At 43.1% G+C, this 57,671-nt stretch carries 45 protein-coding genes and 1 tRNA gene (1 of these 46 running past the window's edge); 39 read left to right on the top strand and 7 right to left on the bottom strand.

What is annotated here, in order from left to right; genetic code table 11:
- Positions 1-254: 254 nt before the first annotated feature.
- From dnaA to LP667_RS00115, 23 genes are all read left to right on the top strand, one after another.
- Positions 255-1,622: a chromosomal replication initiator protein DnaA gene (gene dnaA, locus LP667_RS00005; protein WP_021730330.1), complete on the top strand. Its 1,368-nt coding sequence runs from the start codon at positions 255-257 to the stop codon at positions 1,620-1,622.
- 177 nt (positions 1,623-1,799) lie between these two features.
- Positions 1,800-2,939 carry a DNA polymerase III subunit beta gene (dnaN, locus tag LP667_RS00010; protein ID WP_021730331.1) on the top strand — a complete coding sequence of 380 codons (1,140 nt, stop codon included), beginning with the start codon at positions 1,800-1,802 and terminating at the stop codon, positions 2,937-2,939.
- Between the two features lie 507 nt (positions 2,940-3,446).
- Entirely contained in the window at positions 3,447-3,680 is a 234-nt protein-coding gene (yaaA, locus tag LP667_RS00015; protein ID WP_033609242.1) for a S4 domain-containing protein YaaA, read from the top strand.
- 1 nt (position 3,681) lies between these two features.
- On the top strand, positions 3,682-4,806 hold the full coding sequence (gene recF, locus LP667_RS00020; protein WP_021730333.1) for a DNA replication/repair protein RecF: 1,125 nt from the start codon (positions 3,682-3,684) through the stop codon (positions 4,804-4,806).
- Entirely contained in the window at positions 4,803-6,749 is a 1,947-nt protein-coding gene (gyrB, locus tag LP667_RS00025; RefSeq protein WP_021730334.1) for a DNA topoisomerase (ATP-hydrolyzing) subunit B, read from the top strand. Before recF ends, gyrB begins: the two co-directional genes overlap by 4 nt.
- A 180-nt stretch (positions 6,750-6,929) precedes the next feature.
- Positions 6,930-9,512: a DNA gyrase subunit A gene (gyrA, locus tag LP667_RS00030; protein ID WP_021730335.1), complete on the top strand. Its 2,583-nt coding sequence runs from the start codon at positions 6,930-6,932 to the stop codon at positions 9,510-9,512.
- A gap of 417 nt (positions 9,513-9,929) precedes the next feature.
- Positions 9,930-10,229 (top strand): 30S ribosomal protein S6, encoded by a 300-nt coding sequence (gene rpsF, locus LP667_RS00035; RefSeq protein ID WP_003637271.1) that lies wholly within the window; start codon positions 9,930-9,932, stop codon positions 10,227-10,229.
- A gap of 36 nt (positions 10,230-10,265) precedes the next feature.
- Positions 10,266-10,847, top strand: coding sequence for a single-stranded DNA-binding protein (gene ssb, locus LP667_RS00040; protein WP_003646183.1), 582 nt, complete (start codon positions 10,266-10,268; stop codon positions 10,845-10,847).
- A 38-nt stretch (positions 10,848-10,885) separates the two neighbouring features.
- On the top strand, positions 10,886-11,122 hold the full coding sequence (gene rpsR, locus LP667_RS00045) for a 30S ribosomal protein S18 (protein WP_021730336.1): 237 nt from the start codon (positions 10,886-10,888) through the stop codon (positions 11,120-11,122).
- 170 nt (positions 11,123-11,292) lie between these two features.
- Positions 11,293-13,305 carry a DHH family phosphoesterase gene (locus LP667_RS00050; protein WP_021730337.1) on the top strand — a complete coding sequence of 671 codons (2,013 nt, stop codon included), beginning with the start codon at positions 11,293-11,295 and terminating at the stop codon, positions 13,303-13,305.
- 11 nt (positions 13,306-13,316) lie between these two features.
- Complete coding sequence (gene rplI / locus LP667_RS00055) at positions 13,317-13,769, top strand: 50S ribosomal protein L9 (protein WP_021730338.1); 453 nt, start codon at positions 13,317-13,319, stop codon at positions 13,767-13,769.
- 15 nt (positions 13,770-13,784) lie between these two features.
- The gene (gene dnaB / locus LP667_RS00060; protein ID WP_021730339.1) at positions 13,785-15,212 is read left to right on the top strand and encodes a replicative DNA helicase; all 1,428 of its coding nucleotides are present in this window, start codon (positions 13,785-13,787) and stop codon (positions 15,210-15,212) included.
- A 620-nt stretch (positions 15,213-15,832) separates the two neighbouring features.
- Positions 15,833-17,056 carry an MDR family MFS transporter gene (locus tag LP667_RS00065; RefSeq protein ID WP_021730340.1) on the top strand — a complete coding sequence of 408 codons (1,224 nt, stop codon included), beginning with the start codon at positions 15,833-15,835 and terminating at the stop codon, positions 17,054-17,056.
- A 21-nt stretch (positions 17,057-17,077) separates the two neighbouring features.
- Positions 17,078-17,875: a glutamate 5-kinase gene (proB, locus tag LP667_RS00070; protein ID WP_021730341.1), complete on the top strand. Its 798-nt coding sequence runs from the start codon at positions 17,078-17,080 to the stop codon at positions 17,873-17,875.
- Between the two features lie 17 nt (positions 17,876-17,892).
- A complete protein-coding gene (locus LP667_RS00075; RefSeq protein ID WP_021730342.1) occupies positions 17,893-19,131 on the top strand; it encodes a glutamate-5-semialdehyde dehydrogenase in 1,239 nt (412 codons plus the stop codon).
- 413 nt (positions 19,132-19,544) lie between these two features.
- The gene (locus tag LP667_RS00080; RefSeq protein WP_021730344.1) at positions 19,545-21,161 is read left to right on the top strand and encodes a peptide ABC transporter substrate-binding protein; all 1,617 of its coding nucleotides are present in this window, start codon (positions 19,545-19,547) and stop codon (positions 21,159-21,161) included.
- Between the two features lie 330 nt (positions 21,162-21,491).
- Positions 21,492-23,384: a 1,4-alpha-glucan branching protein GlgB gene (gene glgB / locus LP667_RS00085; protein ID WP_021730345.1), complete on the top strand. Its 1,893-nt coding sequence runs from the start codon at positions 21,492-21,494 to the stop codon at positions 23,382-23,384.
- A 2-nt stretch (positions 23,385-23,386) separates the two neighbouring features.
- Positions 23,387-24,526, top strand: coding sequence for a glucose-1-phosphate adenylyltransferase (locus tag LP667_RS00090; protein ID WP_021730346.1), 1,140 nt, complete (start codon positions 23,387-23,389; stop codon positions 24,524-24,526).
- On the top strand, positions 24,523-25,695 hold the full coding sequence (gene glgD / locus LP667_RS00095; RefSeq protein WP_021730347.1) for a glucose-1-phosphate adenylyltransferase subunit GlgD: 1,173 nt from the start codon (positions 24,523-24,525) through the stop codon (positions 25,693-25,695). Before LP667_RS00090 ends, glgD begins: the two co-directional genes overlap by 4 nt.
- Positions 25,688-27,127, top strand: a complete 1,440-nt coding sequence (gene glgA, locus LP667_RS00100) for a glycogen synthase GlgA (RefSeq protein WP_056988456.1) — start codon at positions 25,688-25,690, stop codon at positions 27,125-27,127. The genes glgD and glgA overlap by 8 nt, the downstream gene beginning before the upstream one ends.
- Before the next feature lie 19 nt (positions 27,128-27,146).
- A complete protein-coding gene (locus LP667_RS00105; protein ID WP_021730349.1) occupies positions 27,147-29,549 on the top strand; it encodes a glycogen/starch/alpha-glucan phosphorylase in 2,403 nt (800 codons plus the stop codon).
- 18 nt (positions 29,550-29,567) lie between these two features.
- Positions 29,568-31,385, top strand: a complete 1,818-nt coding sequence (locus LP667_RS00110; RefSeq protein WP_021730350.1) for a glycoside hydrolase family 13 protein — start codon at positions 29,568-29,570, stop codon at positions 31,383-31,385.
- A 301-nt stretch (positions 31,386-31,686) separates the two neighbouring features.
- Positions 31,687-32,454: a Cof-type HAD-IIB family hydrolase gene (locus tag LP667_RS00115; protein WP_021730351.1), complete on the top strand. Its 768-nt coding sequence runs from the start codon at positions 31,687-31,689 to the stop codon at positions 32,452-32,454.
- A 251-nt stretch (positions 32,455-32,705) separates the two neighbouring features.
- Here the strand turns inward: LP667_RS00115 and pgmB are convergent, their stop codons facing one another.
- The 3 genes from pgmB to LP667_RS00130 all read right to left on the bottom strand — a co-directional run bounded on the left by pgmB (position 32,706) and on the right by LP667_RS00130 (position 37,112).
- Positions 32,706-33,392 (bottom strand): beta-phosphoglucomutase, encoded by a 687-nt coding sequence (pgmB, locus tag LP667_RS00120; RefSeq protein ID WP_021730352.1) that lies wholly within the window; start codon positions 33,390-33,392, stop codon positions 32,706-32,708.
- A 16-nt stretch (positions 33,393-33,408) separates the two neighbouring features.
- Positions 33,409-36,129 carry a glycoside hydrolase family 65 protein gene (locus tag LP667_RS00125; RefSeq protein WP_021730353.1) on the bottom strand — a complete coding sequence of 907 codons (2,721 nt, stop codon included), beginning with the start codon at positions 36,127-36,129 and terminating at the stop codon, positions 33,409-33,411.
- A gap of 539 nt (positions 36,130-36,668) precedes the next feature.
- Positions 36,669-37,112: a pyridoxamine 5'-phosphate oxidase family protein gene (locus LP667_RS00130; protein ID WP_033609247.1), complete on the bottom strand. Its 444-nt coding sequence runs from the start codon at positions 37,110-37,112 to the stop codon at positions 36,669-36,671.
- Positions 37,113-37,309: 197 nt separating this feature from the next.
- Here LP667_RS00130 and LP667_RS00135 point away from each other — a divergent pair, with 197 nt between their 5' ends.
- Positions 37,310-37,510: a cold-shock protein gene (locus tag LP667_RS00135; RefSeq protein WP_021730355.1), complete on the top strand. Its 201-nt coding sequence runs from the start codon at positions 37,310-37,312 to the stop codon at positions 37,508-37,510.
- Between the two features lie 90 nt (positions 37,511-37,600).
- Positions 37,601-37,828, top strand: coding sequence for a hypothetical protein (locus LP667_RS00140; RefSeq protein WP_021730356.1), 228 nt, complete (start codon positions 37,601-37,603; stop codon positions 37,826-37,828).
- A gap of 302 nt (positions 37,829-38,130) precedes the next feature.
- Here the strand turns inward: LP667_RS00140 and LP667_RS00145 are convergent.
- Positions 38,131-38,203: transfer RNA gene (locus LP667_RS00145), tRNA-Lys, on the bottom strand.
- Between the two features lie 323 nt (positions 38,204-38,526).
- Between LP667_RS00145 and yycF the strand changes: the two genes are divergently transcribed.
- The 8 genes from yycF (at position 38,527) to LP667_RS00185 (ending at position 48,355) form a co-directional block, all read left to right on the top strand.
- Positions 38,527-39,234, top strand: coding sequence for a response regulator YycF (gene yycF, locus LP667_RS00150; RefSeq protein ID WP_021730357.1), 708 nt, complete (start codon positions 38,527-38,529; stop codon positions 39,232-39,234).
- Between the two features lie 13 nt (positions 39,235-39,247).
- A complete protein-coding gene (gene walK / locus LP667_RS00155) occupies positions 39,248-41,122 on the top strand; it encodes a cell wall metabolism sensor histidine kinase WalK (protein ID WP_021730358.1) in 1,875 nt (624 codons plus the stop codon).
- Complete coding sequence (locus LP667_RS00160; protein WP_021730359.1) at positions 41,103-42,428, top strand: YycH family regulatory protein; 1,326 nt, start codon at positions 41,103-41,105, stop codon at positions 42,426-42,428. The genes walK and LP667_RS00160 overlap by 20 nt, the downstream gene beginning before the upstream one ends.
- Positions 42,429-42,439: 11 nt before the next feature.
- Entirely contained in the window at positions 42,440-43,291 is an 852-nt protein-coding gene (locus tag LP667_RS00165; protein WP_021730360.1) for a two-component system regulatory protein YycI, read from the top strand.
- Positions 43,292-43,630: 339 nt separating this feature from the next.
- Positions 43,631-44,446 carry an MBL fold metallo-hydrolase gene (locus tag LP667_RS00170; RefSeq protein WP_021730362.1) on the top strand — a complete coding sequence of 272 codons (816 nt, stop codon included), beginning with the start codon at positions 43,631-43,633 and terminating at the stop codon, positions 44,444-44,446.
- 110 nt (positions 44,447-44,556) lie between these two features.
- Complete coding sequence (locus LP667_RS00175; RefSeq protein WP_021730363.1) at positions 44,557-45,819, top strand: S1C family serine protease; 1,263 nt, start codon at positions 44,557-44,559, stop codon at positions 45,817-45,819.
- A gap of 553 nt (positions 45,820-46,372) precedes the next feature.
- Complete coding sequence (gene rlmH / locus LP667_RS00180) at positions 46,373-46,852, top strand: 23S rRNA (pseudouridine(1915)-N(3))-methyltransferase RlmH (RefSeq protein WP_021730364.1); 480 nt, start codon at positions 46,373-46,375, stop codon at positions 46,850-46,852.
- A gap of 756 nt (positions 46,853-47,608) precedes the next feature.
- Positions 47,609-48,355, top strand: coding sequence for a sulfite exporter TauE/SafE family protein (locus LP667_RS00185; RefSeq protein WP_056988455.1), 747 nt, complete (start codon positions 47,609-47,611; stop codon positions 48,353-48,355).
- A gap of 381 nt (positions 48,356-48,736) precedes the next feature.
- Here LP667_RS00185 and LP667_RS00190 read toward each other — a convergent pair whose 3' ends face one another.
- Positions 48,737-49,561, bottom strand: a complete 825-nt coding sequence (locus LP667_RS00190) for an oxidoreductase (RefSeq protein ID WP_021730366.1) — start codon at positions 49,559-49,561, stop codon at positions 48,737-48,739.
- Positions 49,562-49,729: 168 nt separating this feature from the next.
- On the opposite strand from LP667_RS00190, the gene LP667_RS00195 reads away from it, so the two are divergent.
- The 6 genes from LP667_RS00195 to LP667_RS00220 all read left to right on the top strand — a co-directional run bounded on the left by LP667_RS00195 (position 49,730) and on the right by LP667_RS00220 (position 54,768).
- A complete protein-coding gene (locus LP667_RS00195) occupies positions 49,730-50,308 on the top strand; it encodes a TetR/AcrR family transcriptional regulator (RefSeq protein WP_080235569.1) in 579 nt (192 codons plus the stop codon).
- Between the two features lie 307 nt (positions 50,309-50,615).
- Positions 50,616-51,791, top strand: coding sequence for an IS256-like element IS1310 family transposase (locus LP667_RS00200; protein ID WP_015063434.1), 1,176 nt, complete (start codon positions 50,616-50,618; stop codon positions 51,789-51,791).
- A 121-nt stretch (positions 51,792-51,912) separates the two neighbouring features.
- On the top strand, positions 51,913-52,779 hold the full coding sequence (locus tag LP667_RS00205) for a DUF5655 domain-containing protein (RefSeq protein ID WP_225428781.1): 867 nt from the start codon (positions 51,913-51,915) through the stop codon (positions 52,777-52,779).
- Entirely contained in the window at positions 52,758-53,390 is a 633-nt protein-coding gene (locus LP667_RS00210; protein WP_082618909.1) for a uracil-DNA glycosylase family protein, read from the top strand. The genes LP667_RS00205 and LP667_RS00210 overlap by 22 nt, the downstream gene beginning before the upstream one ends.
- Before the next feature lie 248 nt (positions 53,391-53,638).
- Complete coding sequence (locus LP667_RS00215) at positions 53,639-54,289, top strand: nitroreductase (protein ID WP_056988322.1); 651 nt, start codon at positions 53,639-53,641, stop codon at positions 54,287-54,289.
- Between the two features lie 110 nt (positions 54,290-54,399).
- Positions 54,400-54,768: a 6-carboxytetrahydropterin synthase gene (locus tag LP667_RS00220; RefSeq protein WP_021730371.1), complete on the top strand. Its 369-nt coding sequence runs from the start codon at positions 54,400-54,402 to the stop codon at positions 54,766-54,768.
- Positions 54,769-54,835: 67 nt separating this feature from the next.
- Here LP667_RS00220 and LP667_RS00225 read toward each other — a convergent pair whose 3' ends face one another.
- Positions 54,836-55,483, bottom strand: a complete 648-nt coding sequence (locus tag LP667_RS00225; RefSeq protein WP_021730372.1) for a FusB/FusC family EF-G-binding protein — start codon at positions 55,481-55,483, stop codon at positions 54,836-54,838.
- A gap of 388 nt (positions 55,484-55,871) precedes the next feature.
- On the bottom strand, positions 55,872-57,671 hold the 3' portion of the coding sequence (locus tag LP667_RS00230) for an FAD-binding protein (RefSeq protein WP_021730373.1). The gene runs 570 nt beyond the window's last position; the window shows 1,800 of its 2,370 coding nt (coding positions 571-2,370); the start codon falls outside the window, past its right edge; the stop codon is at positions 55,872-55,874.

Genomic DNA, 57,671 nt, shown 5'->3' on the forward strand with positions numbered 1-57,671 from the left:
GCTGTTATTTAGTTATCCACAAGTCGATTTTGACGTGTGCATAACCCTTCCAAAAGCTATCAATAAGGCTTTAGTTTTAAACTTGATTTTGTGGATAACTCACATTTTTTCTAAAGTCTCCCATTTTTTCGACAAGCTGTGCATAATGAAATCCCAACCTGTGAATTCTCTCAACTTTAACTTGTCCACTTGTGGAAAACTCAATATGTTCATGCTAAAATAGAATTACGTTTTTTAAGAAAAGGGGTATCCACGTGCTGGAACGTAATGACTTATGGAATCTCATTAAGTTCTCTATGGAACAAGATCTTTCAAAGATCACGTTTCAAACGTTTGTCGAACCGGCAAAGCCGCTCCAACTCGATAAAGCCCAAATGACGATTGAAGTCCCCACACAACTTCATCGTGATTATTGGGAGAAAAACTTGGCCGCAAAGTTCACGGACATTGCGATGCAAGCGACTAACGAGCAGATCCGGCCGGTAATGATAACGGAAGAAGAACGTCAGCAGCTTACGAGAGATAACAACTCGCAAGCGACTACCGGTAACGTTGCGGGTAATCAACCATCAACCGCAACTACCCCCACATTTATGCGGGAAACGAAACTCAACCCGAAATATACGTTTGACACTTTCGTGATTGGTAAGGGTAATCAAATGGCCCACGCCGCAGCGTTAGTTGTGTCAGAAGAACCTGGCACGATGTATAATCCGTTGTTTTTCTATGGGGGCGTTGGTCTGGGAAAAACCCACCTAATGCACGCTATCGGTAACAAATTGTTAGAAACCGATCCAACTAGTAACATCAAATATGTAACTAGCGAATCTTTTACGAATGAACTAATCAATGCCATTCAGACCAAGAAGCAAGAAGCCTTTCGCGAAGAATACCGAAATGTCGACTTACTACTGGTTGATGATATTCAATTCTTTGCTAATAAAGAAGCCACACAAGAAGAGTTCTTTCATACGTTTAATGCTTTATATGAAGATGATAAGCAAATTGTCCTCACGTCAGATCGCTTACCTAACGAAATCCCACAGCTACAAGATCGTCTAGTATCGCGCTTCAAATGGGGCCTGTCCGTGGATATCACGCCGCCAGACCTAGAGACGCGTATTGCGATTTTGCGCAATAAAGCAGATCTTGAAGGGATTGAAATTCCCGATGATACGTTGAGTTATATTGCTGGACAAATCGACTCGAATGTCCGTGAACTCGAAGGTGCCCTGGCGCGTGTTCAGGCATATTCCCGTTTGAACAACTCACCAATTACGACTAGTTTAGTAGCTGATGCGTTGAAGAGTCTGCACCTTAGCAGTAAACTATCAGAAGTTTCTATTCCCGTTATTCAGGAAAAGGTCGCTAAATATTTCCATGTAACCATGGCTGACCTCAAGGGAAAGAAACGCAACAAACAAATCGTGATTCCACGCCAAATCGCCATGTACTTATCACGGGAACTAACTGAAAGTTCACTGCCACGCATTGGTAATGAATTTGGCGGCAAAGATCATACGACTGTGATTCACGCTCACGACAAAATTACTAAGGCCCTTAAAACGGACTCTGAACTACAAAAAGCCGTGGGTGATCTCACTGGTCAGCTAAAAGCGTAGTGTGGATAAAAAAGAATAACTCAAAAAGTTTTCCACAACTTATACACATGTGGAAAACTCAATAGCACTTAGGGTTCACCTTGTTTTCCACAGTACCCACCGCTCTACTATTACTACGAACTTTTATTATTAATATATATCTAGTGCCCGTCACTAGAAAAAGAGAGGGATTTACTTATGAAGTTCACGATCAACCGATCTGCATTTATCAAAGAATTAAACAACGTCCAACGTGCAATTTCTTCAAAGACAACCATCCCGATTCTAACCGGGTTAAAGTTAGACGTTAACACCGATGCAATTACCTTAACGGGTAGTGATGCTGATATTTCTATCGAAACAACCATTCCAGCTAGTGATGACAACAATACGTTAGTTGTTGAAGATGCTGGCTCAATTGTGTTGCCAGCTCGTTTCTTTAGTGAAATTGTTAAAAAGTTGCCAGAAGATACGATGACGGTCAATGTTGTTGACGGTTTTCAAACGCAAATTACTTCGGGGGCAGCTTCCTTTACAATTAACGGCTTGGATCCTGAAAATTATCCGCACTTACCTGAAATTGACACTACTAATACCATCACTTTAGCTGGTGATGTTCTTAAAGAATTGATCGGTCAAACCGTTATTGCTGTTTCTAATCAAGAAAGTCGGCCAATCTTAACGGGTGTCCATTTTATTTTGGCAAACGGGGAGTTCTTAGCTGTTGCAACCGATTCACATCGTCTAAGCCAACGCCGGATTAAATTACCTGAAGCCAACAATGCCGATTATGATGTGATTATTCCCGGTAAAAGCTTAACCGAACTGTCGCGGATGATTGGTGATAACAATCCGGATGTTCAAATGCGGTTATCCGAAAATCAAGTCTTATTTGTACTAGGAAACACGTCATTTTATTCCCGCTTACTCGAAGGAAATTATCCAGACACATCGCGCTTAATTCCTAAAGAGTCTAATACGACCGTTGAGATTTCAGCGCCCGCATTGTCAGCCGCCATTGAACGGGCTTCCTTGCTATCACATGAAAGTCGCAATAATGTTGTTCGCTTTTCTGTCAATCCAACGGATAAAACCATTACTATTTTTGGTAATTCACCAGATGTTGGTGAAGTTACAGAACAACTGCAACCAACTGATCTAGCCGGTGACGAGTTAGAAATTTCATTTAATCCGGATTATATGAAAGAAGCGCTTCGTTCATTTGGTCAAGCGATGATCAAGATTTCCTTTACGATGGCCTTGCGACCATTTACATTAGTGCCAACTGAAGAGGGCGAAAACTTTATTCAGTTAATAACTCCAGTTCGAACTTTTTAACTAGCTGAATAAATATACATTTTTAAGCAAAAAGCGTGACGTTCACTTGGAACGTCACGCTTTTTGTTACTGATAATTAGCTCTGGAAAGCTGATGTATAAAGCTAAAACAAGGTGTAACTTTTGAAGTTATTAATATTGTATATTCAGAATAGTCGGCGACTATCGCGATTGCCAGTTTTTGATAAATGCTAGTCATTGATGGCTACGGATCGGCTAACTTGAGTGTTGTGGAGAAAAAATGGCTTCTGAGTCGGATTTTTCAGCTGATTTCTGAGTAAAAAAATAAGATATTTTATTAAAATCCGCCAAATTAGGGAATTTCAGCAAATTTACCCCTAGGCTGGTATCCCGATATTAAAAAGACTTAAATCGGCTTAAAAAGGCTCTGAGTACGGTTATAAATTGAATTTTCATTAAAAAACAAGTATAATATAACCTGTTAGGAGTGTGTGTTGCACTCCAGACAGTCGTTTAATAGCTTGTAATCAGATAGGCAGGTGACATTGTGAAACAGCCAATAGATATCAGAACCCCATATATAACGTTGGGGCAACTTTTAAAAGAGACGGCCATCATTGGATCGGGTGGTCAAGCGAAATGGTTTCTAAAAGAAAATACCGTTTTAGTTAATGGTGAACCAGATGATCGGCGGGGTCGTAAACTTTATCCGGACGATACGATTGAAGTTGAAGACAACGGGTCATTTTTTATTCGCTCAAATCAAGAAACGACTGATTAAGATGTACTTAGAAAACTTAGTCTTGCATGATTTTCGTAATTACGCGGATTTGACTATTAATTTCAGTCGCGGGGTCAACGTCTTACTGGGAGAAAATGCCCAGGGAAAGACGAACCTGTTAGAAGCAATCTACGTGCTGGCGTTAACGCGTAGCCACCGAACGGCTAATGATAAAGAACTCATTCGATGGCAAGCGACAACGGCGACCTTGCAGGGCCGGTTACATAAAAGTACCGGTGCGGTTCCACTTGAACTCGAATTGGGTCGTCGCGGCAAACGTGCTAAGGTCAATCATTTAGAGCAAGCTAAATTATCTCAGTATGTAGGTAATCTCAACGTGATTGTATTTGCACCAGAAGATTTGTCAATTGTCAAAGGAGCGCCCGCAATTCGACGACGCTTTATGGATATGGAATTTGGTCAGATGAGTCCTAAGTACTTGTACAACTTGAGTCAGTACCGAACGATCTTAAAACAGCGTAATCAATATTTACGGCAATTAAATCGTCAGCAAGCCAAGGACAAAGTTTATTTAGGCGTCTTATCGGATCAATTAGCCGCGTTTGGCGCGGAGATTATTCATAAACGGTTGCAATTATTGCAGCAACTTGAAAAGTGGGCACAGGCCGTTCACAGCGAAATTACGCAACAACAGGAACAATTAACGTTTCACTATGTCACGCAAGTTCCGAATGCCGATCAAACCTCGGTAACGCATATTTACGAAACTTTACAAGCCTTATATCAACAACAACAAGCCAAAGAGATTTTTCAAGGGACGACTTTATTGGGGCCCCACCGGGATGACCTTCAATTTGGGGTTAATGGGAAAAATGTCCAGACGTTTGGCTCGCAAGGACAACAGCGAACGACGGCACTATCTGTTAAGCTCGCTGAAATTGACCTGATGAAAGCAGAGACAGGGGAATACCCAGTCTTGTTATTAGACGATGTCTTATCAGAATTAGACGCTGCCCGGCAGACCCACTTGCTGACAGCGATTCAAGATAAAGTGCAGACCTTTTTAACCACGCCAAGTCTTGACGGGGTGGCCCGCAAATTAATTAACGCGCCAAAAGTATTTGAAGTTAGCCATGGCACTTTACACGAGGAGGAACCGCATTGACCGAAAACGAAAAAGAAACCAAACTTGAACAGGCCCGTGAATATGATGCTAGCCAAATTCAAGTTTTGGAAGGTTTAGAAGCTGTCCGGAAACGTCCCGGAATGTATATCGGTACGACGAGTAGTCAAGGACTCCACCATTTAGTTTGGGAAATTGTTGATAATGGGATCGATGAGGCCTTAGCAGGGTTCGCCAACGTGATCCACGTGACCGTTGAAAAAGATAATAGTATTACGGTTACTGATAATGGTCGTGGGATTCCTGTTGATATTCAAGAAAAAACGGGTAAACCAGCGCTTGAAACGGTTTATACGATTTTACATGCCGGTGGTAAATTCGGTGGTGGCGGTTATAAAGTCTCTGGTGGTCTTCACGGGGTCGGGGCTTCCGTTGTTAACGCCTTATCATCGACCCTGGACGTCAAAGTAACTCGGAATGGTCATGTTTATTACATGGACTTTGAACGTGGAAAGGTAAAGACGCCGATGAAGATCATTGGTGATGCGCCTGATGATGCTCATGGTACGGCGGTTCATTTTGTTCCGGATCCTGATATTTTCCGGGAAACGACCACCTATGACATTAGTATTTTGACGACCCGGATCCGCGAACTCGCTTTCTTAAATAAGGGGTTACGGATCACGATTCGGGATAATCGTCCTGATGAACCCACTGAAGATGACTTTCTTTATGAAGGTGGGATTCGTCACTATGTTGAATATCTAGATAAAAACAAAACTGTTCTATTTCCAGAACCAATTTATGTGGAAGGAGAACAGAATGGGATTACGGTAGAAGTTGCGTTGCAATATACTGACGACTACCACAGTAATTTGATGACCTTCACCAATAATATTCATACGTACGAAGGTGGAACGCATGAAGAAGGCTTCAAACGTGCTTTGACGCGGGTCATCAACGACTATGCTCGTAAGAATAACTTGTTGAAGGAAAGCGATGCGAACCTATCTGGTGAAGATGTTCGTGAAGGGATGACGGCCGTTGTCAGTGTTAAGCATCCGGATCCTCAATTTGAAGGCCAAACCAAGACGAAACTTGGTAATTCCGATGCTCGGGCCGCAGTCGACCGGCTATTCTCAGAACACTTTAGCAAGTACTTGATGGAAAACCCAAGTGTTGCCCGTAAAGTGGTCGACAAGGGGTTACTTGCTTCCAAGGCCCGGGTCGCTGCTAAGCGTGCGCGGGAAGTTACGCGGAAAAAGAGTGGCTTGGAAATTAGTAATTTACCAGGTAAGCTGGCGGACAACAGTAGTAAAGACCCTGAAATTAGTGAGTTGTTCATTGTCGAAGGGGATTCTGCCGGTGGGTCAGCTAAGCAGGGACGTTCCCGATTAACGCAAGCAATTCTGCCAATTCGGGGGAAAATTTTGAACGTGGAAAAGGCCAGCATTGATAAGATTTTGGCTAACGAAGAAATCCGTTCCTTGTTCACGGCGATGGGTACCGGTTTTGGTGGTGACTTTGATTTAAGCAAGGCGAACTATCACAAATTGATTATTATGACCGATGCCGATGTTGATGGGGCGCATATTCGGACCTTATTATTGACGTTATTCTACCGGTATATGCGGCCGTTGGTTGATGCCGGCTTTGTTTATATTGCACAGCCACCACTGTACCAAGTACGCCAAGGTAAATTTGTAAAGTATATTGATTCTGATGAAGAATTGAGTGAAGTGATGGGGCAATTGGCACCATCGCCTAAGCCCGTTGTTCAACGGTATAAAGGTCTTGGTGAAATGGACGCGGAACAATTGTGGGAAACGACCATGGATCCAGAAAAGCGGCGGCTATTACGGGTTCGTGATGAAGACGCTGCGGATGCCGATGGGGTCTTCTCGATGTTGATGGGAGACCAAGTTAAGCCACGGCGAGAATTTATTGAAGATAATGCCAAGTTCGTCCAGGATCTGGATGTTTAGTGTGTCAGCTTAGTCGTTATGAACTAAGCACTGGTACGCTGCGGCGTTAATCAGACTTAGCTTGATAATGATGCGTGATTAGTACGGTCGGCGATGTTGAAAGCTGTGCCGTACGGAAGACACCAAGAAGTTTTAGTAAAGCTTTAATAGCGGCAAAACGGATGAAGGAGGACGAATATTTTGGCTGATTCAGATTTATCGAACAATCGTATCTCGGATGTGAACCTATCCAAAACCATGCGGACGTCATTTTTAAGTTACGCCATGAGTGTGATTGTGGCCCGGGCGTTACCGGATGTGCGCGATGGTTTAAAACCAGTACACCGGCGGATCCTTTACGGTATGAGTGAATTAGGGGTTACCCCTGATAAGCCGTATAAGAAATCGGCGCGGATCGTTGGGGATGTTATGGGGAAATATCATCCCCATGGTGACTCGGCGATTTATGAATCAATGGTACGGATGGCCCAAGACTTTAGTTATCGGTATATGTTAGTCGACGGTCATGGGAACTTTGGCTCTGTCGATGGTGATGGGGCTGCTGCAATGCGGTATACCGAAGCTCGAATGAGCAAGATTGCGGTTGAAATGTTGCGCGATATTAACAAGGATACCGTTGATTGGCAACCGAACTATGATGATACGGAACGGGAACCAGCAGTCTTACCAGCACGCTTTCCTAACTTGTTAGTTAACGGGGCGACTGGGATTGCCGTTGGGATGACGACTAATATTCCACCGCATAACTTGGCAGAAGTTATTTCGGCAATTCATTTGTTGATGGATAATCCAGATGCAACGGTTGCTGACTTAATGGAAGTCTTACCGGGACCAGATTTTCCAACTGGTGGGATTGTGATGGGTAAGTCGGGAATTCGGAAGGCTTATCAGACTGGTCGTGGGAACATTATTGTTCGCGCTAAGGTTGATATTCAGGATCAAAAGAACGGTAAGCAACGGATTATCGTGACTGAATTACCATACATGGTCAATAAAGCTAAATTGATTGAACGAATCGCGGGCTTGGCACGTGATAAGGAAATCGAAGGTATTACTGATATCAATGATGAAAGTGACCGTGAAGGGATGCGGATCGTCATTGATGTGCGCCGCGATGCTAGTGCTTCGGTCATTTTGAATAATCTGTACAAGATGACGTTGATGCAGACTAACTTTGGCTTTAATATGTTGGCCATTGTTAAGGGTGCTCCTAAAGTTTTGAGTTTGAAACAAATTTTAATTTATTACTTGGAACATCAAGAAAACGTAATTCGGCGGCGGACTGAATTTGACTTGAAGAAGGCCCAAGCGCGGGCCCATATTCTTGAAGGATTACGGATTGCACTAGATCACATTGATGAAATTATTGCGATTATTCGTCAATCACAAACGAGTGAAATTGCCAAAAATCAATTAATGGATAACTATGGCTTATCTGATAAGCAGGCTCAGGCTATTCTTGATATGCGACTAGTTCGGTTAACTGGTTTGGAACGGGAAAAGATTGAGAGTGAATATCAAGATTTACTGAAGGCAATTACGGACTATAAAGCAATTTTGGCTAGTCGGGATCGTATTAACCAGATTATCTATGAAGAATTAATGGAAATTCAACGTAAATTTGGTGATAAGCGACGCACTGAATTGATGGTCGGCGAAGTCCTCAGTATCGAAGATGAAGATTTGATTGAGGAAGAAGAAGTTGCCGTTACCTTGACGCATAATGGTTACATCAAACGATTGCCAACGACAGAATTTAAGTCGCAACATCGTGGTGGCCGTGGTATTCAAGGGATGGATGTTCATGATGACGACTTTATTGAGCATTTACTGACAACGTCAACTCATGATGTCTTACTCTTCTTCACTAATGCGGGGAAAGTCTACCGGATGAAGGCCTACGAAATTCCTGAATATGGTCGAACTGCCAAAGGAATTCCAGTAATTAACTTACTAGGAGTCAATTCTGGCGAGAAAATTCAAGCGGTTGTTAATGTCACGGGTGACGCCAGCGCTTCTGATAACTACCTGTTCTTCACAACGGTCAACGGGGTTGTCAAACGGACGCCGGTCCAAGAATTCGCCAATATCCGCAGTAATGGTTTGAAGGCCATTACGCTGAAGGATGATGATGAATTGATTGGGGTAACCATTACGGATGGCCACCAGAACGTGATAATTGGGACCCATGATGGTTATGCAGTTAGTTTCGATGAAACCACAGTTCGTTCGATGGGGCGGACAGCTTCTGGAGTTCGGGGGATTCGTTTACGTGATGACGACTTTGTCATTGGTTTCGATATTCTGAAGCCGGACAGTAACGTCTTTATCATTACGGAAAAAGGCTATGGTAAACAAACACCAGCAGCTGATTACCCAATCAAGGGTCGTGGTGGTAAAGGTATTAAGACGGCTAATGTGACTGAAAAGAATGGTCATTTAGCTGGCTTGACGACGGTTAACGGGCAAGAAGATATTATGGTGATGACGAACCAGGGGGTTATGATTCGCTTTAATATTGCGACCGTCTCACAGACTGGTCGGGCGACGCTAGGTGTTCGTCTCATGCGCTTAGGTGCGGATGGACAGGTTGCAACTATGGCTAAGGTTGATCCAGAACCAGTAACTGACGATACGCCTACAACGGATGCTGCTAGCGCGACGCCAACTGCTGATGAAACAGTTAATACGGATGGCACGACTACAGAAACAACAACTTCAACTGATGAAACAACGACTGATTCCAATGATTTAAACGAATAAGTTGTTCGAAAGGCTCGGTAGACAATTTTTGTCTACCGAGCCTTTTTACGGGTCGCTGTCAACTGGTATTGATGAAGTTATAGTTAGAATCCAGTTCAATCGTTCGATGTAACAATTTTTCGTGCTGATACTAATTAACAATGAGCATGTCCAAGTGACTAACTTACATGTAAATAAAAGTAAGTATTTCAGAAAAAAGAAATATTTCCCGGGAAATAAAATGAAATACGGCTCAATCAGCGTAATTGATTGATGTAACGGATTCCAGATCTTTTTGTGATAGTCGGCCGCTTCAACCCTTGCAACAAACTGATTTAGATGCTATACTTTAAATTCGTGAGTATCTAACATTAGCTAGATTACTTTCCTTGCTCTTCAAAAAGAAGGGCCTGAAGTCCATAAGGAGGTGCAAATTTCATGAGTGAATCAAAGAAATATGAAATTACTTACATCGTACGTCCCGACATCGACGATGCTGCCAAGACAGCTTTAGTTGATCGTTTCGACAAAATCTTAACTGATAACGGTGCACAAGTAATTGATTCAAAAGATTGGTCAAAGCGTCGTTTCGCATACGAAATCGGTGGCTTTAACGAAGGTACTTACCATATCGTTAACTTAACAGCTACTGATGACGCTGCTTTAAACGAATTCGACCGTCTTTCAAAGATCAATGATGACATTTTACGTCACATGATCGTTAAACGCGAAGACTAATAGACAAAATTAATTTCAAGAGAGGAGCGCTTCTGCATGATTAACCGTACAATTCTTGTTGGCCGACTAACAAGAGATCCGGAATTACGTTACACGAATGGTGGTGCCGCCGTCGCGACGTTCACTATTGCCGTAAACCGTCAATTCACGAATCAAAATGGGGAACGTGAAGCAGACTTCATCAGCTGTGTCATTTGGCGTAAAGCTGCTGAAAACTTTGCTAACTTTACTCATAAAGGTTCACTTGTTGGTATCGATGGTCGGATTCAAACCCGAAACTACGAAAATCAACAAGGGGTACGAGTTTACGTTACAGAAGTTGTCGTTGAAAACTTCTCATTATTAGAATCACGGGCAGAGTCTGAACGTCATCAGTCTGCTAATGGTGGTAGTGGTAATAACAATTACAACAACAATAATAATGGGTATAGTAATCAAGGCCAAAATGCGGCTCCTCAACAATCATCAGCGAATAACAATAACCCATTTGGTAATGGTAATACTGGTAATGCTAGTAGTGCGGCACCATCAAGCAGTGCTAACAACAATAACCAGGCGGATCCATTCGCAAATAATGGCGATCAAATTGATATCTCGGATGATGATTTACCATTCTAGTCTAACTAATTAGACAGATAACGAGGAGGGAAATATCAATGGCACAACAAAGAAGAGGTGGCCGTCGTCGTCGTAAAGTCGACTTCATCGCCGCTAACCATATCGACTACATCGATTATAAAGATACTGACTTATTACGTCGTTTCATTTCAGAACGTGGGAAGATTTTGCCACGTCGTGTAACGGGGACTAGTGCTAAGAACCAACGTTCTTTAACTATCGCCATCAAGCGTGCACGGATCATGGGCTTATTAGCCTTTGTATCTGAAGACTAATTATAGTCATTCAAAAACCACAGACTTCGGCTCTGTGGTTTTTATTTACTCTCGATAGATGAGAGTACCGTCTAGTTAAGCGTTTACGGGGTTTGAGATGAAACGCTGAAGCGGACGGTGGTTTGTGATAAAATATAGTCATTACTGAGAAGGCTTGAGGGATTTTTAATATGAAAAAGATCTTTTCGCGCGAAAAAATTCCATTTTTCTTACAAAATCAACAGTTACGGTTGTTAGCGTTAGTCATCATGGGCTTATCGTTAATCATGTTAGTGACTGGCTATTTAATGAACTGGATTTTTGGGACCATTATCCTCATTCTGATTGTGATGGCTGGGGTGATGTCTTATAATACGCTGATTGAGCTAAGTTCGAGTGCCAATGAATATATTTCGGACTTGTCCTACCGAATTAAGCGTGGTGAACAAGAAGCATTGATTCAGATGCCGATTGGCGTCATGATTTTTAATGACGATCAGACAATTGAGTGGGTCAATCCATATTTGCAGCGTTATTTTGGCGATAAGGACGTATTGGGTTACCGCTTGGAAGATATTGATCCCACCTTAGCGGCCACGTTAAATGCGCATATGGACGAGCCAACTACGATTAGATGGCAAGACTACCAATTTGATTTACGCGTCCAGCAAAGTACTAATACGGTCTATATGATGGATGTTACTAAGTATGCAGAGTTAACTGACCAATTTGAAGATGAAAAGCTTGTGATTGGTCAAATCTTCTTGGATAACTATGACGAAATCACCCAATCAATGACTGATACCGATATCTCCAACTTGAATAATTATGTGACGAATGAATTATCCAAGTGGACGCAGATGTTTGGGATGTATTTAAAACGTTTGGATGATGATCATTTCTTCCTACTTGGATATGCTAGTAGTTTACGGCGGGTCGAAGAAAATAAATTTCGCATTTTAGATCGTATTCGCGAGTCGACTTCTAAGCAAAATTTCCCGCTAACATTGAGTATCGGGATTGCTTACGGCGAGCGTAATATGAATAATTTAGCCGATCTAGCGCAAAGTAATATGGATCTTGCCTTAGGGCGAGGTGGTGACCAAGTTGTTGTTAAAGCCGAAGATGGTCCAGCTCGATTTTATGGTGGCAAGACGAATCCGATGGAGAAACGGACACGGGTTCGGGCACGGATGATCAGTCAGACACTGCAGGAATTAATGAATCAATCCGATCAAATCTTTGTTCAAGGTCACCGACAACCTGACATGGATGCTGTTGGGGCCTGTCTAGGGATTCGGCGAATTGCTGAAATGAACGGTAAGCAATGCTGGATTGTCTTAGATGAGCAAAATGTGCATTCTGATATCCAGCGGTTACTTGATCAGTTGAAGTCCGATGAAAATATTGAATCGGCGATTATTTCGCCAGAAATGGCACTTGAAAAAGCGACTGACCAAAGTCTATTGATTATGGCAGACCATTCTAAGCCAAGCATTTCGATGTCACAAGCGCTCTATGAACGACTTGAGAATCGGGTCATGATTATTGACCATCATCGTCGGGGCGAAGAATTTCCAGAAAACCCAGTTTTGGTTTATATTGAACCGTATGCGTCATCGACGTGTGAGCTGATTACTGAAATGTTTGAATATCAATCACATGATGCGGAGCCAATTAATAAGATTGAGGCTACGGCCATGCTGACCGGGATTGTTATTGATACGAAATCATTCTCACTGCGATCAGGATCGCGAACATTTGATGCAGCTAGTTATTTACGTTCTGCTGGGGCGGATTCGTTGCTTGTTCAGCAGTTTATGAAGGAAAATGTTGATAGCTACTTACAACGCAATCATTTGATTGAAACGGTCGAGTTTGTTAATCAGGATATGGCACTATGTGTCGGTGAGAATGATCAGGTCTATGATCCGGTCACTGCGGCGCAAGCAGCCGACTCATTGTTGTCAATGTCCGGTGTGGATGCGTCATTTGTGATTACGCGACGTGAAGATGGTCGGGTCGGTATTTCTGCTAGGTCACTTGGAGAAATTAACGTCCAAGTTTATATGGAAAAATTGGGTGGTGGTGGTCATTTATCGAACGCTGCAACGCAAATTGAGGGTCAGTCAGTTGACGAGGTTAAACAGTCATTAATTGATTTGTTGACAGGCGCTGACGATCCAACCTCAGAATCTAATTAGGAGTGAGTAAAATGCAAGTTATTTTTTTGAATGATGTTCGTGGTAAGGGAAAACGTGGTCAAATTAAAAACGTTCCTGATGGTTACGCACAAAACTTTTTAATTAAAAAAGGGTTAGCCAAAGAAGCAACTAAAGCAGCAATCAATACGTTGAAAGCTGAACAAAAGTCAGAAGCTGCCCGTGCTGCTGAAGAATTAGCTGAAGCTAAGCAAGTTAAAACGGCCCTTGAAGCTGATGAAACAGTGGTTGAACTCCAGGCTAAGGCGGGAACTGATGGCCGGTTATTTGGTTCAATTCCTAGTAAACAAATTGCGACGGCACTAGCTGACCAGTATCAAGTTAAGTTAGATAAACGTAAAATCGAATTGCCAGAGCCAATTCGGGTATTAGGCTACACAAACGTGCCCGTTAAGTTACACCCAGAAGTAACGGCGAAAATTCGCGTACACGTTGTCGAAAAGTAAAAGGACGGATCATAAATGAACAACGATGTGCTGGATCAAACCCCACCACAAAATATTGAAGCTGAAAAGGCGGTCTTGGGGGCCATTTTCTTAAATAGTGATGCCCTCGTGGAAGCGATGGAGTTTGTCGAAGCGCAAGATTTTTATCGACGTGCACATCAGATCATTTTTGCCAGCATGGTAACTTTGAATGACCGTGATGAAGCCATTGATGCGGTAACGGTTAGTGATCTGCTAACGGCCCAAAATCAATTGGATGACGTCGGTGGAATGAGCTACATTGCGGAGTTAGCCGGTTCGGTTCCGACTGCAGCTAATGCTGGGTATTATGCGAAAATCGTGGCCCAAAAAGCGACGGTGCGCCGGTTAATTAAGACGGCTACTGAGATCACCCAAAAAGCGTACACGGAAAATGACGACGTTACGACGTTATTGGATGACGCCGAACGTGACATTATGAATGTGTCTGAACAGCGTAATCAAAGTGGGTTTAAATCGATTTCGGACGTGTTAAATGCGTCGATTGAAGAAATTGATCGTTTGTATCAAAATGATGATGACATTACCGGTTTACCAACGGGGTTTGCCGAATTAGATAAGATGACGGCTGGATTACAGCCAGATAATCTGATAATTCTTGCGGCGCGGCCCGCGGTTGGGAAGACGGCTTTTGTATTGAATATTGCTCAAAATGTTGCTACGAAGACTGATACGACGGTTGCTATTTTTAGTTTGGAAATGGGAGCCGAATCGTTGGTTAACCGGATGCTATGTGCAGAGGGTAGTATTGATGCCGGGCATTTGCGGACGGGGCAGTTGAATGAGGAAGAGTGGGAGCATTTAGTGGTTGCCATGGGTAGCTTATCTAAGGCTAGTATCTTTATTGATGATACTCCTGGGATTAAGATGTCAGAGATTCGAGCGAAGAGCCGCCGGTTAGCGAAGGAACAAGGTAATCTTGGACTGATCGTTGTCGATTACCTACAATTGATCGAAGGCAGCAATACTGAAAGTCGACAACAGGAAGTTTCTGAAATTTCACGGCAAATGAAGAAATTGGCTAAGGAATTAGGCGTTCCGGTAATCGCATTATCGCAGCTTTCTCGTGGTGTTGAGCAACGACAAGACAAGCGACCAGTACTTTCTGATATTCGTGAATCGGGATCAATCGAACAAGATGCTGATATCGTAGCCTTCTTATACCGGGAAGATTATTATGACCGCGAAGGCGGCGACGATGATGATGGTGGTAATTTTGGCGGTGGCGGTGGTGACTTTAACGGTGGCGACCCACGGGATGCAGATGCTTCCGAGGATGTTGGTGAAGTTGAAGTGATTATCGAAAAGAACCGTGCTGGGGCGCGGGGAACTGTTAAGTTATTATTCGTTAAACCGTTTAATAAGTTCTCGTCGGTTTCATACGCGCAGGACCCCCAAGCATAGACTAGTTTATTAAAGCATGCATTGGGCTAGTTATTATTTAGTATGAATTATGATTAAAACGTGCCAATTAGTTGGATTACTATTCGTCAGTATACGTGCGCCCTATGCCGACCTCTGGGGCTGGGTGCCAATTGCTGGAACGTAGCCGACGTCGATTTGAGCTAACGCCCAACCCGCGTCATCTCAAATACGAGTCTTATTCTAAGCCGGAAGAAATGCACTTCGAGCTAAGAATAATTTGGCTACTGAGCATTGTCACCCAGCCCCTCCGGTCTCAAGCCTGTGAGAGGCCATGACGTTAGTCTGAATCTGCTGTTTGAAACACTTAAATATTAGCATGGCAACTAAAAACGATCGAATTTCTTGATGTTTATATCGGAAATTCGATCGTTTTTAGTTATTTTGGAGCAATCAACTGGTTGGGGTAGCGACAGTAATGCGCATAGTCTTAAGTAAGGCCGGTAACTCAAGCATTTAGAAGCTGGTTGATAACAGATGATAGTGTGTCCGCTAATCAGGAATCAACATTAATTACGCTATCAAAGCATAAATGTCCCTGTTATTTTAAATAAACTTTGCTATGATGAAAAGTAGCATGATTTAATAATGGTGGTGATTGCGTGGCACAAAAACAACTGATTAAAACGCCTTGGCTAATTGCTGGGCAATTTATGAATAACATCGGTATGAGCTTTATTTGGCCGTTGACGACGATTTACATGCACAATGTGTTGGGAAAGTCATTAACGGAAACTGGGATCGTCCTGATGTTTAATTCGGTAGCGAATGTTTTAGCTAGTACCATCGGTGGTCGCGTGTTCGATCGTGGTAACCCTTATCATTTATTACTAATGGGGATTACCTTAAATGGTTTAGCGAACTTTGCCCTGATTTTTTTCCATGGCTGGCCGTGGTATCCATTATTATTAGTAGTAACGGGTTTTGCTAGTGGCTGGCTGAATACGATGTTCAATGCGTTAGCAGCCAGTGTTCCCCGCGATAAAGTACGGCGAACATTTACATTGATGTATCTAGCTGCTAATCTAGGCGTTGTCTTTGGGACCATGCTAGTGGGGATTGTTTACAGCATGGGAATGGCATTGTTGTTTTCAATGACAACTGGACTCTTCGTGATTTTCTTGATTATTGCATTGTTCGAATATAATGTTGATTCATCAAATGTCACGGGTGTTGATCCTCGGCAGGGCCAGAATATTCACTTGCCACGAGCAAATTTTCATATTGTGTGGACGTTCTTTGTCAGCCTGTTTATTATTTGGCTATTATATGAACAGTGGGTTAGCAATTTATCCGTCTATATGACCAATCTCGGCATGCCGTTGCGTAATTATAGCTTTTTATGGACAATTAATGCCGGCTTATTAGTACTCATTCAAAGTATTTTGAGCTTACTTGGTGATCGGATTAAGAACTTATATTATCAATTCTTCTTTGGCATGTTATTTGTTGGTCTCTCTTTCTTATCACTGGTCATCGCTCATGATTATCCGCACTTTATCTTCGCAATGGTATTACTGACAATTGGTGAAGCAACGTGGTCACCAGCGATGCCAACACTAGTAAGCCAGCTGTCGCCCGTTAGAGCTAAGGGACGTTACCAAGGGTTGGTTCAAGCATTCTGTGCACTGGGGCGTTCATTGGGGCCTTTATTTGGCGGGGTAATCATTGATAACTGGTCTTATAAAGTGCTATTCCTACTAGCCTTTGTTATTTTATTGTTGGTTTTGGCTATTAATGTCGGGGTTGTGCACGTAAACTTACGGCACGCGGTTGATTATATGAAAACAGATATTAAAACGAATGTTTCACGTGAAACAAAATAATTTGAGAAGTTGGTGGCAGTAGTGAAAGTGATGCGAAAACTAAAGGCCAAACGAGTTGTAATCAAGGTTGGCACGAGTACACTAGTTTATCCAGACGGATCAATTAACTTACGGGCAATTGACCAGTTAGCCTTTGTCATTAGTGCGATGCGGCATCGTGGTCGTGAAGTTGTCTTAGTCTCCTCTGGTGCGATCGGGGTAGGCTTAAATTATATGGGGTTAAAGCAACGTCCGAAAGCCATTCCTGAGCAACAGGCGATTGCAGCGATTGGTCAAACTGAATTGATTTCGATTTATAAAGAACGGTTTGCGATTTATGAACAGAAGATTGGGCAGTTATTGTTAACGCGTGATATCTTTGTCTACCCTAAGAGTCACCATAACGTTTTGAATACGTTTGAAGCTTTATTGAAGCAAAATGTGGTGCCAATTGTTAATGAAAATGATACAGTGGCGGTTGATGAATTGGATCATGAAACCAAATTTGGAGATAATGACCAGTTATCAGCCATTGTTGCAACTAATATCGGTGCCGACTTGCTGATTATGTTATCAGATATTGATGGCTTTTACGATGGTAATCCTAATGCCGATGCGCAAGCTCAATTATTGGCACATGTTGGTAAGGTTGATCAGCGCACCTATGAATTAGCTGGTGGCAGTGGGAGTCGTTTTGGAACCGGTGGTATGGTCACTAAGTTGAAAGCTGCCGAACGAATGATTGATGCCCATGGACAGATGATCTTGGCCAATGGTGCTGATCCCACGATTATTTTCCAGATTTTAGCAGGCGAACCAGTTGGGACGTTATTTGGTTAAGCAAGGAGGTTATTAGTATGACTGATTTAGAACAGTTAGGAGAACGTGCACAGTCGGCAAGTTATACATTAGGACTGTTGGCAACAACTCAAAAAAACCAGGTGTTAGCCGCAATGGCAACGGCATTAATTGCACATCAAGATGAAATCTTGGCAGCTAATGCACAAGATTTAGAAAATCCACAAGTACCTACGAAATTTATTGATCGGTTAAGGTTGACGTCTGAACGGATTCAGGATATGGCGACTGGATTAACGCAAGTTGCGACTTTAGCGGATCCGATTGGTAACGTTGATCGGGCTTGGCGTAATGAAGCAGGGTTAATGATTGCCAAGGAACGGGTTCCATTGGGTGTCATTGGCATGATTTTTGAAGCGCGGCCCAATGTGACGGTTGACGCTTCTGCGTTATGTTTCAAAACCGGGAATGCCGTGATTTTACGTGGTGGTAAGGAAGCAATTCATTCTAATCAAGCATTAGTCAAAGTTCTACGGTCGACATTACGTGCGCACGAAATTGACGAAAACGCGATTCAGTTAATTACCGATACGACGCACGCAACAGCTGAAAAGTTCATGCAGCTAACAGATTACGTGGATGTCCTCATTCCACGCGGTAGTGCGCGACTAATTCAGACGGTTTTAGCTAAGGCAACGGTCCCGGTTATTGAAACGGGTGCGGGAAATTGTCACGTATATGTGGATAAGGATGCTCAGTTAAAAATGGCAACGGATATAGTGATTAACGGAAAAGTGCAACGCCCGTCTGTCTGCAACGCCACTGAAAAACTGTTGATCCATCAAGATATTGCGGCCGACTATTTACCGTCGATGATCCAAGCGCTTCGTGATCAAGGCGTCGAGGTTCGGGGTGATGCGGCCACACAAGCAATTGTTGCTGATGTGGTTCCAACCACGGATGAAGACTGGGGAACGGAGTATAACGACCTAATTATTGCTGTCAAGGTGGTTCCTTCAGAAGCAGCCGCAATTGCGCATATTAACCGTTATAATACACAACATTCGGAAGCGATTGTCACAGACAATTATCGTGCCGGTAAGGTCTTCCAACAACGGGTAAATGCCGCATGTGTTTATATTAATGCCTCGACGCGGTTTACGGATGGCTTTGAGTTTGGCTTTGGTGCTGAAATCGGCATTTCAACACAGAAACTACATGCTCGTGGTCCGATGGGACTGGCAGAATTAACCTCTTATAAATATATCATTGATGGTGATGGTCAGATTCGCCAGTAATACTCATAAGAATAACTAAGATTGGCGTGATAAAGTCGTTACCGACTTTATCACGCCTTTTTTATCAAACATTAGAAGTGTACGTTTAGGATTGACGTTGCCTAGAAGCGAGCTAAAATAATTAAAATGTTGATTGGCGCTGAATTAACTAAAATTTCGTTGATCAATCGATAATTAAAGATTTTAGTTGACAGATGTAAACTCAAGAATTAATCTTATCTTAATCAGTTTTTAATTTTAAAGGAGGAATTATGATGATGGACTTGGGATCGCAGAATGATAAGTTAACCGTGAATGTCGATAAAATGCGGCTCACTACGGATAATGGCGGCTTACCATTGATGTGTTGTCAGCATCAATATGGTTATTGTTGTCGTTAATCATGATCATTACTAAGATTGGGAGTCATCATAATGAAAATCAAAATATGGGTCAGTGGTATTAGTATTGCGTTATTAGGTTTAGGATTGGCGGGGTGCGGTAGTCAAACGAAAAGCAAGCAGAAAACGTTGAACGTAACGGCTACGCAGGCGATTGCGACGGCTGATCCTGATAAGGCTGATGATATTGTCAGTCAAGCAGCGATTGCACAATTCATGGAAGGCTTGTACACGACTAATCAGCAGGGAAAGATTATCCCAGCAATTGCTAAAAAGGTGGTTAAGCCAACGAATGGTGGTAAAACGTACACGTTTGAATTGCGACACAATGCCAAGTGGGCCAATGGTCGTAAAGTGACGGCCGCAGATTTTGTCTATTCATTACAGCGACAAGTCGATCCTAAGACTAAGTCGCAAGAAGTGGGCCACGTCGCAGAAATTAAAAATGCAACGGCGATTACAGCCGGAAAAAAAGCGGTCAAAACTTTAGGCGTCAAGGCGCTTGGTAAGTATAAGTTAAAAATCACCTTGGCACAGCGGGTGCCATACTTTAATTATCGACTGGCAACAGAAATTTATCCGCTGAATAAACAGTTTACGACGAGGTATGGTAACAAGTATGGCACCACTGCGAATAAGACCTTGTCGAATGGTCCGTACGTTCTAAAAGGGTGGAACGGGACAAATGATACCTGGAAGTATGTGAAGAATCCATACTATTATGGTCATAAGCAAGTGCATATCAAGCAAGTTAAGGTGCAGACTGTTAAGAATAACAGTACCGCCGAGAACCTGTTTGAAAGTAATGCGGTTCAAGTGACCCAAATTACCGGAACGCAGGTCGCTAGTGCGCAACAGGGGAGCCTAAAAAATCAATTAAAAATAACAAAGCTGAATCAACTTTACTTCATGTTATGGAACCAGAAACGGTCGGCTCTCAAGAATGCTGACTTGCGGCGAGCGGTCAGCTATTCACTCAATCGACAATCCTTGGTCAAGAACGTGTTGAAAGATGGTTCAACTGCGGCGACATCTTTAGTCCCAACTGGTAATACGACTAATCCAACGACTGGCAAAGACTTTAATACGGATACAGGTAACTTGTATCCGTATAGCCCTGCTAAGGCCAAACAGTATTGGAAAAAAGCCCAGGCTAGTTTAGGAACGCAAAAGCGGACGTTGCAGTTATTGACCAATGATAATGATATTAATAAGTCAGTGGCTGAATATATTCAGGCAGCGATTGAGAAGAATCTTAACGGGGTAACTGTAAACGTTAAATCAGTGCCGTTAACGAATGAGATTTCAACGTTAAGTAAAGGTAATTTTGACTTTGCCACCTTATCATGGTCAAGTGACTTCCAAGATCCAGTTGATTTTCTAAATAAGGCGTCCTTAACTAATTCCGTCAACTTTGGGAAATTTCATAATGCTCAGTATGAAAAGTTGATTGCAACGATTACAGCAGGAAATCAGACGACTAAAGCGCGGTATCAAACGATGCAACAAGCAGCACAACTAGTTGCTAAAGAACAAGGAGTGACACCAATTTATCAAACGGCAGCAGCGCATTTGATCAGCAAACAAGTTGGCGGTGTCCACTTCACGCTGCTGCGGGATACGTTGTATCGTTACGCCTATTGGAAATAAGTAATGGCGTAAATATAAATAATTTGATAGAAATGTAATTGAATAAATCAACTGACCCGAAAAAACTTGTTTTTTCGGGTCTTTTTTTGTACAAGGCGCTTTGTGAGGACAAAGTGAGTTACAACGGGCTTAGCCGCAAATAGTTGTGGTGAGTCAGTTTGCAGCGTTTAGTGATGTTCAGCACGATAACCTTATATTCTAGGCGTTTTTTGCGACTTGGCCGATTAAGTAAGGCAACCTTATCAAGGATAGTCAAAAATACGATTATCTTCTTATAATAAGATTAATTTTATATAACTGTTCAATTAATCACATAGGGGGTGTGATGCTTTGGTTAAACAATCTGCTGATAGCAATGATGCAAGTTACTTATTCAATACGGGTGTTGGCTTCAATAGTCAGGATTATCTAGGTTGTCACTTGGCGACAAATGGTCGGGCAACGTTTCGCGTATGGGCGCCCCATGCCAAAGCAGTTGCCGTTGTCGGTGATTTTAATGACTGGCAACCTGGAGCGTTAAAACTAATGGGTACGACGGGAATTTGGCAAGGACAAGTGGCGGCGGTCCACGTTGGCGATCTATATAAATTTCAGGTCACAACAGCGGCCGGACAAGTTCAGTTGAAAATTGATCCATTTGCACAGCAATTTGAACGTAAGCCAGGTGATGCTAGCCAGGTTGTTCAACCCGTGGCGATGCGGTGGCACGATAGTTTATGGTTAGCGCGTCGTAAAAAATCGCACGCGGCCAATCGCCCCATTAATATTTATGAAGTACATTTAGGTTCATGGCAGCGACATTCAGATGGCCGTTATGAGACTTACTCAGAGCTGGCCACAGCCTTAATTCCATATGTCAAGCAGTTAGGATATACCCATATTGAGTTAATGCCTGTGATGGAACATCTATTAGACGCCTCCTGGGGGTATCAACAAATGGGCTATTTTGCACCCACTAGTCGTTTTGGCAATCGGGAGGCTTTTTTAAGTTTCGTTGATCAATGTCATCAAGCTAATATTGGCGTATTAGTTGACTGGGTACCAGGACACTTTATTCGCAATTATGACGCGCTATATCAGTATGACGGGACGCCCACATTTGAGTATGCTGATCCTGAGCGGGCGAACAACCGCCGCTGGGGTGCGTGGAACTTTGATCTTGGTAAAGCTCAGGTCCAAAGCTTTCTGATTTCAAGCGCACTGTATTGGCTTGAACAATGTCACTTAGATGGATTGCGAGTGGATGCCGTCTCTAACATGTTGTACTGCGATTATGACGAAGGGCGTGAAGGGCAGGTTAATCAATATGGGGATAATCGTAACTTAGAAGGTATCACTTTTTTGAAAAAACTGAATACCACTATTTTAGCCCGGCATCCAGATGTCCTAATGATTGCAGAGGAATCATCCGCCTATCCACAAGTTACGGGGCCCGTTACTAATGGGGGGCTTGGTTTTAATTACAAATGGAATATGGGATGGATGCACGATACACTTGATTTTTTCATGATGGACCCGCTATACCGGCATGCTCACTTTGATTTATTGACGTTTGCCTTTGTCTACATGTTTGATGAACGATTCATCTTGCCGTTTTCACATGATGAAGTTGTCCATGGCAAAAGGTCGTTAATGCATAAAATGCCTGGCGATCGGTACAACCAGTTTGCTAACCTCCGAACGATGTTGGCTTACATGGTGGCCTTTCCCGGGAAGCAATTGAATTTTATGGGCTCAGAATGGGGCCAATTCTTAGAATGGCGCGATTGGAGTGCGCTGGAATGGAACGATCTGGACGATTCATTGAACTATCGCATGCAACAGTTTACGAGCCAATTGAACCTGGTGTATCGCCACAATCGACCACTGTGGGAGCAAGATCATGATCCTGCCGGTATTATTTATACCCACACTGATGACCCGGAAAGTTCGACGATGAGTTTTATTCGGCAAGCGAAGCGTAAATACAGTTTTGTCGTGGCGGCTTTTAATTTTGTGCCGGTAGAACGGCAACAGTATCGCATTGGCGTTCCTTATCAGGGTCAATATGAACTGTTACTTAATACGGAAGCTCAAGCTTTCGGTGGGACGTGGACTAAGTTAGAAACGAAATTTACGGCCATTGATGAGCCTTATCGCGGACAACCAGCGAGCTTCACGGTGACTTTACCCGCAATGGGCGCGTTATTAATTCGACCAGTCAAAGTGATGAGGGGGCATTAAGGATGCAAGATGACATGTTAGGCATTATTTTAGCGGGTGGTCAGGGAACCCGTTTAGGTAAACTAACCAAGGATACGGCCAAACCCGCTGTACCGTTTGGCGGTCGTTACCGAATTATTGATTTTACACTCAGTAATTGTGCCAATTCAGGGATTAACACTGTTGGCGTGATTACCCAATATCAGCCACTGGAACTCAATGCACATATTGGCAGTGGTGCCAGCTGGGGATTTGATAGTTTGAATGGTGGCGTCACGGTGTTACAACCCTATTCATCTAGTGAGGGTGAAAAATTTTTTCAAGGAACTGCGCACGCCATCTATCAGAATATTGAATATATCGATCAACAGGATCCCAAGTATCTGCTAGTCCTGTCGGGAGATCATATCTATAAGATGGACTATGATGCGATGCTGAAATACCATCAGGAGAAGAAAGCCTCGTTGACCGTGGGTGTGATTCACGTGACTAATGAAGAAGCGAAGCGGTTTGGCATGATGAATACTGACGCCACCGATCGAATCATTGAATTTGAAGAAAAGCCGGCGCACCCGAAGAGTGATAAAGCCTCAATGGGTATCTATATTTTTAATTGGCCGACCCTGCGTGCGTACTTAGTTAAGAGCTATGCTACCGATAAGTCACTTGAAGATTTTGGCAAGAATGTTATTCCATCTTATCTAGCGAACAATGAATCCGTCTACGCCTATGCGTTTAAAGGCTATTGGCGAGATGTGGGAACAATCAAGAGTTTATGGCAGGCGAATATGGAGTTTTTGTCGCCCCATAATCGACTAAATATTGGTGATCGCTATTGGCGAATCTATTCAAAGGCAGAAGTGTTGCCACCGATGTTCTTAACGGAAACGAGTCAGGTCAATAATGCGATGGTGGTGGATAGTTGTTACGTTGCGGGTGAAATTGATCATTCAATCTTATCGCAACGAGTGTCAGTCGGAATGGGGAGCCGCGTGATCGATAGTATGATTATGCCGGGAGCCACGGTTGGTAAGAATGTCGTGATCGATCACGCACTGATTGGTGAGGACGCCGTGATTGGTGATGATGCTCAGATTATTGGAACGGCCGATAAGATTGCAGTGGTCGGTTATCACGAAACGATGGGAGTGGAGCAACCATGAAGCGTGAACGCGTTAGTGCGATTATCAATTTACTAGAACCAAGTGAAGCATTACAGCCGTTAACTGCGATTCGGCCAGTAGGTATGTTGCCATTCGGCGGTCGGTATCGACTAGTGGACTTCCAATTATCTAGTGTGATCAATGCGGGAATTCAAAATGTAATGGTCACGGTGCCTCGTTCAGGACGGTCGGTTGCGGATCATTTGCGCAGTGGTCGTGATTGGAGCTTAAACACTATTCGGGGCGGCTTGTTCCTATCACCTTATAATGATTTGCAGCTAGTAGCACCCGAAAAGAAGGCCGCACTCTTGCATCATTATTATGATGATTCGATTCAGTTTTTAAAGTGTAGTCAAAGTGAGTATTCAGTGGTGATGAGTACGCGTAACGTTGGTAACATTGATTTGAAAGCGTTACTCCGTTATCACGAAGAACGTAACAGTCCGGTCACCGCGGTGTATAAGCGAGTCGACCCGGCCACTTTAACGCCTGAAAATACGATTTTACAACTAACGGCTAAAGGCGATGCAACCGCGGTCGTACCACTTAGTAAGGCTAAAATTGGTTCGCAAACTAAGCAAGTTGCTAAGAGTATGGCAATCTATCTGATGAGTACGATTGACTTAATTGAATTGTTACAGTCAGCTAATCAGCGTGGCGATATGATTAGGTTAGAAGAGCTCATGCGCCAGGCGGTTATTCAACATAATGCGAATGCATTTGAATATACTGGTTTTCAGGCTAATATTCACGATATTCAAAGTTACTTTGCCGCTAATATGGCTATTTTGGACGAAGCTAACTTTCGGGCGCTATTCTACAGTTCGCGTCGTATTTATACCAAGGTCAAGAATGAAATTCCTACCTTCTTTGCGACTGGTTCACAATGTCGGGATAGTTTGTGTGGGACTGGTGGTTACATTGAAGGACAACTTGAGCATTCCGTGATTTTCCGAGATGTCTTGATTAATCGTGATAGTCAGATCAAAAATGCGATTATTATGCAAGGTGCACGCATCGGGGCGGGGTGTAAGTTGGAAAATGTCATCATTGATAAGGATGCAGTCATTGGACCGAACTTGGTACTTAAGGGGACACTAACAGCACCATTAGTGATTGGTAAGGGTCAGCGTGTCTTTCAACAAGCGGAGGTGGCCGTACATGACTAAGGTCTTATTTGCAGCGGCGGAAGCAGCCCCTTTTTATAAAACAGGGGGGTTAGGGGATGTCAGTATGGCTTTACCCCGCGCACTGCAAGCAGAAGGTGTTGACGTGCGGGTGGTTATTCCTTACTATTCGCGGCGTATGCCCGCCGAGTATCAGCAACAATTAACAACGCTGACTCATTTCACCGTCCAAGTGGGGCCCCGTTCAATGTACTGTGGGATTAAGACAGTAACGGTCGGACATATTCAGTATTACTTGGTTGATAACTTGGATTATTTTGGCCGGGATGGGTTATACGGTTATTGGGATGACGGTGAACGCTTCGCCTTTTTTCAGATGGCCATTTGTGAAATGATGGAACGCTTGAATTATATTCCAGATGTTTTACAGCTGAATGACTGGCATACGGCCTTTATCCCGGTGTTGTTAGCTGAAAAGTATTATTGGATTGAAGCTTATCGCGACATTAAAACGTTACTGACTATTCATAATATTCAGTTTCAAGGCATCTATGATCCAGTCATCCTTGACTCTTTATTTCGTATTGGCACTGAAACGTATACGGAGGCGGGCGTAGCTTTTTATGATCGGGTGAATTGGTTAAAAGGTGGCCTTAATTTTGCAGATGCCGTCAACACTGTTTCACCGACTTATGCTAAAGAGATTCAAACACCGGCTTTTGGAGAGCACTTAGATGGTGTCTTACGCGCAAATCAACACAAATTGAGTGGTATTCTGAACGGCATTGACACACAGCTATATAATCCAGCAATTGATCCAGCCTTAGCAGTCAATTACACCGTCAAAGATCTGAAACCGAAGCGTCAAGATAAACACGCGTTGCAGCGCCGACTCGGGTTACCGGTTAAGAATGTGCCCGTGTTTTCGGTCGTATCACGGCTGACTAGGCAAAAAGGGATGGATCTATTGTTAAGTGCACTAGATCCTTTTCTGAAACGACAGGATGTTCAATTAGTTGTATTGGGGACGGGTGAGCCAGCCTTGGAAGCCGCTTTTCAGACGTATCAAGCCGCTTATCCTAGCAAAGTTGTCGCGGCGATTCAATTTGATACGCAACTGGCACAACAAATTTATGCGGGGAGTGACTTGTTCTTAATGCCGTCTGCCTTTGAACCGTGCGGGCTATCTCAGATGATGGCAATGCATTACGGGACACTGCCAATCGTTCATGCAGTCGGCGGGTTACGGGATACGGTCATACCGTATAACCAGTTTACCGGCCAAGGGACTGGGTTTAGTTTTGATGATTATCGACCAGAAGTACTCCGTAAAATAATGACACTCGCGGTGACACTGTACAGACACCAACCACGTATTTGGCGGCAATTACAACATCAAGCGATGACTTGTGATTTTGGATGGGAGCACTCGGCACAACAGTATCGAATGATTTATCAACAGTTAGCGCGTTAGGTTTGGTGGGGGTGTGAGTTTGAAATTAACAACGGCACAGTTTAAGAAGGATTTTTTAAGTGAGATTGAGACGCTCTATTCGACGTCTTTGGACGATACGACGACGATTGGCCAATTTATTGCACTAGGACAACTGGTACGACGGTATAACAGCCAAAGTTGGACTCGAACAGCGAAACTGTATCGGGAGCATCATCAAAAACAGGTGTATTATTTTTCAATCGAATTTTTGCCAGGACGCTTACTTGCTTCTAATTTGTTGAATCTCAATTTGTTATCGATTGTCAGAAAAGGGTTGAAGGAGTTAGGCTTAGATTTTGAGACGATTAGTCGGTCTGAGCCTGATCCAGCCCTTGGCAACGGTGGACTAGGTCGATTGGCAGCCTGTTACATGGACGCAATGGCTAGTTTGAAAATTGCGGGTAATGGTAATGGAATCCGGTATCGCTACGGGTTATTTAAACAAGTCTTTATGGATGGGTACCAAGTGGAATTACCAGATGATTGGCTACACCACGGGAATGTCTGGGAGACTCGCCGAGATAATAAGAGTTGTATAGTGCGTTTTGGGGGTAACGTTTGGTTACAACCTCAGCCTGATGGTAGTCTACAGGCGCAATATGAAAATACGGATGACGTCTTAGCAGTTCCTTATGATGTTGGTATCGTAGGTTATCATAATGATATTACGAATACGCTACGCTTGTGGTCAGCTGAATTACCACCTAGTGTTACCCAGACGTACTATTCACAGGCACAACGGGACCGTATCAGCGAGATTAGCAAGGTCCTTTACCCAGACGATTCTAACTCGGCCGGTCAACAATTGCGGCTACGCCAAGAATATTTCTTTTCATCTGCTGGTGTGCAAAGCATTGTCCGTGATTTTTGTGCCACACATCATGGAATGCGTTCCTTAGGTAAAAAGATTGCCATCCATATTAATGACACCCATCCGACACTAGTGATTCCTGAAATGATGCGGCTATTAATGGATGAGCACCATTGCTCGTGGGATGTTGCCTGGACGCTAACGACGCAGGTAATGAGCTATACGAACCACACCATTTTACAAGAAGCACTGGAGACCTGGCCGATTGGGATGTTCCAGGGCCTGTTACCTCGAATCTATCAAATTATTGTCGAAATCGACCGACGTTATCGGGCTCAGCAAACGCCGATTTTTGGTAAGGCGCTGGTAGATCTGACGGCTCCCCTAGGTAATGGGCAAGTTCGAATGGCCCACTTAGCGGTGATTGGCAGTCATAGTGTGAATGGCGTCGCGCCCTTACACACAGAATTATTGAAAACAGATGTATTACGCGGTTTGTATCAAGTTTATCCTGAACGTTTTAATAATAAAACGAATGGTATTGCCACGCGTCGCTGGGTGCAACTAGCAAACCAGCCATTGTCCCAACTTATTGACCAGACGATCGGGTCGAGTTGGCGACGACAGCCAGACTTGTTGCAGACGTTACTCCCATATCAGCAGGACGATCACTTTCTACATCAATTGGCGCAAGTCAAGTTGACTAATAAGCAGGCCTTGGCTGCGTATGTGCAGCGAACGATGGGAATCAAGTTGCGTACGGATGCCATCTATGATGTCCAGATCAAGCGACTACATGCTTATAAGCGCCAATTATTACATGTTTTTGAAATTTTACGGGAATACTTCGTTATTAAAGATCATCCGGATCAGCCGGTAGTACCACGCGTGCATATTTTTGGTGCGAAAGCCGCCCCCAGCTACCACTACGCAAAGGCAATTATTAAGCTGATCAACGTGGTGGCCGATATGGTCAATCAAGATCCAGTGATTGGGGATCGACTAAAAGTGGTGTTTATTCCTAATTATGGTGTCTCAATTGCAGAGTTAATTATTCCAGCGGCTGATGTTAGTGAGCAGATTTCAACGGCCTCGAAAGAAGCTTCTGGAACTAGCAATATGAAGTTAATGGCTAATGGGGCGTTATCACTGGCGACGTATGATGGTGCAAATATTGATATTATGCAGGCTGCGGGTGCTGAAAACGAGTATCCGTTTGGGCTCAGAGTGCATGAGGTTTACGATTATTATCAGCGTGGTAATTATCGTGCCGCGGCGTTTTATAATGGTAATCCGGAGTTGAAACGTATCCTGGATAGTTTAATTAATGGTACGATCCCTGGAATTCCGACGGTTGGTCGTGAAATCTATGATTCATTGATTCGCTATAATGATGAGTTCTTTGTGCTGGCCGATTATCAGGCGTACGTCAAGCAACAGCAACAGATCAGTCAGGATTTTCAAGACCAGCCAACTTGGCAACAACGGGCGTTAGCTAATATCGCTGCATCCGGGCATTTCGCCGCTGACTTAGCAGTAGCACGTTACGCTGACGATATTTGGCAAGTGCCTCATGACCGGTTGAATTAGTGAAAGGAGGGGTAACGGATGCAGGTAACGTATAATTCATTTTTACCGACATATAAGACCCCTTTTGGGGCGGTGACACGGCAAACGCCCGTACGTTTCACGGTGGGAGTCCAGACTGTTACGCCAGTCAAACAGATTGAGCTGTGTGTGGCCCATGATGGTCAATGGGATGAGGAACAGGCGCTACCGCTGCGACCGATTAGTCCAACGACATATACGGTGACCTTTGTCCCCACTCAAGTCGGTCTGTACTTTTATTATTTTCGTATTCAAACGATGACCGCAACGGTATATTATGGTTGTGTTGATGGTGGCTACGGTGGTCCAGGAATCCAGTACGTGTTGCGCGAACACGTTCAGATGTATCAATTGACGATTTTAAAATCAATTGAGACACTGCCGCAATGGTACCGTGACGGGATAGCTTATCAAATCTTTGTTGATCGGTTTAATAACGGAAATGCGGATGGTCATGTTAATGCGCCTAAAGCGAACAGTTTTATTTACGGTCAGCTGGAAGACCGACCATTGTATGTTCGCGATGCCCAGCGTGCAATCTTACGTTGGGATTTTTATGGTGGCAATTTGCGCGGCATTATGGCAAAAATTCCGTATCTACAACGACTTGGCGTGACAATTGTATATTTGACCCCGATTTTTGAAGCTAGCAGTAATCATCGTTACGATACGAGCGATTATTTGAAAATTGATCCGGTCGTAGGCACCCTGGCTGATTTTGATAACTTGGTAACTGCCCTGCATCAAGCGGGGATGCACTTGATTCTGGATGGCGTCTTTAACCACGTCGGCGTTGATTCCAAGTACTTTAATCAAGCGGGGCACTATGAAACGCTGGGCGCGGCTCAATCGACTACTAGTCCATATTATCCGTGGTTTACGTTTATTCATTATCCCAATGATTATGACAGCTGGTGGGGTATTCATGATTTACCAACGGTGGATAAAGAAGCACCCACCTATCGTGATTTTATCTTTGGTAAACCAGATTCGGTCATTGATTATTGGACCCAGCGCGGTGTGGATGGTTGGCGACTAGATGTTGCGGATGAGCTTCCTGATGATTTTATTGCTGGTATTCGACGAGCGCTTGATCGTTATCCTGATAAGGTTTTGATTGGAGAAGTCTGGGAGGATGCATCACACAAACTGGCTTATGGCATGCGGCGGCATTACTTAGAAGGTGGTGGCTTACAAGCAGTGATGAATTATCCGCTACGGCGGTTGATTATCCATATCTTGAATGGAACTTTAACGCCAGCAGAGTGGTGGCGCGAGCTAATGACATTGAAGGAAAATTACCCGGCATCAACCTTTCAATTTAACTTCAATAATATTGGTAGTCACGATACCCCGCGGATCTTAACTATGTTGGAAGAAAATCAACAGCGGTTACGGCTGGCGGTACAGTTGTTACTGACCTTGCCAGGTGTGCCGTGCTTATATTATGGTGATGAAGCGATAATGTTAGGTGGTAAGGATCCGGATAATCGTGCCTTTTATCCGTGGGCGACTGCTGATCAAGCACAGATTCAGTTTGTGGCTCAGTGGTCGCTGTGGCGGCAGCGGCATGCTTGGTTGAATCAGGCTAACTTTGTGCCATTCTATGTGGCAGATTATGGGATTGGTTATCTATACTGGCGAGCTGCGCAGACCATCCTAGTAGTTGTTAATATAACATCTGAGCCACGAACGGTGACGACACATGATTTAAAGCTAAGTGGGATACCTCTCAGGTTGGCACAAGCGATCCAACAGTGCCTGGTGGGGAGGACTTTCAGTGGCGAGCAACTGCGACTTATTGAAAACTTTACCTGAATTTTACAAGAACTTGATGGTTGCACTGATACGCACGCGGTATATTATAAGGGTACTTTTTAATAGCACCCCGCTATTGATACAGTATTAAGAGATACTCCGTCGATCCTTCTGAAGGCGCGAGTAACGGGTGGGCGACCTTCCTTGATGGGTTCGCCCACTTTTTGGTGCTCACAAGTGTGAGCAGAATTTCTGCGGTGAGTGAAAACGACGCCTATAATAGAAATGAACACTAAGTAGTGTGAGGAGCTGACGGGACGAAGCAGTCCCACGGTAAATTCTAATTATAGGGGGTAATTAGTTGTACCAAGCGGTTGTCTTTTTTGATTTAGATGGAACGTTGATGCAAAATGACAAGACAGTTGCGGCTAGTAGTATTGAAGCGATACAACGGTTAAAGGCGAACCACGTTTTGCCGGTGATTGCAACGGGGCGTAATGTGTTTGAAGTCCGCGATATTATGAAAGCGACCGGCATTGATTCAATCGTCAGTGCTAACGGAAGTTATGTTGCTTACCAGGGCCAGTTTTTGAGCGCTCATGAGCTTGATAAAGCTGTTTTAACGGATATTACGCACTTTGCTAATCGTCACCACCATGCACTGGCCTATTATAATAACGCCGGTTTTGTGTTGAGTCACCGTGATGCATTGACGACTAGTAATTATCAGGAGCTAAAACAACTAGCGAATGTTAAGCCACAATTTTATCAACATCAACACGTTAACTTTTTACTGACATTCGATCCGTTAGATGCAGTTCAATATCGGCGCCGTTATCGCGGCCACTTGCACTTTGTCCGTAATAATCCCCGGGCATTGGATACCATGCAGTGGGGCGTGACTAAGGCTGTTGGAATTCAGGATATTTTAACGAAGGCGCAGTTAACGACTGTTCCGACCTATGCTTTTGGTGATCAACTGAATGACATTGAAATGTTTCAGATGGTCAAGACGCCAATTGCTATGGGGAATGGGCATCCCCGAGTCAAACAACTCGCAGCTTACGTCACGGCTGATAATATGCATAACGGTATTGCGCAAGGCTTGAAGCACTATGACTTAATTTAGAACTAATTATTGGTACACATGGAGCTTGAAAGCCGAGTCACTGTTGCGTTGGGTGGCTCAACCAGACGTTGATACTTTGGTGATTGTCTAGATAATAAGAGTTCAGACCAAAACTAAATGTGCTCAGTTGCTTAAGATTCTTTCTTAAGCAACTGAGCACAATTTTTCTATCAATATTGTCGAAACGTGCGCCAAAAGGTTGTTTGCAAACAGTCTCTTTTTGTCTCACTCTCGCTAGCATAGTATGAGAATTAATTACTAGTAACACCGGTTAGTTGAGCTTTAATGTTGGCAAGTGTGAGCTGTGTCGTATCCGTAAAGTTGATGTCAGCGGCTGCGAGTATGGTTGGATCACCAATGCCGATCGATGTTTCACCCGCACCATTAATGGATTGAACGCCGGCGGCAGCATCTTCGACGCCAATACATGCGGCCGGTGCTAAGTCTAAAATTTCAGCACCCCGCAGAAAAATCTCAGGATCAGGCTTCCCGTGGGCTAAGGTAGCTGGATCAACCGTTTTTGTGAAGTAGTCATTAAGACTGAGCTTGCTGAGTACTAGTGGTGCGTTCTTGGAAGCAGAAGCGAGTGATAGTGCGTAGCCAGCTGCCCGTAGTTCGGCTAAGAAGGCTTTGATACCCGGTAAGATATTTGCTGGTGACATTTGATTAACTAACTTTAGATAGTTCGTATTTTTCTCCGCCGCCAAAGCTTGCTTTTGTGCGTCCGTAAAGTCATGCTCGCGGTGCCCGCGGGCAAGAATCAAATTGAGCGAGTCCATCCGACTAATCCCTTTGAGCGCATCGGCGAGTTGCTCATCCCAAGTGACACCGACTTTATCTGCAATTTGGTGCCAAGCTTGACTGTGAAAAATAGCGGTATCTGTAATAACGCCGTCAAGGTCAAAAATAAAGCCTTTGATTGTTGCAAATTTAACCATCGTAAGGACCTCCTAGTTAATCGTTATAAGTGATAGTACGAGGCTTTTTAGCCTGCAGTTGATATTGTTGATTGCCAATTTGAACAGTACTTGGTTGATCTGCCGTGACGGTCACCCGGTGATGGTCAATCACAAAGACATAGTGAACACCGCGAAAGAGTTGTTTGAATTTCAATGTTTGCCAATGATCCGGTAATTGGGGGTTCACTTGCAAATGGGTCCCTAGTGGACTAACGCCACCAAAGTTGCGGGTCACTAGATTGAGTGTGGCTCCCATGACGCCTAAATGAATACCTTCGGCGGTCGTGCCACCTTGAATATCATAGTAGTCTGATGCTAGCGCCTCTGAAAAGAGCTTCCAGGCATCATCATCATTGTCGTCTAGTTGGTTTAAAACTGCATAGACAATTCGTGATAGGGTCGAACCGTGAGTTGTCCGGGCCAAATAATATTGAATGTTGTGCGTCAAATACTCACTCGGAAGTTGATAACCCATTTTTTCAATAATGGCTTGGACGGTGGGAACATCAAAATTATAAAAAGCCATCAAAGCATCGGCTTGTTTGGCTACCTGATAGGCATCTGGCGTTTTATCTTCGGCCTTTAAGATGCGATCCATTCGGGAAATGTCGCCGTATTTCTGCCGGTAAGCTTGAAAATCGAGGGTCGGTAAGTTGAAGTAACCTTCAAACTGGGCAATAATTCCCCGGCGATTGATTTCAAGTGTCAGCTTATGACCAATAGTGGTCATTTTGTGACTAGTATCGGCATCAAAGTGGGCTGCTTGGGCCGCTTTCTGAAACACGGCTTGTGGCATTTGTGCTTTGAAGGTTGTAATAATGTCGAAGAGCCAAGCAACCATGATATTGGTGTATGCATTATTTTTCAAGCCAGCTTTAGTACTATTGGGATAATTTTCATGAAATTCATCTGGTCCCATAACGCCACTGATGTTGTAGCGACCTGTCTGTTGGTCATAGGTTGCCTTACTGATCCAGAAGGCAGCAATTGAAAGTAACATTTCCATTCCGTATTGATTGAGAAAATCACGGTCTTGCGTCACGTGGTAGTAGAACCAGACATTATAAGCAATGTCTAAAGAAACGTGCCGTTGCAGTCGACTATTATCGGGATCCCACGTTTTGGTTATTGGGTTTAGGTGCGTAAATTGGGCCTGTTCATCCCCTTTTGAAGCTGATTGCCACGGATACATGGCGCCGGCATAGCCTTCTGCTTGGGCGTTTTTTCTAGCTGCAGGTAGTCGCCGGTAACGATAAAGCAAAAGTTGCTTGGCTAACTCCGGACGGTGCATTGTGTAGAAGGGTAGAATAAACATTTCATCCCAAAAAACGTGGCCCCGGTAGGCTTCACCATGTAACCCGCGGGCCCCCACCGAGGCGTCCAATTGACCGCTTTCGAGAGCAGCTGCTGAAACAAAGCTATGATAGATATTGACACGGAGCAATCGTTGGCTCGTAATATCACCGCGAACTTTAATATCCGTGGTGCGCCAGGTATGTTCCCAGTAGTCCTTGCTGACACTAGCCGTGTTGTCGAAACTGGACTGGCTGAGCTCAGCTTGGACATGCGTTAATTGCGGATCATCGTGGGCATTGCTAGTCGCGATGACCACATCTTTATCAAATGTGTAAGTTTTACCAGCTTCAACAGCCAACGAAACGGTTTGCTGGACACCTTGTGGCTGTTGCGTACTATTGAAATTCTTGATTACTGGAACATCAGGACTAGTTAGTTTGGCACCAATCGTGTAATTGATCCGGGAAGATTTAGTTTGGCCAGAAAGGTAGACGGTATTGGCCGCTGTTTCGATCCCCATTGTGTTTAAATGGTGCTGATCGAAGACATTATATCGACTGACGTTCCCATTAATGACACTACCGTCGATCTCACTATAAATTTGTAAGCTACCCGTAAAGTTGAGTGGTGTGACTTGGTAACGAATACTGTAACGATGCCAATCACGCATATTAGCGACTTTTTGCGAACGAATTCTTAACTGGTGTCCAGAGGCTAACTGAATTAGCTTGGTAGTCGTCAACATGCCAGTTCGTAAATCAAGGCTGCGATAGACGTCTTGAAGATCGTGTTCATTAAGCTGAAATGGCGGTTGCTGATCAATACCGAATGTGATGAATTGAGCATTTGGCAAATTGACTAAATCTTCGTTAGTAACTTGGTGATTGTGAAGTGTGGTCGTCTCCTGATCAAAGACACCGGCAACGTAGGTTCCAGGGTAATTGTCTTTGTCGGCGTGGCTTTCTAGAAATGCGCCGCGCAATCCCAAGTAACCATTACCAATAGTCAGCATTGCCTCTTGACCGTTGTTGCGCACACCATGATATTGGCCATAATAATCAAGGTGCCACTTCAAATAAGCACTTTTCGCTTTAATCGCTGCGGTCAACCCGAGTTGGTCAACAGCTGCTTGGCTAACGACTGGGATGTTGAGTAGGTTAGTCAAAGCCAAACCCACGTCGATTCGGTCATAGTTGACCCCTACGATGGTGTCGGAAAACGGGTAAGACAATCCATTTTCAAGAATAGCAGCATCAAACTGGAGACCAGCTAGGCGGATCTTGATGTTTTCCAGGTTTTCACTAATTGCTTGGTTGGGATTATAGGCAATAAGGTAGTTGGCGGTTGCTGCTTGTCCTGATACCGGATGATAGGCAATCGCCATCGTGTCATTTTCAATTCGCAATCTAATAAGTTTCATTAGTTCACACTCCTTAGTTCGGTCATTAAAAATTGCAATAAAAGTGATAAATATCAAATATACTACTTACATATATAGCCTAGTCTCTTTTTGATAAGCTCGCAAATATTGTTGCCGGAGCCTGTTAACTATGGGATTAAACGGTAGGTTGCTTTTAAAAGTGAATGAACTAAAGGCAAATGCTTGCACTAGCTAACGATGATTAACGTTACTGTATGAAATGTTTTATGTAGAATGCTGTTTATCGATGCATGGTCGATGATAACGTTGTGACCATTTGATTGGCATGTAGGCAGACAAAGATTGGGACAAAACTAAAAGTGTTCAGTCTCTTAAGAAAAGACTTCTTCTCAAGCAACCAAACACAATTTTTCTGTCAATATTGTCGAAACGTGCGCCCAAAGGTGGCTTTGTTCCGCTTAACGTAAATTCGGTGACGATTCCAAGTCCAGGAATCATTGCCGAATTTACGTTAATGCTCGCAAGCAGACCACCTTTCGTCCCACGATCTTGCTGAAGATTTAATTATGATGGTGAGCCTAGGTTAGGTGGTCATTGGTCGGATGATCTACAAGCTCTAGGTGGTCGATTGTCATCATTTGGCGTATCTTGATAGAACTCGTTTGAAAACGGAGGATGACGGGGTCCTTATAGTTAAGTCGTTGCTGAAATTCGGTTAGTTCAGCACGCCAATCTTGATCAAAGACGTTATTACCGACCAATGTTAATGTGCCGCGTAGCATGATGGAAGCATAGTCGGATAATTGATAATAAAATAAACTGGCTTGACGCCAATTTTGGATATTCTGCGTTGTGGATGTCTGCCGACTAGTATAGAAATACAGCGTTTCAAGGCTACGTCTTACAGGTAAAGGACTTAATGCGACCATGGTTGGATAGCCATCCGCATCAACAGTTGCCAACGTGAAAACGGGGGCAGTCTGAATCATATTTAGGGCTGCCTGTCGTGTCGTATGCTGCATATTTAGCACTCCCTTTTCCTATCAGTATGCCGGAATGATAGTAGAAAGTCATGTGTTATGCATAGCGTTATTAGCGATTAAAATACGGGAATATGTTATACTTGGAGCACTTAGCAAGTGGGACGTTTTTAATCAATGACACGTTCCTAAGGTTAACGTTGTCGTTACTTCAGTCAGTTCTGAGAGGAATTATATTAATGAAAAATGGTACAGTAAAATGGTTTAATGCGGATAAGGGTTTTGGTTTTATTACGGGTGAAGACGGGACGGATGTCTTTGTTCATTTCTCAGCAATCCAGACTGATGGGTTCAAGACTTTAGACGAAGGTCAAAAAGTAACCTATGATGAAGAACAAGGTGATCGTGGGCCACAAGCTACGAATGTTAAACCTCAATAGTTGATTTTATGCCGAACCGTTGTTGCCGACTGGTTCGGTTTTTATTTAGGTGACGGTCCGTCAGACAAATAAGAAAGCCAAGTGGTCAGGATGGATTTTGTAGATGTTTACGGTATTAAGCATGAGAATTGTACATTAGTTGCCCCAGCACGTGAATATCAGCGGGTTGTTATTTTTATGGATGCGGTGGGTCGTCGATTTGTTGCCATGGGACCAGATCCGCAACCAACTAAGTATGGGAGTAGTAGTCAGCATTGGCATCAGGCACAGCCAAGTGCAGCCCCCGAAGGTTATTTTCATATTGACCAAGCTGATTGATCAATCTTGAATAGGGTGAGAGATGTCGCTAATTTCTCAGGATATTGTTTTGGGAGGATAGTCCGTCTTGTGACTTTATGAAGATTGACGACCAAGAGTGTGGGACAAGCAACCTATTGGCGCGCGCGTCGACAATATTGACAGAAAAATGGTGCTCATTTGCTTGAGAAGTCTTTTCTTAAGCAAATGAGCACCATTAGTTTTGGTCGCTTCGCCTTTAAGTGATTAAATTGAAAACATAAAAAAATCAGTTTTCACGGTGGATTATCACGGCGTGAAAACTGATTAGTGTGGTTATATGATGGGCAGTCAGGGGATCGAACCCTGGACCCACGGATTAAGAGTCCGTTGCTCTGCCAGCTGAGCTAACTGCCCATAACTCAACAAAAAATATAATATCATGAATTTTAGGTTCTGACAATACTATTTCGCAAGTTTTTTCAAAAAAAGTGTTCTTTTTTAGTGATTTGTTGATGAAAGCGATTGCTAAAACGGACAAATGATTTCCCGGGAAATACTACGGCCACGCGGATTAGCAATCAAAGAAAGCCAACTACATTTGTGATATACTAAAACCAGTGTTGAATTTAATATCAACCCACCTGACACGAGAAAATAACTGCTTTTCTCGTAATTTATCGCGTATCACCTTAAAATTGAAATGTAAACCTGTTTTCCCCTAAGGAGGAAGAATCGTTATGAAAAAAATCTTAGTAGTTGATGATGAAAAACCAATCTCCGATATTATGAAATTTAATTTGACCAAAGAAGGTTATGAAGTTCACGTGGCGGCTGATGGTGAGGAAGCCTTACAAAAAGTTGACGAAGTTCACCCTGATTTAATCTTATTAGATTTAATGCTACCGAAAATGGATGGCCTAGAAGTTGCGCGGCAGGTTCGGAAGAACTATGACATGCCGATTATCATGGTTACGGCCAAGGACTCTGAATTAGATAAAGTTTTGGGCTTGGAACTCGGTGCTGATGATTATGTCACGAAGCCGTTTTCTAACCGGGAACTTGTTGCACGAGTCAAAGCAAACTTGCGTCGTCAAGGGACTCCAAGTGCTCAACCAGCAGAAGTTGAAGAGAACTCTGATATTGAGATCGGCGATTTAGTAATTCATCCAGAAGCCTATATGGTCTCAAAACGTGGGGACAATATTGAATTAACGCACCGGGAATTTGAGCTATTACACTACTTGGCACAACACATTGGGCAGGTAATGACGCGGGAACATTTACTACAGACGGTCTGGGGCTACGACTACTTTGGTGATGTTCGGACCGTTGATGTCACGGTGCGCCGGTTACGTGAAAAAGTTGAAGATAATCCGAGTCATCCCAAGTGGTTGGTGACGCGGCGGGGCGTGGGATACTACCTCCGCAATCCTGAAAATGAGTAGAGGTTGCTAGACCGTGTTGAGATTTAAACGGAAAAATTTTTTTAAAACGATTAATTTTAAAATTGCACTAGTATTTGCGTTGTTATTATTGATTACGTTGGAAATTGTTGGGGCGATTTTTGTTAAGCAGTTGGAATCGAAGAACATCCAAGATTTTAAGCAAGCCGTTCAAATTCCAACTTATATTGATAATTCGTTGGCTGAGCAACTGACTGTAAGTAGTACCCGTAAAGCCAATGGCCAGATCAAAACGATTTTATCAAATTATAACAATACCAATATTGATGAAATCCGAGTAGTCGATAGTAAGGGAACCATTCGGGGGACTAGTGACGTTAATGATCAATCTGTGGTTGGTCAAAAGACAACGGACCGGAATGTGAAAAATGCGATTTATAATAATCGAACTTACACGAAGAGTACCTATGATACGCAAAATAATGGTCGTTATTATATCTCAATTGTGCCATTGTACAGTTCCAACTCAACTGGGAATAGCAGCCAGTTAGTTGGGGTACTGTACGTACGGGCGAATATGAAATCGGTATATAGTACCATCAACAATATTATGGGGATTTTTGTGATTGCGTCACTGGTTGCCATGGTCTTGGGCTTGGGAATTGCCATTATTATTGCCCGGGCAATAACGCGTCCGATTGAGGAAATGAAGCAACAAACACAGCGGATTGCACGCGGCGACTATGCCGGTCAAGTCCGGGTCTATAGTGATGATGAGTTGGGTCAACTGGCTAAAGCGATTAATAACTTGTCCATTCGCGTTGAAGAATCGCAAGAGTCGACGGAAGCAGAACGGCGGCGGTTAGATAGTGTGCTCTCACATATGAGTGACGGTGTGATTGCTACGGATCGGCGCGGCAATATTACGATTATTAATGAAACGGCGTCGGATTTTATGGATGTGACGGCGGAAAAAGCCATTGGTAATTCGATTCTGGATATTTTGAAGATCCGTGATGACTATTCATTACGTGACTTAATCGAGAATCAGGATGAATTGATGCTCGATTTCTCATCTAATGAACGTGACTTGATCTTAAATGCTTACTTTTCACTTATTCAACGTGAATCTGGATTTATTAGTGGCTTAGTCTGTGTGTTACATGATGTTACGGAACAACAGAAGATTGATAATGACCGTAAGCAATTCGTTTCTAATGTGTCGCACGAATTACGGACACCGTTAACGAGTTTGCGGAGTTACATTGAAGCATTGAGCGATGGTGCTTGGAAAGATCCAGAAGTGGCACCAGGCTTTTTAAAGGTCACTCAGGAAGAAACTGACCGGATGATTCGGATGATTAATGAGCTGTTAAGCTTATCTCGGATGGATTCAGGGACGACCCGCGTTGATATGGAACTAGTGAATATTAACGAAATGTTTAATTATGTGTTGGATCGGTTCGACATGATCCTGAAAAAAGATGATAACCCGGCTAAGTACTATACGATTAAGCGTGAGTTTACTAAGCGCGACTTATGGGTTGAAATTGACACTGACAAGTTTACGCAAGTGCTCGATAATATTATGAATAATGCGATTAAGTACTCCCCAGATGGTGGGGTGGTCACTTGTCGACTATTAGAAACGCATAATCAGGTTATTATCAGTATTAGTGACCAAGGCTTAGGAATTCCACGAGCTGATTTAGCGCATGTTTTTGACCGCTTTTTCCGGGTCGATAAGGCGCGTTCACGGGCCCAAGGCGGTACCGGACTTGGTCTGGCGATTTCAAAAGAAGTTGTCCAGATGCTAGGCGGTCGAATTTGGGTTGATAGTGTTGAAGGTAAGGGGTCCACGTTCTATATTTCCTTGCCATATGAACCTTATGAGGAGGAGGACCTTTGGGATGACGACTCACAAGCTTAGACGCTTTATCTTACCCATATTGTTGACCATACTGATTTTATTGAGCGTGGTACTGTCGATGTATATTTGGTTAAACCCATCGCGGTATGAACATGAAAGTAAGGTTAGTACCACGTCATCAAATTCCTCGTTAACGACCCGGACGATTGATGACATTTATTTGCCGACTCAGTTGATTTATACGAATAGTCAGGGCAATCAGTCCCTGTTGATCAATAAGAATGTTAGTTTAGTCAGTCAATTTAGTGAACAGTTGCGTAAGTGGGATGCCCGTAGTATCTCTAAGGTGCGAATTACGTCGGCTAAGAGTTATCAGGCGCTGTTGAATGGGGAAGATAGTTATGTTTTAAACTTTCCTGATAGTATTACAGTCAGCCTGTTTAACACCATTTTTAAGCAACAGCTCAATAGTTTTCGTTCTTCCGAGTTTAGTCGCATTGTGATTCCAGTCAATGATACTAATCACATGTACTTTTTAAATGATAACCACCATGAGATTTATAGTGTCAGGTTAAAGAAAAAGTCACTAACTTCACTAAAACGCGTTTTAGCAGCAGATAAAGTTAAACAAATTGCTGTTAAGATGACCTATGAAGATAATACGACTTATATTGATTATCCTAAGCAGGTGACCATGCAACACTATAGCTACCTCATGAGTAAGGCGGCGGCTAGTGAAATTGCCAATCGATTGTTAGATGCGGATGGGAACTCAACGGTATCGGTGCATAATCGGAGTGGGAAGCAAGAGTATACGACTGGGAGTTATAAACGGATGACGGTCGACTCTAAGCTGGGAACAGTCTATTTCGAAGATTATAGTGATTCAGGCACGACGCGAAATCTATCGCTAACGAGTCAGTTAAAGAAGAGTTTTAATCAACTGACGAGTCTCGGCGTACCCATGGATAATATTCGGTACTACGGGTTTGATGCAACTAGTAACAGTGTGATTTATCGAAGCTACGTTGAAGGATTTCCTATCTTTAATCAAACAGAAAACGGTGATGTGCGTATCCAGTTAACTTCGAATGGGTTAGACCGCTACTACTTCTCGTTATACAGCTTACAAGTACCAGTCCCAACCACTGGCCAAAAACAGGCGGTGACCTTACCAAGTTCGACGAGCGTGCTAAAACGTTTGAAGGCGGCTGGTTATAAGGATGATAAGATTGGTAGTATCGAACTGGGCTACGAATGGTCGCAGAATAAGTCGTCCAAACTCGTGATTGACCTGACGCCAACGTATTATGTCTACTATAACGGAACTTGGCGGACGTATACGTCGATGTTAAGTGGATCTTAGGAGGTGGCCGCATGAATTTTCGGAGAATTGAGTGGATTTTCTTACTAGCATTTGTTGTTTTGGATATCTTCTTAGGCTTTATGTTCGTCCAGACGAGTTCTAAATCAACGAAAACGACCGGTGACACGGCAACGACGGTAATTCGTGAAATGCGGGCCGATAATATTAGTTTTAAGAATCCAGATACTCATGAAGGTACGGGCTACTACATTGCTGGGAGCAATGAAAGTGGTTTGAAACAACAATTAAGTCAGTTAACTGAACAGTCAGCGCGGGTTCAAAGTAGTGGTAAGTTAGTCAGTACGTTGCGAGCGACGACAACGATTGATACCCAGAGTCCGAAAGCGGATCTAACGACATTTATGAGTCAGCGAACTAACGTGATTCATGGTACCGAGTACGTATATGATGCCGATTTGTCGACAAGCGGGGACTATGTCTTTGTTCAAAAAGTTGCGGATGGCGAAATTCTTACCGGTGCCGGACAAGTGCACTTATTTGTCAATAAGGATAAGCAGTTAACGAGTTATACGCAAACATACGTTGCTAATGTTAAAACGTTACGTGAAAAAGCGGTAACTATCAGTGAAAAAAAAGCATTGGTGGCCTTGTATCAATACAATCAAGTATCGAGTAGCTCGCGGGTCGTGTGGGCCAAACTTGGCTATTCACGGTTATTGAAGCTGAAAGATAGTAGTGTTTATGTGCCAACTTGGATTTTTGCCGTTCGTGGCAAGAATAGTTCTAACATTAGTTTGCACCGTATTAATGCCTTTACGAGTGCATCAATGAAGAATAGTAATGCAACCACAACGGGTAGTTTAGATACGACGGTCGGCATGGTATGGAATACGTTCGATTAGTCGGTTATTAACGCTAATGGTTGTGTGGTAGTGTGTGGGCTCCATCAGGACTTGTGATGGGGCCCACTTTTTAGTATCTTGCGTTGGATCGGCTGATGATTAATTGTGCGATGGCCTGTCAGTCAGGTTGGCGCTAGGGCTTTAATTTTGTGCTGACTAAAAAATCTAGCCAACACTTGTTGTACGCGATGGCGTTTTAACACGGCTGGTCCTCGACGATCATTAGTCGTTGAAGCGAGGGGATACTTCATGTTGTGGGTTGCTTACTTTTCAACCCTGCTAAAAGCGTGTATCATGTAAAGATAGTAATGGATTTCAGAGATGGGAAGAGCCTAAATAATGGTATTAAAATTAGCAACGGATGATATGAAAGTAAGCATACTGGCATCGGGAAGTACGGGTAATGTCACGTATATTGAAACGCCAGAGCACAAGGTATTGGTCGATGCAGGGCTAAGTGGTAAAAAAATTGCTAACCTGATGACATCGATTGGCCGTGACATTAATGAAGTCGATAGTTTGTTTATTAGTCATGAACATACTGATCATTGTCATTCTGCGGGAATTCTGGCGCGGAAATATGGCTTAGATGTTTATGCTAATCAGGGAACCTGGGATGCGATGGCCCATAAAATTGGAAATGTGCCGGCCGAGCTGTGCCACGTTTTTGATCCAGATACGACCTTGGGCTTAGGCGATCTTGATGTGGAATCGTTTAGTGTATCGCACGATGCGGCGGAACCGCAGTTTTATGAACTACATCATGCGGGCAAGTCGTTCGTGATTATCACAGATACGGGCTACGTTTCGGAGCACGTTGAAGGGGTGATTCGCGATGCTGATGGCTACTTATTTGAATGTAATCATGACTTAGAGATGTTGCGGATGGGCCGTTATCCATGGCCACTTAAGCAGCGGATCATTGGTGATGAAGGCCACCTGTCCAATGAGGATGGCGCCAACGCGTTGATGGATGTTATCGGCCGCCATACTAAGCGGATTTATCTGGGGCATCGTAGCCAGGATAATAATCTGAAGTCCTTGGCACACTTGACGGTGGCATCTATGATGACTGAACATGATTTTGGTGTGGAACATGATTTTCAACTATATGATACGGAGCCTGAACAAGCGACTAAGTTAATCACGCTATAGGCTAGCTTTAATGTTTCGCAATGCTTCAGTCATAAAAAAATCACACTTTTTCGCTAAAATAAACTTAAAATCAGCATTAGTAGGGAGGGATCGCGTTTCGACGCGCAATTATGGCTAATAAATCATTAATCAAGGTTGCAGTAACCGCACTGGTAGCCGGACTAATCGGTGGTGGTGTCGCTTACGGTGGAATTAACTATTTTCAGGATAATAACATCGCTACGTCATCGACCAGTGTGCCAACCGGTTCTAATAAGTCGGGGTCAACGTCAACGACGAACGTTAAGGTCAATGTCAGTTCACAGGCGACCAAGGTATTTGAAAATAACAAGGCGGCCGTGGTGTCTGTCATTAATCTCCAAAAGAAGAGCTCTTCAAGTAGTTGGAGCGGTATTTTGGGCGGCGATGATTCGTCTGGCAGCGATAGTTCTTCGAGTTCGGATTCGAGTTCAAGCAAGTTAGAAGAATATAGTGAAGGTTCTGGGCTCATCTATAAGAAGAGTGGCGACGCAGCTTATATTGTGACCAATAATCACGTGGTTAGCGGCTCAAACGCGATTCGAGTGATTATGAGTGACGGAACAAAATTATCAGCTAAAATCGTCGGAACCGATTCTGTTACCGACCTAGCCGTTCTGAAGATTAATTCTTCTAAGGTAACGAAGACAGCTAGCTTTGGGAATTCAGATAGTATCAAAGTTGGTGAAACGGCCTTAGCGATTGGGTCACCGATGGGATCTAATTACGCAACGACTTTGACGCAAGGGATTATATCGGCGAAGAAGCGGACGGTTGCAACGACTAATACGTCGGGGCAAACGACGGGTTACGCGACAGTTATCCAAACAGATGCCGCAATTAACTCTGGGAACTCTGGTGGGCCACTATTTAACATTGCTGGCCAAGTGATTGGGATCAATTCCATGAAGTTAGCATCAGATAACTCTGGGACGAGTGTTGAAGGGATGGGCTTTGCAATTCCAAGTAATGAAGTTGTGAAGATCATCAATGAACTGGTTCAAAAGGGTGAGGTGGTCCGGCCAGCCTTAGGGGTGGCAACTTATGACCTAGCCAATATTTCCGCTAGTGATCAGAAGTCCGTGCTGAAGTTACCAACGAGTGTTACGAAGGGTGTCGTCATCATGAAGACGTACTCAGGGTCACCAGCCAAGGCTGCTGGATTGACGAAGTACGATGTCATTACGGAACTGGGTGGCAAGAAAGTAACTAGCCTGGCAACGTTGCGGAGTGCCTTATACGCCCATTCAGTTAATGATACGGTCACCGTTAAGTATTATCATGATGGCAAGCTGAAGACGGCCAACATGAAGTTAACCGAAACTACCAAAACGTTAACTAAGCAAAGCAACTAATAAATGAGAATTTCATAAGCGTCCCTGACTGGATAAAGCAGTCGGGGGCGTTTTTTAGGTTGAGGGTCGAAATCATGAAAAAACGAAGAATCGATTTTCAATAATCGGCGAAATTTGCGAAAATTGACGGTAGTTGTGACAAAAACCGAACAAACTAGATAAAATAACGAAAAGCATTTATTGTGAGATTTGGAGGTGTGTAAAAATGTGGATAACTTTGGTGATAAATTTTAGGCGGATCAGTCGAAATTTATGAACAGCCGGAACCACGGGGCTGAAGATTGTTTAAAAGTTATCCACAGGCACTGGACGAGCCTGTGGATTTAATTTTAAAAAGTTATTTTAATAGGCTTCGGTTCTTGATATAATAGGATTTGTAACCGGAATCCACGAACAAGTGTTGCTGTGTAAAACTGTGGATAAGTCGGAAAGGGCTTGACAAAATAAGGCTAAATAAATATTGTGGCGAACTGGTGTTCAACACAATATATTGATTATTGAGTTATGCACCTGTGGATAACTATGTTAATAACTTGTGTAAAGGCGGTCAATTATGAACATCAAAATTATCTGTGTCGGGAAGTTAAAAGAGAAATACTTCAAACAAGGGATTGCGGAATATGCGAAAAGAATGAGTAAATTCGCAAAATTTCAGATTATCGAGGTGCCGGATGAAAAGGCACCAGAGTCATTAAGTAACGCAGAGATGGAAAATGTGAAACAAAAAGAGGGCCAACGGATCCTGGAAAAAATTAAGGATCGCGATTACGTGTACGCACTAGCAATTTTGGGTAAGGAACGCTCGAGTGAAGAATTTGCCGCGGAAATTGATAAGTTAACGACGTATGGTCATAGCGATATTGATTTCGTGATTGGTGGTTCGCTGGGGTTATCACCGGAAGTGCTGAAGCGCGCGGATACTCAGATTTCGTTTGGGCGTTTTACGTTACCCCACCAGTTGATGCGGCTGGTGCTGTCGGAGCAGGTTTATCGGGCGTTTATGATTAATGTGGGAAGTCCGTATCATAAGTGATGCGGTTTTTTAAAAGTAGAATCCGCCTGGGCGAATACTACAAGAGTGCAGTTCATAAATAAATTACGGTTATTAAAAAATAAAGGAAATATTGGCCATTTTAATGGTCAATGTTTCCTTTTACTTGGTACATATTGATTGTTACTGTGGTGACATTCGGCTAAAGCCCATCTTATCTGTACTTTGAATCTGAACGTCGTGCCCCGCTATTAGACCTGTAAATTGGTGTTAAAATCAGTGCTGGTCGCGGTCAGGATATCATTACAACGTCAACGTTAGCTAGTATGTAAGCGGCCCATTTGACTCCGGCATTAAGCCAGTTAGTTTCCCAACAGTTTGGACCGGTAACTGGGTAAGTGTATTTCAGGATTATAGTTAAAAATCGTTGATGTTTGACGAGTATTGCCGATTTTTTTGCAGTGGTTTGATGGCGGTTGGTCATAAGGAGCAGATGAACGTTCTACGTGAAACATTAGAAAAAGATAAATGCTCGTATTTTTTGTTTAGATGTTGGTAAAGCTTGATATATTGGTGATAGGGCTTACCTATGATCCGGCTGTGGTGCTTGCGCTTGGTTGTCTTATGTTCATTGATTATAGGATGATCCTAGTCATACTTTCTTTTTGTAGAAATTGAAAATAATCAATCTAAATTTGACTTGATAAGTATATGTATATACAATGAATACAATTGAAAACTAATCGGTATGTGCAGGCGTATCCGAAACAAAATTGTGCCGTTGAGAAGGGATTTATTATGCTTTCAACGGTTTATTTATTGTTTATGAGTTTACTTGCGGGTATTCTAACAGGAATTATTGGTATGGCCTCATTAACACTTTATCCAGTTCTATTATCCATTGGAATTGCACCGATTTCTGCTAATGCGACCATTACAGTGGCAACTGTAGGTGCTGGTGTAGGAACAGTAACTTCTTCACTGAAAGAGTTAAAGAACCATTGGAAAATGGCTTTTATTGTGGCCTGTTTAAGTACAGTCGGTAGTATTATTGGAGCTTTTATTTTAATTCATAGTTCTAATTCAGGGTTTAAACGAGTGGTACCTTTTTTTATTCTGTTAGCTGGAGCTATGCTACTTTGGCCAAGCGAAAATTCTAGTCATCATAACGAGTTAAGTCTGTGGCGGAATGTCGTTGGTTGGCTTAGCGTTGTATTAATTGGATTATATAACGGTTATTTTGGGGCTGCTTCGGGACTACTAATGATTGCGGTATTGTCTAAAGTAATTGGTGGTGAATATGCAACCTATAATGCAATTCGTAACTTTGAATCCTTTATTAATAATATTGTGTCAGCCATCATGTTAATTATTATGCTGAAGATTCAGTGGAAAGTTATTATTCCGCTAGTTTTAGGACTTTTAATAGGTGGCTATATTGGGCCAATCATTGTTCGGTTTATCCCATCAAAAATCATAAAAAAAACTGTCGGTATTGTTGCATTAATTTTAGCTAGTATTCTAATGTATCAAGCGTATTTTTAAGGAAAATTGGCTCAAAGGATAAGTAATATTCAACGAAAAAACGTGAAACTTTTTTAAGAAAGTTCCACGTTTTTGTGTCTGATAATAAAGTTATGATTAGTTAAAGAAAAATCTATTTACAAAATGAATACTGTAATTTGGTTAGCTGTCAACATTGAACGGGGAAATGGGTTGGTGCTTCACGAAAAACATTTGAAAGAAGATTGATATATCAGTAATAGTACCTATATATGATACGGATCTCCGTATCACAAGTGAAGCACTGTTAACAGCTAAATAGATGACTAAATAATGGGAATACCTTAATTAGGTACTCCCATTATTTAGTAAGGGTATATATCTTGATATAAAAGTGGTTAAACGGAGTAATGCCCCTTAATTTTAATTTGTGAGTATTCGTTGTGAAATTCCAATTATTTGATCCATTATGTGATAGGAGAATTTACGGGCAGCAATTACCATTAGTTTATCAATGAATTTAACTTGATAACGTGACTTTGGCTTTTTAATAGTGGTGACTTTTAACATTAATTGTCCCAGCTCATCGGCAGTTGACATGCCTTTAATGGTAGTTTTTACCACACGTTCTGCCATTGAGCGGTAAGGGGAAGATTTTGGCGTCGCTCTTAGTAAGTGTTCATTGGTGATTTGTTGCCAATTCGTGTCAGTGCCACCGGGCTCAATAATAATAACATCAATTCCAAAAGATTTTACCTCCAATCGTAATGAATCACTTAAGGCTTCTAACGCATGTTTTGAAGCGTAGTACCAACCGCCAAGTGGGGAGTATAATTGACCGCCTGTTGATGAGTTATTAATGATTTTACCGTAATGTTGTTTGCGCATGGTAGGTAAAACAAGCTGAATTAAATTAAAGGCACCGAATACATTAACTTCAAATTGGCGTTTAGCCTCAGTAGAAGTTACATCTTCTAGCGCACCGAACGATCCGTAACCAGCATTGTTGATCAAGACGTCGATGCGGCCGGTATCGGCTAGAACCCGATCCACAAAAGCTTGGTTAGATTCAGCATTAGTAACATCCAAATGAAGTGTGTGAATTCCCAGTCTTGTTAAATGAGACATTTTTTCAACACGACGTGCACCGGCATAAACTTCATAACCTGCTTGTGAAAAGTGACGTGCGGCAGCTTCACCCATGCCAGCAGAGGCACCGGTAATTAATGCAACGGGTTTAGTAATCATAAATGGAAATCTCCTTTAGAGAATATATATTCTTTTTGAGTTTAAAAAGTAGTCACTCATTATTAATCGATAAAACAATCATAAAAGAATATTCATTCTTTGTCAATAGAAAACAAACCGAATATTTATGGTTTGACACAGAATTAAAATTCTTTTATAGTGCTTATTATGAAAGAAAAAAACGAGCAAAGATGGCAAGATATTCTGGATGCTACGGTTCAAATGATCAATGCAGAGGGATTAGGCGGCATTACCATGACTAAAGTTGCCAAAAAAGCGGCAATTTCACAATCTAATATATATATTTATTTTGAGAATAAGGAGGATTTAGTTAAACAAGCGTTTTTAAGTCGGAAACAAAAAATGTCAGATTACTTGTTTGCACACTTTAATGCTCAAGCTAGTGCTCTTGATAATTTGGCTCTGTTTGCACGTGCGCTCTATCAATTTGCGGCTGATAACCCAGAGGATGCAGATTTGATTCAGCAATTTCAAGCGGCACCAATTATGGCGACATTGGATTTGTCCCAAGATGAAGCTGGCATGCGATTTGATGATATTGTAGCGGCATTGGATAAGGGAATTGAAAGTGGGGAAATACGTTCGATTGATCCAAGGGTCATCTTAGCGATGGGCACCAACACATTGTTGAGTTATGAACGCATGGTCCGGTTACATCAAGTTGATCCGGTAACGACACCGTTAAGTGTGGTTATTGAAATGATTCTTACGGGCTGTGCTAATTAGTAGATTTACGTAATAAAAGATATTTTATATAAGCGATGAGTGATCGTACAGTGTATATATTTAGCTTGCTTATCTATAAAAATTTTTGCTGGGATGATAATGCTTGTCGAACGATGTAAAATATTAATATAAGTATAGATGCCAATTAGGAGTTACCATGGATCTTTATAAAATAAATAAAAGTCAAAATGAGAGCGTAAAATATCTTGTGTAAACGCATAAAAGATTTCTAAATTGTATAGAAATAGGGAATGCCTTCCCTTATGATATTTAGTAACCACAGAAAACATCACAGGAGGCATTCCCCATGAATGAACTTACCACAGAAATTATCGCTGCACTAGCCCAAAAACAAGATTTGGACGAAGTTTTTCGTCACCACCTTGAAATCGCCATCAACCAGCTGCTTCAAACTGAATTGGCAGAGTTTTTGGGTTACGAACGCTACTCATACGCTGGGATTAACACTGGTAATAACCGCAACGGCAGTTATGAGCGCTCGTTTGATACGAAGTACGGCCAACTTAACTTAACCATTCCTCGAGATCGCAATGGCCGGTTTGAAAATCATACCTTGCCAGCCTACGGTCGGCACAGTGATAATTTAGAAACAACGGTTATTCAGTTGTATACCAAGGGAATTACCACTGCTGAAATTGCCGAACTCATTGAGAAAATGTACGGTGCTCACTACTCCAAAGCCACGGTTTCCAACATGACTAAAGCCGTCAATGAACAGGTTCAAGCTTTCCAGCAACGTCGACTGGCTTCACAATATGCGGCTATCTTCTTAGATGCCACTTACTTGCCGTTAAAGCGGGATACCGTTCAAAAAGAAGCGGTTCATATTGCGATTGGCATTCGTCCAGATGGTACGAAAGAAGTGCTGAACTACCAAGTGGCACCGACGGAATCAACTGGGATCTGGACTGAATTACTGGGAACCCTGATTAAGCAAGGTGTCAAAGATGTGCTGTTGTTTGTGGCCGATGGGTTAGTTGGTTTGGATGAAGGCTTAAATCGGCATTTTCCCAAAGCTAAACGACAACGTTGCCTGGTTCATGTTGGGCGTAATTTGATAAACAAAGTTCGGGTGAAAGACCGTAAGGCCGTGATCAATGACTTTAAACAAGTTCATTGGGCTGCCAATCGTGAAGCAGCCGAACTGAAACTGAATGAGTTCGCCAACAACTGGCATCGTACCTATCCCAAGTTAATCAAAGATCTGCTTAAAATGCCGAATCTGCTCACTTTCATGGACTTTCCACCAGCCATTCGGCAATCACTCTACTCCACTAACTTGATTGAGAACTTTAACAAGCATCTCAAGCGCACCACCCACCGCAAAGAACAATTTCCAACGGAAGATTCACTGGATCGATTCCTGGTTTCTCAGTTTAATGCTTATAACGAGAAGTCTCTGAAGCGGATCCACCGAGGCTTTAAAGGACTCCAGGACACCTTGGAAGCATCATTTATTTGAGTTAGTTACATATTATATGTACGAAGGCATTTCATTTACACAAGATTCTTGACGCTACCGTCAAAATAGTCTAAGTAAAGTAAGTGTTTCAAGTTTTAATATTGAACGTGAACTACAAAATTTGATTGAAAATAACCTGGAATTAGTCCTAGGAGTTCAATTTATTGTCAGTGAATTTACAGTGGGGCATTATCGGTTAGATACAGTGGCGTATGATAGCGAAGTCCGAGCTTTCGTAATCATTGAATATAAACGAACGTCTAAGGATAGCGTGGTTGATCAGGGCACTGCCTATTTAAACACACTTTTGCAACATAAAGCTGATTTTACGTTAGCCTACAATGAAAAGCTTGGTGCACGGGCGCGAGTGGCTGACTTTGACTGGACACAAACACGGGTTGTTTTTATCGCTGGTAGTTATACTAATTATCAAAAAGATGCTATCGATAACCCCAACTTGCCAATTGAGTTATATGAGGCTAGGAAAACTGAGAATGGCTATTTGACGCTGCTTCAGATTATAAATAATAGTGAAAATAGTCGTTTTGCAAATAACGTTAATACGTCATTGTCACAGTCCAAAACAATTCCGAAAGCGGCGGATGTTGATCAAGTAAGTGATTTGAAGCCCTATACTGAGGCAATGTTCATGGATAGAGCAGCTGCTAATATTTGTGACTTGTATGATGAGCTTAAAGCCGCCATTTTGCTGTGGGATTCAGAATTTGAAGTTAAACCGACCAAAGTTTACATCGGACTACGTATCAAACATCATAATGTGGTTGACTTGTTACCGCAGAAAAACCAATTAAAAATCTGGATCAATTTATCTAAGGGGGAGTTAAACGATCCCAACGATTTGTTGAGAGATGTTAGCAGTATCGGCCATTGGGGCAATGGAGACTATGAAGTGATTATAAAAGATGATACTCAGATTGAATACATTCTGAGTTTAATCAAACAGGCATGGGAAAAGTATCGCCAATAAAACTACCAACGAATCGCAGGTGCATCCATATCACAACAATCAAAGAGATTACCGAAGCAATCAAAGCTGATCCCGATAACGCTGAATATACAGCAAAAGGTTGGGATCCGCTATTTCACGTATTACCGACAGCTACTATTTTAGTAATCAGCCAGGCACCGGGACGCATTGCTCAAAATACCAAGACGTACTTTAATGATGCGAGCGGCGACCGACTGCGAGACTGGATGGGCGTGACGCGGGAGCAATTCTATCAGAGCGACCGCATTGCGGTTATGCCGCTAGATTTCTATTATCCTGGTAAGGGCAAAAGCGGTGACTTACCACCGCGCAAAGACTTCATGGATAAGTGGCACGAACCGTTATTGGCAATGATGCCTAATGTTCAACTGACGTTACTTGTGGGCCAATATGCAATCAAGGCTTATTTAGGCCGTTCTCGACAAAAGACGTTGACTGCAACGGTTCAAAATTATCAGGATTACTTGCCCGATTATTTCCCATTAGTGCATCCATCGCCCCTAAATTATGGCTGGCAAAAGAAAAATCCATGGTTCCAAACGACCGTGATACCAGATCTCCAACGGCGGGTAAAGATTGCATTAAAATAAAGTCTACAACAGCCTTGTTAAAGCTGGTGTTCATGACTTATTGACTATAACTTTAAGGGCCTGATTTGGTTAAAAACGTGGTAATACTGAGCATGAATGGCTCGGTATTGCCACGTTTTTAGTTTACCAGTTTATGACGATGAGCCTGGCTAACCGAGTTTTATCGCTTGAAAAAGATATCCCTATCTCTTATAATGATGCTTATTCTCTTTGATCATCATTAGTTAAAATATAGGAGCTAAAAATTCATGGAAACAATTAAAGCGATTCACACCCGGCATTCAGTCCGGGCGTTTAAAGATGCCCCTATTGAGCCACAGCTATTAACAACGATTGTTACGGATGCTCAGCAAACCCCATCGTGGGGCAATTCACAACCATGGCAAGTCTATATTGCAACGGGGCACGCACTGACTAATATTAAGCAACACTATGCTACTGCCGCTGAGCAAGGGATTACGGAAGACGCTGATCTCGCCAAAGTACACCGGGGTGATTTTTCGGCGGTTGCTAGCCAAAATATGGGGCACTGGGTCGGAACTTTTCGGCCCGTGATTGACTCAGACCCGACCACTTATTGGGATAGTCGTGGTAATCTTTATCGCGCACCGGCGATTGCTTATCTCGTGCTTGATGCTAACCCTAATAGTTGGTCAATCTATGATCTAGGCGCTTTTTCGCAGACATTAATGTTAGCCGCAACTGCTCGTGGAGTACAGTCAGTACCATCTTATGAACTGGTTAAATATCCGGCCATTGTACGAAACGAACTCGAAATGCCTGCGGATAAAGTAGTGGCGATGGGGATTGCTTTAGGCTATGAGAAGCCTGAAAAATTGTTAAATCAATTTCGAACTGACCGAGTTGCTACGCCGAAAATTTTGCACATTATCAATTAGTACTCACTTTTGCGGCAGAAACCAACTGCTTACCAGCGGACACTATTGCCAACCGACGCCGTTTCATCTAAGATGGAGGGTAACTTAAACCTAATAGAGGAGGCCGGGCAATGACGACTAAACAACGAACGTACAAAATTAAATCCTATGTCAACGCTAGCCATGCGGTGCGGTGGGCAACGGGCTCCGGAAAAAAGCACACGCACACGTGGGAAATTGTCTGTGAACTGCACACGGTTGATGCGATGGTTGCTTTTTACGATATTGAAAAAAACTTGCATCAAGCGTTGGATGAATTGTCAGGTAAATTTTTGAACGGCTTACCTGAATTTAAAACCGTTAATCCGACTGTTGAAAATGTCACGGAGTACCTGTTTACCAAGATTGATAAGACATTGCGAGACAATGGGGCGCAACTCATGCGAATTGAGGTCAGCGACTCGCCAACACGCGCTTATTGTATCAGCGTCACCGAATAAGATTAATGAAAGGGGCCACCAAGAACGGCAGTTGCAACTGTTCTTGGTGGCCCTGATTTTTATTTAATTATCGTTTTGGACGGACAACTGCTAAAAAGTCAGCTAAAGCCTGCGGGTCGGACAATTGTCGATTACACTGATTACTGTCACGACAAATGTAATTGCCGTTACGTGTGTAAGGTCCGAGACCAGATGACTTGGTTGTCGACATAAAGAGTGCGACGTTGCCAATTGTTTGGCAAATGGCACAGACGCCCTTGACGGTTTGTGGTGCTAAATCTCCCTGGATGCCAATGAGGCGATCATGATCCGGGATTACTAAATACTTTTTCTGGTTACCACCATCATTCCAACCCAGATAAGTCAATTCGTGTAATGCCAATTGTGACCATACAGGCTGTTTCAACTTTTTGACCTTGCGAAACAACTTGCTCAGTTGCTTTGTCGTCAAGGATGGAAACGGAATAACTAACGGAATTAGCGTTTCTAGTAGTTGAGGAGCCTTGGCACGGGTTAGCCGGTCCGTTTGCAAATGGGACAAGAAATTATCAGCGATTGGATCGTCACTGGGAAGCAGTGGCGTAATCCGCTCGAAGGCTTGCGCACGCACGACGGTTCTAATTTGAAGGTCGTTTACGGCTAGCTCGGCGCTAATTAATTGATTGACTTGCTGAGTAATATAACTGTATTGATAGGTGGTAATTGTCGGTTGCATAATATAATTCCTTTCAGATTCAAACCAGACACTTCTCTGAAAGGTTCTGTCGAAAAGTGTCGCTAACGAGCAGCACTTTTGCGTACAGATAATGATGCCATCATCATTAATCATCTCCTTATTGCGGCCGATTATAGCCACAGCGATAAACAGTATAACGGATGCTGCTGATTTTGGCAATAGTATGGTGTTTATGAGGGTTATGCCATGATACTTGTCTTACACATACAATTCCTGGCTAATTTGGTATCTTTATTTTTAAAATTCACTTGGCAAAGCTTCGATTAAAAATGTTTCACGTGAAACTTTCGCCACGGGACACTAAAACATCACGCAACTCGTTTGAGTTACGTGATGTTTTTAAATACATATTTGCTTTGAATTGTACTTAATTCGTGACTGAAGCTTTGACTTGTTTCAACGCATCTTGAACCGCTTCTTTAATGGCTCGGCTAGATGCAGAGGCACCTGAGACGGCATCAACGCTAGTGGAGTTGGCTGCCACAATCTCTTGTGGAATTTGATCGATAGCGGTTAAACCAACATCTTCACTTTCATGGTGTTGAATAACATCGACTGCTTGAATTTTATGGTCGTTGTAAGTCACACGCACAATAACTTTGCCACCTAGCCCGGCATTAGAACTGCCGAGATATTGATCAGCGGCCAGTTTAACATTGGATGCTGTTTCGCCATCAACAAGATCATTAATTCCGTTGGCTTCGTTGGCGGTGACAGATTCACTATCTACCTTTGGACGAGCAGCGTTTTCACCAGCTAACTTACCAAAAATCAAACATTCGGCCAAATTACCGCCGCCTTGATAGCAGTTCGCAACGATACCGCCTAATTCACCAGCGCCGAATAAGTGGGGAATCGGTTCGTCGTTGACATTGAGAATTTGGGCGTTTTCATTACGCTGTGGTCCGCCCTGTGTGTTGAGAACGTCATTTGCCGCGGCAATGGCATAGTAAGGGCCACCGTCCAGCTGCCGCATCGTTTGTGGATCACGGCCAAATTCAAAATCACGACCCACTTCTGTATAGTGATTAAAATCGGTGACGGTCTGTTGCAGATTGTTAGCAGGAACGTCTAATTTGTCTGCCAATTGTGCAATCGTTGGCGCGGAAACGAGCTTGGTCATGAATTTCGGATAAGGTAACTGACCAGCCTGACTTTCTTCTTGTTTGAAGGCATCGTACTGGGTTTGATCAAAGATCAAGTAGGGGTGCTGGTTCTTCATTGGAATCAACCAAGAACCGTGCGTATAAACGTGTCCATGCCGGTGCTTAGCATCTTCTTGGAAATAACGTGTCCCGTCGTCAGCGATAACGAAAATACTGCCGTTCTTCAGTAATGGCCAATGCTCAATTTGCCGGCCCCGCTCGTTGGCGTCTTCTTTGAAGGTGATTCCAGGTAAGATACCGTGAGATTCATAATTGGTCATGTGCCACATTTTGGCATCAACTTCTTGGGCCATTTTGACGCCATCACCACGGTTATAAAGGGTGCCCAATGGGGTCAAGTGATTGCTATGAAGGTAAGTTTGTGTTAACTCAGGATTATTTTCAAAGCCCCCCATTGCAAGGACGACGCCATTGTTGGCGTGAATGTTAAGTAAGCGTTCACCGCGTTTGATCTGGACACCTTGAATGATTTTGGTGCTGGGGTCTTGAATCAAGTGTTGTGCTCGTGAGTCTAACCAGACGTCAATATTGTCGGCCCGTTCGAGCACTTTTTGCCGGAGGAGTTTCCATAATGCGGCGTCTTTATCGCGTTTATGAACGAGGGCGAAATCGACAGTCTCGCTCCCAGCTAATTCTGGATATTCCGCCATGGTTTTCTTGATGGCAACAGCATCACCAGGTTTAATGTCATGTTTCCAACTGACTGCTTTAATTCCTAGGTACTTTTCAAAGTATGTTGGAATTTTGTTCATGCCGCTTAAATAAGCGTTGAGCGTCTTAGTAGGAGTACTAAAGGGTGCGCCCAGTGCTTGATAATAAGCGGTTAGTTTATCTAGGCTTTCACCCGTAACGACATGTTGGGCAGAGTAGCGGGTGTTGCCGCCTTCACGGCCAAATGGCGCCGCATCCACTAGTAGAACTTTTGCGCCATTATCAGCGGCAAAGCGAGCTGCCGATGCACCCGCACCACCAAAGCCTAAAACGATAACGTCGTAATTACC

Source organism: Lactiplantibacillus paraplantarum (assembly GCF_003641145.1).
GTDB lineage: Bacteria > Bacillota > Bacilli > Lactobacillales > Lactobacillaceae > Lactiplantibacillus > Lactiplantibacillus paraplantarum.

Coding starts and splice junctions, on each gene's coding strand:
- dnaN (WP_021730331.1), top strand. CDS start 1,800: ATGAAGTTCACGATCAACCGATCTGCATTTATCAAAGAATTAAACAAC.
- recF (WP_021730333.1), top strand. CDS start 3,682: ATGTACTTAGAAAACTTAGTCTTGCATGATTTTCGTAATTACGCGGAT.
- rpsF (WP_003637271.1), top strand. CDS start 9,930: ATGAGTGAATCAAAGAAATATGAAATTACTTACATCGTACGTCCCGAC.
- ssb (WP_003646183.1), top strand. CDS start 10,266: ATGATTAACCGTACAATTCTTGTTGGCCGACTAACAAGAGATCCGGAA.
- rpsR (WP_021730336.1), top strand. CDS start 10,886: ATGGCACAACAAAGAAGAGGTGGCCGTCGTCGTCGTAAAGTCGACTTC.
- LP667_RS00050 (WP_021730337.1), top strand. CDS start 11,293: ATGAAAAAGATCTTTTCGCGCGAAAAAATTCCATTTTTCTTACAAAAT.
- rplI (WP_021730338.1), top strand. CDS start 13,317: ATGCAAGTTATTTTTTTGAATGATGTTCGTGGTAAGGGAAAACGTGGT.
- dnaB (WP_021730339.1), top strand. CDS start 13,785: ATGAACAACGATGTGCTGGATCAAACCCCACCACAAAATATTGAAGCT.
- LP667_RS00075 (WP_021730342.1), top strand. CDS start 17,893: ATGACTGATTTAGAACAGTTAGGAGAACGTGCACAGTCGGCAAGTTAT.
- LP667_RS00080 (WP_021730344.1), top strand. CDS start 19,545: ATGAAAATCAAAATATGGGTCAGTGGTATTAGTATTGCGTTATTAGGT.
- LP667_RS00090 (WP_021730346.1), top strand. CDS start 23,387: ATGCAAGATGACATGTTAGGCATTATTTTAGCGGGTGGTCAGGGAACC.
- glgD (WP_021730347.1), top strand. CDS start 24,523: ATGAAGCGTGAACGCGTTAGTGCGATTATCAATTTACTAGAACCAAGT.
- glgA (WP_056988456.1), top strand. CDS start 25,688: ATGACTAAGGTCTTATTTGCAGCGGCGGAAGCAGCCCCTTTTTATAAA.
- LP667_RS00110 (WP_021730350.1), top strand. CDS start 29,568: ATGCAGGTAACGTATAATTCATTTTTACCGACATATAAGACCCCTTTT.
- pgmB (WP_021730352.1), bottom strand. CDS start 33,392: ATGGTTAAATTTGCAACAATCAAAGGCTTTATTTTTGACCTTGACGGC.
- LP667_RS00125 (WP_021730353.1), bottom strand. CDS start 36,129: ATGAAACTTATTAGATTGCGAATTGAAAATGACACGATGGCGATTGCC.
- LP667_RS00130 (WP_033609247.1), bottom strand. CDS start 37,112: ATGCAGCATACGACACGACAGGCAGCCCTAAATATGATTCAGACTGCC.
- LP667_RS00135 (WP_021730355.1), top strand. CDS start 37,310: ATGAAAAATGGTACAGTAAAATGGTTTAATGCGGATAAGGGTTTTGGT.
- LP667_RS00140 (WP_021730356.1), top strand. CDS start 37,601: ATGGATTTTGTAGATGTTTACGGTATTAAGCATGAGAATTGTACATTA.
- yycF (WP_021730357.1), top strand. CDS start 38,527: ATGAAAAAAATCTTAGTAGTTGATGATGAAAAACCAATCTCCGATATT.
- LP667_RS00160 (WP_021730359.1), top strand. CDS start 41,103: ATGACGACTCACAAGCTTAGACGCTTTATCTTACCCATATTGTTGACC.
- LP667_RS00165 (WP_021730360.1), top strand. CDS start 42,440: ATGAATTTTCGGAGAATTGAGTGGATTTTCTTACTAGCATTTGTTGTT.
- LP667_RS00170 (WP_021730362.1), top strand. CDS start 43,631: ATGGTATTAAAATTAGCAACGGATGATATGAAAGTAAGCATACTGGCA.
- LP667_RS00175 (WP_021730363.1), top strand. CDS start 44,557: ATGGCTAATAAATCATTAATCAAGGTTGCAGTAACCGCACTGGTAGCC.
- rlmH (WP_021730364.1), top strand. CDS start 46,373: ATGAACATCAAAATTATCTGTGTCGGGAAGTTAAAAGAGAAATACTTC.
- LP667_RS00185 (WP_056988455.1), top strand. CDS start 47,609: ATGCTTTCAACGGTTTATTTATTGTTTATGAGTTTACTTGCGGGTATT.
- LP667_RS00190 (WP_021730366.1), bottom strand. CDS start 49,561: ATGATTACTAAACCCGTTGCATTAATTACCGGTGCCTCTGCTGGCATG.
- LP667_RS00195 (WP_080235569.1), top strand. CDS start 49,730: ATGAAAGAAAAAAACGAGCAAAGATGGCAAGATATTCTGGATGCTACG.
- LP667_RS00200 (WP_015063434.1), top strand. CDS start 50,616: ATGAATGAACTTACCACAGAAATTATCGCTGCACTAGCCCAAAAACAA.
- LP667_RS00210 (WP_082618909.1), top strand. CDS start 52,758: ATGGGAAAAGTATCGCCAATAAAACTACCAACGAATCGCAGGTGCATC.
- LP667_RS00215 (WP_056988322.1), top strand. CDS start 53,639: ATGGAAACAATTAAAGCGATTCACACCCGGCATTCAGTCCGGGCGTTT.
- LP667_RS00220 (WP_021730371.1), top strand. CDS start 54,400: ATGACGACTAAACAACGAACGTACAAAATTAAATCCTATGTCAACGCT.
- LP667_RS00225 (WP_021730372.1), bottom strand. CDS start 55,483: ATGCAACCGACAATTACCACCTATCAATACAGTTATATTACTCAGCAA.